The organism is Lentibacillus songyuanensis (assembly GCF_039548255.1).
Lineage (GTDB): Bacteria > Bacillota > Bacilli > Bacillales > Amphibacillaceae > Lentibacillus_C > Lentibacillus_C songyuanensis.
The window spans coordinates 57,672-115,342 of sequence record NZ_JBCLVH010000003.1 but is presented as its reverse complement, the minus strand read 5'-3'; the positions used below and the strand labels follow the sequence as shown (position 1 = coordinate 115,342).

Below are 57,671 nucleotides of genomic sequence, written 5' to 3'. Positions count from 1 at the left end.
AGCGTGATTTTCATTGGGATTGCGCTTGGGGGGATTTTTCCACTAGCACTTGCATTTTTAGGAATGCGCTCCAAGAATGCAAGACAGGCCGCGGAGCTATCGGGGATGGCTCAATCACTCGGGTATTTACTGGCAGCGATTGGACCTATTTTTATTGGGTATTTATATGATATAACCCATAATTGGACAATACCACTGATTACGCTTATCGGTGTAGCATTCGTTGTTATAGCTTTTGGCTCATTTGCTGGGCGGGATAAATATGTGCTGGATTAATGAGTGCAGCATTAACCTAAGAATGTAAACATCAACTTGGTCTCAAGAACATCAACCGATATCGAGAAAACATCGATCCAGAGGCGAGAACATCAACCGATATCGAGAAAACATCGACCCAGAGGCGAGAACATCAACTGATATCGGGAAAACATTGACTTAGAGGCGAAAACATCAACCGATATGGTGAAAACATCGACCTAGGAGTAAATGCATCAATCGATTAGGAACGGCAACCAAGCTGACTCCGGGATATAGTTAACAAAAAACTGGAGGTGGTAACATGCGACTGCTGCTCGAAGCCATTGGCTGGATTCTTACAGCCATTGGAGCCTATTACATATTTGAGGAAAATACAATGGTGATCCATTATGTGCTATTAATTATAGGCGTAATCATCTTGTTATTGACCATACCCTTCAAAAGCTATCGAAAACGGAAGCGATAACCATAGTCATGTAAATGAGATTCCTGCAAGTAATAAGAAGCAACGATTTGCGTATGCTTGCCTTTTCGACTTACGTTATAGGATCTTTTTTGGGGGGAGAAGAATGGATAAAGCGAATGTTTCCATTAAACCGATTGGTGATACTGCTGTTAAGGTACAATTTCATCAGGCAGTTTCACCATCTTTAAATAGTAAAATAAATGCCTTTTGCAGGCGGCTGCAAGAACTGGAACTTGACGGTGTGGAGGAATGGGTGCCAGCGTTTGATTCGGTGACAATCTATTATCAGCCGATACAGATGCGATATGCAGATATTCATAAAAATTTACAGTATATTGCCTGGACTGGTGGGGATGATTATGTGCTGCCATCCCGACGTATTTATGTTCCTGTTTTGTATGGTGGTGAACAGGGACCTGATTTAGGGCGCGTTGCACATCATAACGAATTATCAGAGAATGAGGTCATCACCATTCATCAACAGAACGATTATCTTGTCTATATGCTCGGTTTCTTACCCGGGTTTCCCTATCTGGGCGGGATGGATAGACAGATTGCTACCCCACGATTGAATGAACCTCGAAAGCGTATTGAGGCCGGATCGGTTGGCATTGCCCACGCGCAAACTGGCATTTATCCGCTACCTTCACCTGGAGGATGGAATATCATTGGTAAAACACCGCTTAAGTTGTTTGATCAGCAGGAAACCAAGGGTGCTTTCTTATTTCATGCAGGTGACCGGGTGCAATTTTATCACATTTCAACACAAGCGTTTGCTGAAATTGAGCGACTCATTGCAGATGGTACGTTCAATGTGGAGGAGAAATTGATGGAATAGGAAATTTCAAACCTAGGGCAGTTAGTGGAAAGGATGGGGAATGATGAACAGAAGCATTGATCTTAATTGTGATATGGGAGAAAGCTTTGGCCGGTATACGATTGGCAGGGATGAGGAAATGATGTCGTATATTACCGCAGCAAATATCGCCTGTGGCGGTCATGCAGGGGACCCTGATGTTATGGATCGAACGGTAGCATTGGCAAAAGAACATGGGGTTGCCGTCGGAGCACATCCTGGATTTCCGGACTTACACGGGTTTGGCCGGCGAATGATCAACTATTCTGTCGAGGAGGTGTACCGGTTAGTAGTTTATCAGGTTGGCGCACTGCAGGCTTTTTGCCAGGTACATCATTTGGAAATGCAGCACGTAAAAGCTCATGGCGCATTATATAATTTGGCGGGAAAAGATAGGAGGGTGGCATTAGCGATTGCCCAAGCAATTCATGATATCGACTGTTCGTTAATTTTATATGGCTTAGCTGGGAGTGAATTGCTGACAGCAGGCAGAGACTGTGGGTTACGTGTGGCTTCGGAAGTTTTTGCCGATCGAACGTATCAGGCAGATGGAAGTTTAACTCCTAGAGGAGAGAAGGGGGCAGTTATTGAGGATGCGGGTCACGCTGTCCGTCAAGTGAAACGGATGATAACGGATGGCGTTGTGGAAGCAATTGATGGAACATTGGTTAACATAGAAGCAGATACAATATGTCTGCATGGAGATGGTGCCCATACTGTCGCATTTGCCAGCCAATTACGAAAAGCACTGGAACAAATAGGTATTACGGTTCGGGCTATTGAAAAAGATAATGCTGCTTGGAAGCTGGAATAGAGGTATACGAATGACCAATCAAAATATTTTTACTGTACATAAATCAGGTGTGTTAACAACCATGCAAGATATGGGGCGCAAGGGATACCAGCGATTTGGAGTTCCGGTTGCCGGTGCAATGGATACCTATGCATTGCAAATTGCCAATATTCTGGTTGGAAATAAACGTGACGAAGTTTGCTTAGAGGTAACCCTAATTGGCCCAGAGTTAGAGGCACGCCAACCAGTTACCATGGCAATTACAGGAGCGGCGATTAATCCTGCTGTTAATGGCCAGTCTATACCCATGTGGGAATCATTTGTGATGCAAAAAGGTGATCGTCTGACGTTTGGTAGCTATCAGGCTGGTGTTCGTTGCTATATTGCTGCTGCAGGTGGATTTGTCACACCGACGATGTTTGGAAGTAAATCAACGGATATGAATAGTGGTTTCGGGCGTGTACTCATTAAAGGAGAGACGTTAGTGGGAAATCCTGCTATAACCTGTTGTGGAATTGGTCTTATGAAAACGATGGTTCCTTCCTATCAGAAGGAGATCGATGTTGCCGTGATTGAAGGTCCCCATGCCAATCTTTTTACCGAAGCGGACCGGCAGCGGTTTTATCAGACAACTTTTACAGTAGGGGCTAATTCCAATCGTATGGGCTACAGGCTGACGGCTGATGACTTCCACATGTCTGCAACTGGGGATGTCTGGTCAGATGCAACCCCGTTTGGCGGTATCCAGATACCACCAAACGGTCAACCAATCATTTTGATGGCAGACCGGCAAACGACTGGCGGCTATCCACGGATCGGTACCGTTATTTCGACGGAGTTGTCCAACATTGCACAACTTCCACCACAAGGGAAAATTCGCTTCTATCCCATTTCAGTAGAAGAAGCGCAACAACAACGCATCGATATGGAAGCATTCCTTGATCGGTTGGAATTATTTCGTGCAGGCTTGGTGGTTGGCAAATGAAACAATTAACCCAACAAGCAATTATTCGTATGATCAACGAAGATACGTGGATGATGGAAGCGTTATATGCCGCAAAAACATTACAGCTGCCAGATTGGTGGATTTGTGCTGGGTTTGTAAGGTCGAAAATTTGGGATGTGCTGCATGATTACAAACAAAGAACACCACTTCAGGATATTGATGTGATTTATTTTGATGAACAGGATATCGTGGAAGCGACAGAAAAGCGTTTTGAAGCAATTATCAGAAAAATAGCCCCAGGCTATCCATGGTCTGTGAAAAACGAAGCGCGAATGCATATTGCAAATGGTATTGCCCCGTATCGGTCTTCAGTAGATGCCATCGCTAAATTTCCGGAGACAGTAACATCACTCGGGCTGTCACTTGATAGGTACGACCGTGTCGTGCTAGCTGCTCCACATGGTATAAATGACTGTTTAAAATTAACAGTCCGCCCCACGCCATTCTTCTTAACGGATGAAAAACGAATGCAGGTATATTACGATTGTTTAGTCAAGAAGAACTGACAGGCTATTTGGCCGAAACTAGTAATGGGGGAAGGTTGAAATTTCTTTTGGATATGGTGAAAGCTATCAAACTAGTGTATCATGAGGTCAGAAAAATCCTTTGCGGAGAGGATGAGGATATTGGGGAAGCATCCAAAAATTGATCTGCCGGCCGATAAACGGGTTCATTTTTTAAATGTGCTAGCCGTTTTGATGTTGGTCGAATCGGTGGTTTATGTTGTGATTGCATATGGCAGTCTGCCGGAAACTGTTCCCACCCATTTCAATGGGAAAGGGGAGGTGGATGGCTGGGGACATAAAGCAACTGTTTTTCTACTACCGATTATTGCGGTTATTACATATGTCCCGCTTTATTTTATCAGCAAAGCACCACACACATTTAATTTTCCAGGTGAAATCACCGAGGAAAATGTCGCTCGCTTGTATCAATCCGCTCGTTTGTTTGTGACCATTATAAATGTGGAAACAGTGGCTATTTTTACAAGTTTGTCATGGGAAACCGTACGCGCAGCGCAAGGACATGATACATTTGGAGTTTGGTCGATTATAGCCATTATTGCTGTCCCATTGATCACGGTAATCATATTCATGGTTCGAATGCGGCAGTTGCGATAGGTCACTTGGCTAAATAAGGTGATTCGCCCTCATTGCTTCCACACAGCAAATCGATTAGAATAGTCTAATCGAGTACGTGAAAAAGGAGATGAGGTCGTGCCTAGATTTATTTGGGGGTTAGTGATTGCGACGACCATCAATGTTACGGGCGGTTCATTTCTGTGGCCGTTGAATACCATTTTCATGCATAATGAGCTCGGCAGAAGTTTAGCTTTTGCAGGGTTCATTTTGATGTTTAACCAAGGGGCAACAATTGCTGGTAATTTAATCGGCGGTATGCTGTTTGATAAATTCAGCGCGTATCGGACCATCCTTTATGGAACCGGACTTGCGTTAAGTGCAGCGATATTTTTGTCATTTAATCATAGTATTTTGCCATATTCCATTGGACTTGTATTGATTGGATTTGGGACTGGAATTACCTGGCCTGTCATGTTCGCAATGGCTGGATCGGTGTGGCCAGAAGGTGGACGGAGAGCATTTAATGCGATTTATGTTGCGCAAAATTTAGGGGTGGCGCTTGGAGCAACACTAGGGGGATATGTCGCAAGTTTTTCGTTTGATTATATATTTATTGCGAATGCTTCCTTATTCGCTGTGTTCTTCGAGATTGTATTCATTGCTTTTAGAGGAATTGATCAAGAACGAGATCGACAAATGAATACGACGATTATTCAACAAAGTGGCAAGATAAAAAATATGTCCGCTTTTAAAGCGTTAATTGTATTGTGTATCGGATTTTTTGTCGCATGGATAGCTTATAGCCAGTGGCAATCGACCATTGCTTCTTATACACAGGATATTGGTATTGCGTTGAATCAGTACAGTAAGCTGTGGGCAATAAATGGTTTCCTTATCGTTATTGGACAGCCTTTGGTAAAATGGGTAACAGGAAAAGTTGCCTCGCCAAAGGCACATATATATATCGGCAATGCAATATTATTTATCTCCTTTACCATTGCCATGTTTGCAGAGAAATTTACCATGTTCGCTGTAGCCATGGTTATTCTTACGGTTGGGGAAATGTTGATGTGGCCAGCGGTACCAACGATTGCGAGCAAGCTTGCTCCAAAAGGTCGGGCAGGGTTTTATCAAGGATTTGTCAATAGTGTTAGTGCAGCAGGCAGGATGGTTGGACCAGTGTTTGGCGGGTTAATTGTCGATATCTTCCATATTCAGTTACTGTTCTACATTTTATTAGGATTAATGCTGATTCCGTTTTTGACAACTTATTTATATGACAGAGGTATTCGAAAACCAACTACATGGAATAGGGAGCGTACATGATGGATAACAGGCAAGAGGTTAAATTAGTGGCATTAGATATGGATGGAACATTACTAACTAGTGAACAAAAGATAACCAAGCACACTAGGGAAGTTATTAGACAGGCACTTGCGAAGGAAGTACACGTTGTATTAAGTACCGGGCGCTGGATTAGCTCGTGTCACCCGTTTGCCGAATCATTAAGTTTATCATCTTATTTAGTGACTGTTAACGGAGGCGAAATTTGGACGGTTGCGAAAGAACTAAAGGATCGGCACTTAATTGATGCCCAGTTATTGGAGATGATGTGGGGACTTGGTGCGGAAAATGATTTGGATTGCTGGATGGTGTCCACAGACGATATTTGGTATAACAATCGCCCGGATAACTTTTACGATCATGAATGGCTGAAGATTGGTTTTTCTTCCCATAATGAAGATAAACTGAACGAACTCGTCCAAAAGCTATCCCACCATTCGGAGTTAGAACTAACGAATTCTAACCCTATTAACATTGAGGTAAATCCTGCCGGGGTCAATAAAGCAACAGCGCTTGCTAAGGTATGTGACTGGCTCGGCATTACGATGGACAATGTTTTGGCAGCAGGTGACAGTTTGAATGATATTAAAATGATCCAACAAGCTGGAACTGGTGTGGCAATGGGTAATGCCCAAGAGGCGATCAAGAAAGTAGCCGACTTCATAACCGATACAAATAATCGGGATGGTGTAGCGAAAGCAATTGAACGGTTCGTGTTAAGTGAGGAACCAAGAGTTTAAAGAGCATTAACGATAAAAACCTTTATCAAGGGAATAAAAGCCTAATTGAAGCTAAATGACGATACAAACGTCATCAAGGGAATGAAAATCAAAATTAAGCCGAAAAACTAGTCAAGCGACTCTCACCAAGGTGTGATTGGCATGCTATTTAGTGTGTGAATTCCGATATACTGCACTCTCAAAAAGGAGCCCCTTATTGTGGCATAAATGACCTGCCCTTTCTTTGTGTTCTGAAAAGGGGTATAATGGATGTAGTATCACGAAAGGGGTTGCTATCATGTCATTTTCACGCGGACCAAAAGAACCGGTTCCAGAAGTAGAAACCAATGTTTGGTCATGTACAAGCGAAGACTGCCAGGGATGGATGCGCGAGTCCTATAGCTTTGAGGAAGAACCAGAATGTCCACTTTGTCATTCATCCATGGAAAGGGAAGTTCGGGTACTTCCAGAATTGAGTTAAATTGGCAATCTTTCACATGGTAAATACTGCTGAAGGTTTTCGTATTTATCAACGAAACAAGTCTTTTTTTATGTTCATGGGTTTTGGTGAAGATGTCTGATCGGCAGCTTTTTTTAATTAAAAATAATAGAAAGCTTCAGCACTGGAAAACAGGTCCAACATCGGACTTGTTTTCTTTTTTTATCCCGCCTTAACGGGCAGTAAGCCCCCCCCCACTTCAAGATATTGAGGTGGAACTAAAAAAGATAAGTGGGGGTCAACTGCATGACAAAGGTCCGATTCCGTTCTCAGCCTGCACGATGCAGGTCACAAAGGCGTTGCAACTCAGACGCCTGAGAACTTAGCCTTTGTTCCTCTATTTAGTGGGGGAAAAAGGGAAACCCCCACTGAATGAAGTTTCACTTTATCCGTAATGTAAGATCTGTTGTTATATGCAATATCCAGTTTCCTAAATGCACAGGAAAGTACAACCTGATTATTGGCATAATTCGGAATGTAATGTTATACTTATAAGTAGACAAGTTTGCATCATGACATCTTTAAGCACGACCTTAATGAAAACGCTTGCAAAAAATGAGGAGGAATAATCTAAATGAGGTATGCGAATCCAAACACAGAAGGCGCAAAGGTATCCTTTAAGGAACGGTATGATAACTTCATTGGTGGTGAGTACAGGGCACCTGCGAGTGGCAAGTATTTTGAAAATGTGAGTCCGGTGACAGGGAAGGTATTTTGCGAGATTGCCAGGTCGAATAAAGAAGATGTGGAGGCGGCTGTGGATGCTGCTTATAAAGCGAAGGATGATTGGGGAAAAACCTCTCCAGCACAGCGAGCAAATATACTGAACAAAATTGCCGATCGGATGGAGGAAAACCTGGAAACATTAGCCATAGCGGAAACATGGGATAATGGAAAAGCTGTCAGAGAATGTCTTGTCGCCGATATACCGCTGGCAATTGATCATTTTCGCTATTTTGCAGGTGCGATCCGTGCACAGGAGGGTGGAATCAGTCAGATTGACAATGATACGGTCGCTTACCACTTCCATGAACCGCTTGGTGTGGTCGGCCAAATTATTCCATGGAATTTTCCGATTTTAATGGGAACATGGAAGCTCGCACCGGCATTAGCAGCTGGGAATTGCGTTGTATTGAAACCTGCTGAGCAAACACCAGCTTCGATTCACGTTCTACTTGACTTAATTAAAGATTTGCTTCCTGCCGGTGTCATTAATGTTGTCAATGGCTTTGGGTTAGAAGCTGGGAAACCACTTGCAACCAACAGTCGTATTTCCAAGATTGCTTTTACAGGTGAAACGACAACAGGAAGACTAATCATGCAATATGCTTCAGAAAATATTATTCCTGTTACACTGGAACTTGGTGGTAAATCCCCAAATATTTTCTTTGCCGATGTCATGGATAAAAATGATGGATTCCTCGATAAAGCTGTGGAAGGATTAGTCATGTTTGCACTAAACCAAGGGGAAGTTTGTACTTGTCCATCACGAGCGTTGGTTCATGAATCAATTTATGATGATTTTATGGAACGGGCTGTCAAACGGGTTAAAGAAATAAAAATCGGCCATCCACTTGATACGGACACGATGATGGGTGCCCAGGCCTCTGCCGAACAAATGGAAAAAATTAAGTCGTATCTGGATATTGGAAAACAAGAGGGTGCAAAAGTGCTGGTCGGTGGAGAAGTGAATCAATTAGCTGATGAAGACCTGTCTGATGGTTATTACATCAAGCCAACCATCTTCAAGGGAAGCAATGATATGCGTATTTTCCAGGAAGAAATTTTTGGACCTGTTTTGTCCGTTACGACCTTTAAGGATAACGAAGAGGCATTGAAAATTGCTAATGATACGTTGTATGGATTGGGAGCTGGTGTTTGGACCAGAGATATGAATACAGCGTATCGATTTGGTCGCGCTATTGAAGCGGGACGGGTCTGGACAAATTGCTACCATCAGTATCCAGCCCATGCAGCGTTTGGCGGCTATAAAAAATCAGGAATCGGCAGGGAAAATCATTTAATGATGCTGGACCATTACCAGCAAACGAAAAATCTGCTGATCAGTTATAGTGAAGATAAAGCGGGGCTATTTTAAATATCGTGCTTACAGGGGGAAGGAAGCACCTTATACGAAAGACGTCAATGACCTGCTTTTCTTATTTTAAAATGAAAGGGTGTGTACCATGGTTGAACGTGTAACGGTTACGGATGATGCGTTACAACTGATTAACACGCTTAAAGATATTCATGGTCCATTAATGTTTCATCAATCGGGTGGCTGCTGTGATGGCAGTTCCCCTATGTGTTATCCGAGAGATGAGTTTATTGTCGGCGATTCCGATGTGTTGCTTGGCCATATAGGTGATACTCCTTTTTATATGTCAAAGGATCAATATGAATACTGGAAACATACCCAGCTCATTATTGATGCTGTTGACGGCCGCGGGGGCATGTTTTCCTTAGAAGGCCCTGAGGGAAAACGGTTTTTGACAAGGTCACGAGTGTTTACTGACGAAGAGCGAAAAGAACGGACGTAAGCTTGGTAAAAGCGTTATGAAGTCATGTGGAGGCAGTGCCTTCGCATGGCTTTTTTCTTTCCCGTCTAGAAAAGGAAGGAGCTGAACTACGTCTTAAAGCGGAGATAGAAAACATCTTATTACCGATGTTTTATTCAGAAAAATCGATAGAATAAGAAGTGAATTAATGGAAAGGGGATTACATACATGGAAAATATCATCACCGTGAACCACATTCACAAAAAATATAAAAAGCGAAAAGTCAAAGCAGAATTTATTGCAGTTAAGGATGTCTCATTTCACGTTACAAAAGGAGAAATAGTTGGATTATTAGGGCCAAATGGGGCTGGGAAGACGACCACAATTAAGACAATTTGCGGATTACTTGTACCCGATCAAGGCACGGTCACCATCAATGGCTATGACAGTGTCAAGCAGCGCAATAAGGCATTGCGTCACATTAGTGCTGTTTTAGAAGGAAATCGTAATTTGTATTGGCGTCTGACCGTCTTAGAAAACCTGGAATACTTCGCTGGAAACCGTGGTTTTTCAAAAAGAGAAATAAAAACACGTGTAGAAGAACTGCTAACCCTGTTCCGGCTCCAAGATAAAAAGCATGAATTGGTTAATAACCTATCACGCGGGATGCAACAAAAACTTGCAATATCCGTGGCTATGTTAGCGGATACCGATGTTATTTTACTAGATGAGCCCACATTAGGGTTGGATGTGGAAACGGGTTATGAAGTCCGTGAATTATTACGAAAAATTGCCCGTGATGGTAAAACAATCATTATTAGTACACACGACATGCCGGTGATACAGGATTTATGTGAGCGTACGGTTATTATTAATGAAGGACGTGTGATTGTTAATGAACGAGTTGATCAGTTGCTGCGTTTGTTTGAGTCAACAGCCTATCGAATTCAGTTAAAAGAGGCATTCACTATAGAGCAGCAAGAGGCATGTAATCGGCAATTTCCCATACATAGTCTAGACGGATTAACATTGGACGTGAGTCTGGGACAGGGTCAGGATATATATGACTTAATGGAAATCCTTAAACAGAATCAAACCCCTATTGAAACGATTAACCAAACGCAAGTGAACTTTGAACAGGTATTTATGAAACTAGTGAAAAAGGAGGCTGCTTCATGATCGCATTTTGGCATGTTTTACGGGTGAATACGAAAAAGGAATATATAGAAATGAAGCGATATTTAGCCAATACATTGAGTCTGCTTTTTACATTTTACATTATTTTCATTGGCATGTTCTTTGGGATCCAAATTATTGGTGATCCTGCTGAAGCTGGAACAAATACCCAATTCATTATCGTTAACTATGTATTTTGGTACTTGGCCATGATGACACTGCAGTCGATTGGCTGGACAGTGATGAATGAAGCGATGCGCGGGACATTGGAACAGCTTTATATGTCCCCTGTAGCGGCTTGGAGAATATTTTTAGCGAGGTTATTCGGCATGATTTTTATCAATTTAATTCTAATGGTTTTTTTATTGTTTATTTCTATGCTGACGGCTGGCGAATGGCTGAATTTAAATCCGGGAACTATACTCCCTATTCTCGTGTTAACGCTTGGCAGTATGGTTGGAGCCAGTTATGTCATTGCCGGGATATCGATCATCTTTAAACAAATTGATGCGTTTTTGCAAATCCTGCAGTTTATCGTCGCCGGTTTGACATTTGTACCCTTGTCTGTTGCACCATATATGGTCATCGCACCGTTTGTGAAGGGTGTAGATATGACTAGGAAGGTGATGATTGACAACTATACACTAGCCGATTTTTCAACGGGCGACTATGCGTTGCTAATCGGTAATACTATTGTATACGGGATCATCGGTATTGGTGTTTATATTGCTTGTGAGCGGTATGCGATGCGAAAGGGATTGCTGGGGCATTATTAGTATATTCTATTCAGTAACAATTTGACGAATCATGTTACACGTCAATTGTTACTGAATCCTAATCCCCTAAAAGAATAAAAAGAACGCTTGTTTGTTTATTTATCACATGTTATACTTTCCTTAGATTTACTCCTCGTTCAGTCCCCACAAATCCATAAAGGAAGTGTTCTTATGACACAAATCAAGCTCCACAATAAACGCCCCGCCAGCACACCATTTTTAGTTAGAGAAAACTCGAATGATTATGCAGAGATAAACAATAGCATCCATAAAAGCAGGCGTCCCGAATTGCTCAAGCGAATATCGTTGGAACGATTGATGGATCTAAAAGTAGACTATGCCTTCAAACAGCTTTTTGGCAACGAAAAGAATAAAGCAATTACTGTCGTTTTCTTAAATGCAATTTTACAGCAAACAGGACGGAAGCCAATTAAAGATATTTCGTTTTCCAATATCGAAATTGGCGGTGAATATGAAGGGGATAAGAAGTCCAGACTGGATTTGTTAGTCACCACGGATGATGATGAGAAAATCAATGTTGAAGTTCAATTCACAAATGAACATGATATGATTAAGCGCACGTTATTTTACTGGTCAAGGGTGTATACCATTAACCAGCAAAAGAGTATGGATTATAAGGAATTGCATCCTGTTATCACGATAAATATCTTGAATTTTGATTTGTTTCCTCGAACAAAACGTTTTCATACGACGTACCATTTACTTGAAGATCAAGATGTTTTCCGATTGACAGATGTAATGGAACTTCACTTTATAGAAATGGGGAAATTGATCAAAGCTTGGAAAAACAGTGAACTTGATCCTTGGAGTGATATGCTGGCAAGGTGGCTGCTAATGCTGGGAATGGTAGACCAGCGTAACAGTAAAGTCTATGATGATATTTACCACGAATTGGAGGCGATTGCCATGAATGATGAAATGCTAAGAGACGCTTTTCATGATTGGGAAGAATTAAGTATGACACAGGAACAACGTTTAGCATATGAATCCAGGCTAAAAGTGATTTTGGATCAAGAAGATCGGGAGAATAGGAAGAGAGAATTGGAAGCGATGGAGCAAAGCGTTGCTAAGAAAGGGCAAAGCGTTGCTAAGAAAGAGCAAGACATTGCTGAGAAAGAGCGGGATGTTGCTAAGAAAGAGCAAGACATTGCTGAGAAAGAGCGGGATGTTGCTAAGAAAGAACAAGATATTGCTGAGAAAGAGCGAGATGTTGCTAAGAAAGAGCAAAAATTGATACAAAGAGAACAGAAGGTTGAACAAAAAGAGCAACTAACAGCGCTAAAACTCGAAGAAACTGCACGAAAACTTTTGGTCAAAGGAATGGATATCAGATCTATTGCCAAGGCTACAGGTGTTTCACAGAATAGGGTTGTCGATATTAATCATAATCTACAAAAATAAAGATTGTTTCGAGGAATAATGATGCGAAAAAATGTCTTATTAAGACATCAATTGAAGGAGATTCCGTATCAATGAATTTGAGGGATTATAAAAGTTGGACTGTGAACTCCAACTCCCAATTTATCCCGCCTTAACGGACAGTAAGACCCCCACTTTAAGATTTTGAGGTGAAACTAAAAAAGATAAGTGAGGGTCAACTGCATGACAAAGGCCCGATTCGGTTCGGGCCTGCACGATGCAGGTCACAAAGGCGTTGCAACATGATGTTGCGAACTTAGCCTTTGTTCCACTATTCAGTGGAGGAGAAAAGGAAAAGGAAACCCCCACTGAATGAAGTTTCACTTTATCATGTTAGGCTTCAGCACTTTCCTGTAAATTTGGAAAAAAGAATTTATAAAGGGCCTTACCAAAATCTATGGTTGATTAAAATCGTCACTTCATTCACCATAGATTTTGGTGTTGGCCCATACGAAAGAATTACTTGTTTCATGGGATCAACATGGGATATTTACACACTTTATTTGACAAACCCGTTTCAAGATGTGTTTTTAAAACACAGCAGCCTCTTCTTTCCCCTATCTTACACGTTAAACATCGTAATATTTGCACTAACCCTAGGCTGATTACATATAATTAACTAACCACATTTTAAAAAAGGGTGTGTCACATTGACAAATAGATATTATGTTTCCGGTAACACCGCAGAGGGATTTTTGAACTTTATCGATTCAAACATAAGGGGTATTAAACGTACAATTGTACTTAAACATGATTCAGATAGTGTTAAGACGAGTGTCTTGAAGCATATAATTAAAAAATATGAAGCAACGAACAATCTGGATATTTTATTAAGCCCGCTTGGCAGTGAATACTTGGATGGTGTCATCTTAAGACAGGAATCAATGGCTGTAGTAATCGATCAGATAGCACCTACAAGCGTGAATTCGGAGGTTATTGAACTAGAAGAACACTTCCCGTCAGATGTAGGTGCGCAACTCCAGGAAAAAAAACACATCCAAAGCGCAACCCAAATGTCGTACGAAAATTTTGCCACAGGACTTTCTATCCACGATAAATTAGAACAAATCTACATTGATTATATGGATTTCAAGCGGGCCGATGAACTCGCAGTCAACTTGATTCGAGATATTCTCCCGTCCCAGACGCAACATGATAAAGAGGGCGAAATATGCCAGCGGCTTTTTGGCACAAATACTCCTGAAGGTGCCGTAAATGTTGTGCCTGAAATCATTCAGAAGATATCAAATGTATGTTATATTAAAGGGCGTGCAGGTACAGGGAAATCTACTTTTATGAAAAAAGTAGTCAATGCAGCGACAACGATAGGACTTGATGTTGAACAATATCGTTGCAGTTTTGACCCGAGGGGTATAGATATGGTGATTGTTAGAGAGCTTGATTTTTGCATTTTTGACAGCACTGATCCGCACGAATTTTTTCCAAACCGTGAATCCGATAATGTCATTGACTTATATGAGAAAGCTGTTACTCCGGGTACGGATGAAAAATTTTCCAAGGAGATAACAGAATTAACTAACCGTTATAAGTCGTACATGAAAAAGGGGATAAAGGATTTGCAAAAAGCGGATTCTTATCGTGATCAAGCTGAAAAAATGTACACACTACCGAGTAAAAAGCAACTGAATACATTGGTTGAAACATGGTACCTCTAAACCCAAAAATAAGTACGCTAGCCAGGCAAAGATCAAAATTTTTGCTTGGCTAACGTATAAAAACGAAAGAAAACTAATTTGGAAAAAATTATACTTGATATTTCCATAAAAATTGTGTAAAATTAGTTAACTGAAAATTATGAGTTTAATTAAACTGAAAGGGGGATTTACGATGGTTACGGTTAAGATGTTGAAGCCTTATTATATTAAAGCAGATGAAGCGCATGTCCGAGTTATCTTAGCCTATCAATATTTCACTGTGTCAATCCAAGATCAACTGTATCATTTTGTGCCAAATGAAGCAAAAGAAATTCGTATTAACCGGAATACACAGCAGGTAGATAATATCGAAGCTAATTTCGCCTTTCAAAAGGGGAAGGATATCATCCATATTCCTATGACTAAACTTGTATCTCTTCCTGATTTTCAAACAGAATTAAAAAAGATAACAGAACCGTATATGAAATCCCATGAACCAATCAATATAAACATAAATGAAAACGCTGCCATCATTGAAGGATTAGAACAGCAAAACATTAAGCGATTAATTGATATAGCACTAGATAAAAGAGATGAAGCGCTATTTCATACATTAGTCCCATTGCTTGTTTCTAAATAACAGAACGAAATGGGCTTGTCGGAGACATTTCTCGCCTTTTAGTAATCTATTCATTTGATTAAGACGACACAAACTTCAACCAAGAAATGTCTCCCATTAAAAAGAGTTTTAAACGCTTACAAAAAGGGAATCGTCATTATAATATCTGATGTAAAGGGTGATAAAACAAATGGTTACTGTAAAAGAACTGAAACCTTATCATATTAAAGTTGATTCAGATTATGTCCATATAATATTGGCCTATCAGTATTTTACAATTAGTATTGACGAATCCGTTTACAAGTTTGTTCCTGTTGATGCGAAGGAAATTACGATAAATCGAAAGACGAAGAAGATAAAGAATATGGAGGATATGTTTGCATTTCAGAAAGGGAAGGAAATCATACATATAGCGATGGCTGACCTAACATTTATTCCCGAGTTTTTAATACAGCTTCACTCCATTGCCGGTCCTTATTATCTGGTAGATTTACAGGCCGCGGAAGATAATAAATTTAACATCAGCGCTATTATGGATGAGTTAGAGCAACAAAATATTAAGAGATTGATTGATCGTTCATTGGACGAAAGAGATGAAGAATCATTTTATAAGTTGGTTCATCGTCTTTAGCTGCAGAACATTTCAAATTAAAAAGAAAGATAGCCCCGGATGAAATTGACATCCGGGGTCGTTTGTCTTTTATTTCTTATGCAAATCCTTCAGCAGTTTTGTAACTTTTTTAACTACGATTCCACTGCCGCCTTCTTTGTCTTGCGTTTGTTCCATCATCATGGCGATCAGGATATCTTTGTCGTCGGTAGGATAACCGACAAACCAGCCATTTTCTTGACCTGATTTTTCGTCAGCTGACTTTTTAAGTTCGGCTGTTCCGGTTTTACCAGAGATGGCAAGGTCGGAAGTGTTAGCCGCTTTGGCGGTACCTCGTGGAGCAGTAACAACCTTGCGTAACGCATCACGGATAACCTTTGCCTGATCACTTGAAATAAGCTCTTTTTTCCACACTTGGCTCGTTTCTTCATCAGCCAGTAATACTGGTTTGAGCATGTTTCCATCGTTTAAAAATGTCGTATAAGCTGCTGCCAAATGTAGGGGACTGATTTGAATTTGTCCCTGTCCATAGCTGGTATTGGCTAACAGTACTTCATCATCAAATTTTCCGCTTGATGAAATTGTTGATTTTTTAATCGGGTATTCAAACGGAAAATCCTTGCCAAATCCAAATTGTTTTAAACCTTTAGCGAATGTCTCATTTCCCATGTCAACTGCCTTCATGGCAAAATAAATGTTATCGGAACGGACCAATGCATCGGTAAGGTCTACCGGTCCATTCGATTCAGATACGCGATGAACCTTGTAATCGCCCCATCCTTTACCATTACTCCACTCCAACCCATTGATTTCGACCCCTTCACCTGGAACAATACTGCCAGCCTTTAAGCCGACTGCAGCAGAGATTGGTTTCATAACCGATCCTGGTGCAAATGTGGCCGAAAAGCGATTGAGTAATGGCTGGGCTGGGTCATCTTGCATTTTTTTCAAATCACTTTCGCTTATCCCGTAAAGAAAATCGTTTGGATCAAATGCGGGACTGCTAACAAGTGCCCGTGTTTCTCCGGTTTTCGGATCAATTGCGGCCGCTGTGCCCGCAGCTCCATCATACGATTTATAAATTTTCTCCTGAATATCGATATCGATGGTAGTTTGAATATTTTCCCCATCCTTTACCGACTTTTCTGCCAAGACAACATCATCATTGGTAGCTGAGTCTTCGTCATTCTCATATGTTACGTTAATGGTGACACCCGGCTCTCCTTTTAATCGTTTTTCATAGAGCTGTTCAAGGCCGCGTTTACCAATCATGTCGTTATCCGTATATTCACCTGGATCCTGCTTTTTTAATTCCTCGGCTGTGATTTTACCGACATAGCCAACTAAATGTGCAGTTGCTTTGCCAGAAGGATAGACCCTTCCTGTCACATCACGTGTCATCACGGGTTCCAGCTGTAACAGTTGATTAAGGGTATCTTCTTTTGAATTAGGAATTTCTTTTAACGGGACATATAAATCGGGTTCAACCCAATCAGCAGTTAACTTAGCATCAAGTTTATCCACGGACATATCGAGAAGTCCAGCGATTTTCTCTTTCATTTGCTCTGGATTATCTCCCAGTTTGCCAGGAATCACACCAATTTCGTGAACGGTATCATTTAATGCTAATGGCATTTTATTTCGGTCCAGGATTTCCCCGCGTTTAGGCTGCTCGGTTTGAATGTTAAGTTTTCCACCATCCTTTATTTCCGGAAAAATATAGCCTGGGTCCCATTGTACGAACCAATTTTCCTTGTCATCATCGTCATTCTCCGCTTCCTTAATGAGGGAGGCCTTGTAATCAAATGAGATCGGTCCGGCAATTGTGTTCATTTTTACGGTTATAGGGAAGGTTGCTTTTCCATTGTCCTTTGCATCTTCCAGCTTGTCTTCATCTAACTTTTTATAGGAAACCTTTAAGTCTGATACACCAAGGTCTTGATATATTTTTTTGTAGCGGTCAACGAATTGATCTGTTGGATAGTTTTTCGTTGATTTATCCGAAAGCATATCGTACATCTTACTGAAGTTCTGATCATTCCATTGTTTTACATAGGTATCCAATCGATCCTGTGGTGATGCTCCCTTATCTGAACACGCACTCAGAAGAAAGAAAAATAAAAATATGGATACAATCATCATTATTTTTTTCATATATATCCCCCTAAGCTTCTATATCATACAATAGACTTGCTTCTATTTTAACACTTTCTTTATCTTCGCACATCGCTAAATAAGGAATTCATTCTGAAAAACATATCTTTCTATTCTTTTGTTACTCATTCACATTAATCTCGATGAAATTAAAAAAGATAAATGGGGTGTCAACTGCATGACAAAGGTTCATTTTCTGTTCTTAGCCTGCACGACACATGTCACGAATGCGCTGCAATTCAGTCCTGGGAATTTAGCCTTTGTGCTCCATTATCTGAAGGAGGAAAGACGGGCTAAGAACGCCACGTCCTGTTCTTCGGTCCCACTGAATGAAGTTTCATTATATAAAAATCACAAATAAACTAAATCAGTATGGAAACAGGATATATCAGAAGGAAATTGAAGGAAACATAGCTAATTACGCATTATTTGACCAAATTTAGTATTTTTCAATATGGGGCAAATTACTTATAATCTAATTAATTGTTCTTAATAAGATACAAAATGTAACTTTAAAAGAACGATTGCGACATGGTGTGTGCTGCTTATTGGCGTCTTACAATTTCATTTACAGGTATTTCGTCTCTTGTTTTACAAAACTAGTTTTGTTCTGACAAAACAAGACAGTCCTACGGGTGCGATTTTATAGTATATTATACATAGTGACAATCGTTATTCCTATAAAAAGGATGCAATTTACTAGGTATATAGAATCATTGATCTTAATCTATCATGGATGGAGGATGTACCGATGCAAAGATACGTCGAGAAAAAAGAAATGGATGCTGAATGGATTCAGTTAATTAAAGAAGCGAAGACGATTGGTATTACCAGAGAGGAAATCCGTGTATTCTTATTGACTAGCAAGAAGCAGAAGACGAAATAATTTTTTTGAACAAATTGTGCTTTATATAGAACCATTCATCCTTTTGTGTTATAATCTTCACAGAAAGAAGGTGTGTGGACTTGATTGGTGAAAAAATAAAACGATTACGTCAAGATAAAAAAATGTCTATTTCGGAATTAGCTGAACGAGCAGGGGTAGCAAAGTCCTATCTGAGTTCCATTGAGCGTAACCTTCAAACAAACCCATCAATTCAATTTATTGAAAAAATTGGTGCGGTATTAGATGTGTCCGTTAATGATTTAATACGCGATGACAATGTTCACACAGAAGACCAGTTGGATGATGAATGGTTAAAGATAGTTCAAGAGGCAATGGAATCAGGGATATCAAAAGAACAATTTAAAGAGTACCTCGAATTTAATAAATGGAGAAATAAACAGAGCAGGTAACAAATTGGTAAGTCTGCTGCCTTATCATTCTCCCGCTGAATTGCATATGCTACATTAGAATGTTTGTGGACATAGCTATTAGAGCCCGTTAATTTTGTCCCATTTAACGGACTGTAAGACTCCTGCTTCAAGATTTTGAGAGGGAATCAATAATAAGTGGACGTTAAATGTATAACATAGGCCCGATTCTGTTCGGGCCTGCAGAACGCGGATCACAAGGACGTTGCAACTCAGACACCTAGAGAATTTGGCACTTGTCCATTCAGTAGAAAAACCCCCCCAATAAATGAAGTTTCCCTTTATTAAAAATAACAATTTTCGACAGCGCTATGGTTCACTTTGTGGTATGATGCCATTATGGGTCGAATTTTACGAAAAGGGCGGGAATATATTGTGAAAGAGCAAGAGCAATATAAACGAATCTTAAAGAAGCTGATTGATCAAACGGAAAATCTTAAAATTGAGTCGTCAGAACAATTAATTCAAGCATTAGTGAACGAACTAAGCAGGACTTCTTTTCCCAGTAACAGCTTGGCAAATAAATAAAATGAAAAAAGTAGACTACACGTTGTCAGCTATGGCAGTGTAGTTTTTTTTACAGGTAAAAAAGAGGATCAACACCAAAATCTAAGTTTGAAATTAATAAATAAAAGCGGAGGAAAAACACTTAAGACTCCTGTTGGAATGCGCAGTGTAAAGACCCCACAGGAAAAGTGCTCTGTTATAGGGGAGGGCCGACTAAGAACGGCCTTTGCTACACAAAAAACGATCTATTATTGCTATTATGATATAATAAACTTTCAATGCTGTTGGAAAGGACACGATCAAAATGCAGGATGGACAGTCACTATACATAAAGCATGCGAATATATTTACCGATAAAAGTGTGATTGTAAATGGATCCTTAATTATAGAGAATGGTAAAATCAAGGAACTAATGATGGAAGGGCAACAACCAAAAGGCCTCTCAGATAAGATGCAAACCATCGATGCTCAGCATGCCAATGTTATTCCAGGCTTTATCGATGGACATATCCACGGTGCAAATGGAGCGGATGTGATGGATGCCACAGAAGATGCATTGGATCGAATAGCGGGTGTGCTACCGGAAGAGGGGACGACCAGCTTCTTAGCAACAACGATCACCCAGTCTCCAGCAAATATTGACCGGGCGGTGGAGAATGTAGCAAACTATACGAACAAACCTGGGCAGGCGGAGATCATTGGGATTCATTTAGAGGGCCCATTCATTGAAAAAGGTAAAAAAGGTGCCCAGCCGTCAGCTTATATTATGAATCCGAGCATTAGCCAATTTCAAAAGTGGCAGAAACTTTCTGGAAACAAAATTAAAACGATTACACTGGCTCCTGAGCATGATCCGGATGGGTCGTTTATTTCCTATTTAATGAAAACGGGGGTAAATGTCTCAGCGGGCCATACGCTTGCGAATTTTTCTGAAATGAAACTAGCTATCTCCTACGGGGTCAGACAGGTAACTCATTTATGCAATGCGATGACTGGGATTCATCATCGGGATATCGGTGTTGTAGGGGCTGCATTTCAGCTTGATGACTTACGTGCGGAGTTAATTGCTGATGGAATTCATGTCTCACTGGAAATGCTACAATTAATATATGATAATATGGGTAGTGAACGGTTGCTTCTAATTACCGATGCAATGAGAGCGAAATGTTTGCCACCCGGAAATTATGAGCTTGGCGGACAGCCGGTACTTGTTACCGAGGATCGTGCTGTGCTTGATGATGGGACGTTGGCTGGAAGTATCTTAAAAATGGCGCAAGCAGCCAGAAACATGCTGAATTTACGCGACGTAACAATCAAAGAGGTAATTGAAATGACCGCTATTAATCCAGCCAAACAGCTGCAAGTATATGATGATAAAGGTAGTATCACTGTGGGAAAAGATGCTGATATACTGCTGGTTGACGATGATTTATCCATCGAAATGACGGTTTGCCGTGGCGGAATAGCGTATAGAAGGGAGAATAAATAATGGAAGTATGGAAAGTAAAGGATTATCAGGAAATGAGCGAGAAGGCTTGTAAACTAATTATTGATAAACTGAAAGAGCTTGATCAACCGGTTTTAGGCCTGGCAACTGGGTCTACACCAGAGGGGTTGTACCAACAATTAATTGCCAAACATAAGGATGAGAAAGTTTCATTTAGACATGCAACCACGTTTAATTTGGATGAATATGTTGGGCTATCGCAACAGGATCCAAACAGCTATCATTATTATATGCAGGAAAAGTTGTTCAAGCATATTGACATTCCAGCAGACCGTGCTCATGTACCAAATGGTCGAAGCGATGATTTGACCGAATCCTGTAACGCGTATGAATCATTAATTAAATCTGCGGGAAATATTGATATACAGGTTTTGGGGATAGGGCTAAATGGACACATTGGCTTTAATGAACCGGGAACATCTTTTTCCAGCAGAACACATATTGTCACGTTGGATGATTCAACGCGTCAGGCGAATGCTCGTTTCTTTGACTCTTTAGCAGATGTTCCGACAAAAGCTATTACCATGGGGATTGGGTCCATCATGGAAAGCAAGCAAATTATTCTCCTCATCTCAGGTGAAAAGAAACGTGAGGCGGTAGCAAAGCTGATTAATGGCGAGGTTTCTGAAGACTTTCCAGCTTCCATATTACAACAGCATGAAAATGTGATTGTCATCGCTGATGAAGAAGCTTTTCAAGGTGTAGAGTGTTAGAAATAACGGGAACCGCCTAACTTTTTGTATAGTTTACAACCGTGCTATATCTATCCCTGATATAGCACTTATTTTTACAAGCCTGTTTCTAGATAACGAGAATCTGTTTCATGAATAATTGCCTGACCATTTGTTAAATTAATGATCCATTCTTGAAACTGTGTTACCTCATCTATTTTTACATAAAGAATCAGTTCTGCTTTTTCTAAATAATGAATGGTTGATAAATAGTATGGTGAATGATGTAATTCGTTCTCAACTTTGCCTAACATGGTATAATCAATGGTAACGGAATATCCTTGTGTTAATTGACGTTCTACCACGCCAACCGCTTGGATTACTTGTGAAGTTGTACTGCTGTATGCACGGATTAAGCCGCCAGCACCAAGCTTGATACCGCCAAAATAGCGGGTAATTACAACAACGGTATCTTTTAAGTGTTGTTTTTTTAATACATCAAGGATAGGAACTCCTGCTGTACCGGATGGCTCCCCATCGTCATTGGCTTTTTGAATCTGATCATGTTCCCCAATAAGATAGGCGGAACAATTGTGTGTAGCGTCTGGATGTTTTTTCTTTATATCTTGAATGAAATGCTGTGCTGCATCTTCAGTTTCGACACGCTTGATATGACCGATAAAACGTGATTTCTGAATCGTTTGCTGATCAGAACCTTCGTTTTTTACGGTACAATATGAAGATAACATATTACATTTGGCCCCCTAAGTAAATGTGATGTTTACGATTATGCGCTTGGACAAACTTTCAAAAAGGCATGTAAAAAGACCCTATAAAAATAAACGGAACTTGCGAACTATTATAGCATAGGTTGGTGGTTTTACAGAATGGTACTGAAAACTTCAGAAAAGGCGTTAGATACAGTCATTGATGAAATGATCGATGTGGTGGAAAATAGTAAAGATGAAATTTTTAACATAAGTGAAGCGGCTCGAAATGATTATGAAGAACTGCAAAAGCAATTAGAAGTAACGAAGGAAAAGGTTATTAAACATATTGATGATGGTGATAAGCTTCAACAAAAAGTTCGATTTTCCCGACAGCGTTTATCTGAAGTCAGCAAATATTTCGATCGGTATTCGGAAACGGAAATACGAGAAGTATACGAACGTACACATAAAATGCAAACCGAATTGGCGATGCTGCGTCAGGAAGAAAAGGTATTGCGTGAACGTCGTGATGATTTGCAGCGCCGGTTAATTTCCTTGGACCAGACGATTGAACGTGCAGAAGGACTAGCAGGTAAAATCTCCGTTATCCTAACCTATTTGAATGATGATTTTAAACAAGTAAACGAGATGATCGAGGAAGCAAAAGAAAAGCAAGAATTCGGATTAAAAATCATTGAGGCGCAAGAAGAAGAACGTCGTAAAATATCCCGCGAAATTCATGATGGTCCTGCACAAATGCTTGCTAACATATTACTTCGTTCTGAATTGGTCGATCGGACCTTTCGTGAGGGAAGTGTCGAGAACGCGTTGAAGGAAATAAAAAGTGTTCGCGGAATGATTCGCTCGTCCCTTTATGAAGTACGGCGGATCATTTATGACCTGCGTCCGATGGCACTGGATGATTTAGGCTTAGTCCCGACGCTAAAAAAATACTTATCAACCATCGAAGACTATCATACGGTGAAAACAGAGTTCATTTCTATTGGAAGTGAAAAACGGTTACATCAAAAATATGAAATTGCTATTTTTCGTCTGGTTCAAGAAGCGGTTCAAAACGCAATCAAGCATGCCGAGGCAACATTGATTAAGGTGAAAATGGAGATTAACAAACAGTGCCTGACAGTCGCGATTAAGGATAATGGAAAGGGATTTGATGCAACCGTTAAAAAGGATAAATCATTTGGTTTAATAGGGATGCGGGAACGACTGGAAATGTTGGAAGGAACGATGAAAATTAATTCTGTTATTGGTGATGGTACAACCATTTTAATCAACTTGCCATATAATTTAGAGTGACTATTTGACTACATATTTAATGAAATTCGTGACTATCGACATGTATATAGTTACTTGATATATACCGAAATAAAGAATAAGATTAATCTATCATAGTAACGATAAGATTATAGGGTAATAGAGTATTAGTAATGGGGTAATAGATATCGTATCAGATCTCTAGGAGGAACAAAGAGTATGAATAAAACGAAATTAACGAAGATCGTATTAATTGACGACCATAAGCTATTTCGCGAAGGGGTAAAACGCATATTGGAATTTGAACCATCGTTTGATGTTGTTGCAGAGGGGGATGATGGTCTCGTTGCCGCACAGATTGTAAAGGAACACCATCCAGATGTCGTATTAATGGATATTAATATGCCGAATATGAATGGAGTTCAGGCAACAGCAGATTTAGTGAAACGTTTTCCGAAAACCCGGGTGATCATTTTGTCGATCCATGATGATGAAAGCTATGTGACACATGCGTTAAAAACAGGGGCACAAGGATATTTATTAAAAGAGATGGATTCTGACGCCCTAATTGAAGCGATTAAGGTTGTCGGTGAGGGTGGCTCCTATTTACATCCCAAAGTCACCCACAACTTAGTGCGGGAATACCGCCGTTTAGCGCATGAAAATGTGTTGGGCATCGCGGAATATGGCATTGAATATCGAAAACCACTTCATTTATTGACCAAACGGGAATGTGAAGTATTGCAGCTGCTTGCAGAGGGAAAAAGTAATCGGGCTGTATCTGAATCGTTGTATATTAGTGAAAAAACAGTCAAAAACCATGTGAGTAATATTTTGCAAAAAATGAATGTAAATGATCGCACACAAGCTGTTGTGTCTGCTATTCGTAAAGGCTGGGTAGAAGTTTTATAAAGTGAAACTTCATTCAGTGGGGGTTTCCCTTTCTCCCCACTGAATGTTAGTTGAACAGAATCGGGCCTTTACGGGCTGTTGACCCCCACTTATCTTTTTTAGTTCCACCTCAAAATCTTGAAGTGGGGGTCTTACTGCCCGTTAAGGCGGGATAAAAATAACCAGCTATATTTTGTTCCTTTTAGTTTCAGTTAAGTCTTGCTGTCATGAACAGCAAGACATTTTTATTATCTAATACTGCAATTTTAAGGTGCATTTTGGTTCTGCTTAATGTACAATGGGAGTGAAATTGAACTTCATATATTTTTATAATGATAAAGGGGAAGGTACCATGAAGGTTGCGGTAATGACCGATAGCACAGCATATATACCTGCAAAGACCAGGGAAGAACTGGATATTCATATGATCCCGTTAAGTGTCGTGTTTGATGATACTGCTTATCAAGAGGAAATAGATATTACAACGGAAGAATTCTATCAAAAGATGCGACATGCAGAGGAATTGCCGAAGACCACACAACCATCCATTGGCTACATAACAGAAAAGTTAACAGAGCTTGCGGGCGGTTATGATGCTGTTGTTTCGATCCATCTTTCCAGCGGAATCAGCGGAACCATTCAAGCTGTTGCCAGCGCCGGTGAAATGGTAGATGGAATTGACGTGTATACGTATGACTCTGAACTGAGCTGTATGGGACAAGGCTTCTACGTATTGGAAGCGGTCAAAATGGTAAAGGCGAAAAAGACACCGGAAGAAATGCTTGCTAGGTTCGACGAAATGAAACAACAGATGCGTGCTTACTTTATGGTAGATGACTTGAAGAATCTGCAACGCGGCGGGAGACTCAATAGTGCTCAAGCTATTGTGGGCAGTCTGCTGCAAGTGAAACCACTGCTTCATTTTGTAAATAAAGTTATCGTGCCATTTGAAAAAATACGCACGCGTAAGAAAGCAATAAATCGAATTGTTGGTATGATGGAAGATGACCTTGCCAACAAAGGAGAACTCAAGGTTGTCATCATCCACGCGAATCGCCTAGATGCTGCTGAAACATTGCAAAATGAGATAACCATGAATTATCCTGAACTGGACATTTCCATCGGTTACTTTGGCCCGGTCATCGGCACCCATTTGGGAGAAGGTGCCATCGGTATGGCGTGGTATGTGAAATAACCTTTCCCCTCGTAAATTTCCCGTTTTCGATCAGTCACCCCCCGCTTCAACGGTTAAAATGGAGCGGAGGATTAGCTGCTCGTGAAAATGTTTCACTATAATTATTGAGGACCTCTTGTATTATTTTCCTACCATTTTCTTAATGCAGAGATTAAGACATCGAAAAAGCTTTTATAGTTGCCACAATTTCCATAAAATGCGACGTAACTTGAAGTTATGTTCGGTGCTCTGGCGATCGCTGCGGAAAAACTCTACGCTTTTCGCGGGTGGCTGGTGAGCCTCGGGCCAACATGATGTTGGTCATGAAGGCGTTGCGACAGGACGTCGCGCACTTAGCCTTCCATCCTTGCTTGTGACGCACTCCGGGGTCTCACATATGCCATTCCTCCCGGTATAATAAGGAAGGCCGACTAAGAACGGGCTGTCGCTCGGGCGTCGGCATACCCTTGTTGCAGGGGCAAGGAGGCTGAGGCCGTGTCCACGGAAAGCATCCGCCCGGAGCGATCCCGGACGGCATCAACACATCTTGTCGGAAATCAATTGTCACTACGTCGCATTTTCCATCAACTACGAATGATAACCACTATTACTTGAGGAAGGTAACGATCCTTTAGAAAATCTAAATTAATGAAGTATAACTTCCATAAAGCGGTTTAACTACCAATCAGAAACAGCAAATTCCTTTTGTACAATTATAAAAAACCACAGATCCGAGAGTTCCAAAACACGTGATATTATGCAATATCATATCTAACTTTACCTGATAAATTGACATGTCTAAAATCCTGTCTTATGTATTAACTATTCTCTATCAATAACTAAAAACAATATAGGAGTGTGAATATACATGTTTTCAACCGATTTATCCTATCGTTTTGCAGGTAAATTATTACTGAAAAAGGAGATCGCCTTGTCTGAAGATGTGTTCCAAAAGCATGTTTCAGCTGGGAATTTTACTTCGATTCCTTCCATTAGGCGAAACTTTTTTGGTTGTCAATGCAATCGGTGTGGGAACCGGGAAACTGCCTTGTTTGCTAAAATTCCTTGTCAGATCTGTCACAGCGAACATTTCTATTGTCGAAAATGTATTGAAATGGGACGAGTCATGGAATGTGAGCCGCTTTATTATTGGAATGGTGATCAGCCTGTTTGGCCAGCTTTATACGACCCTTGTTCGTGGCAAGAGGAACTCACCATCAGTCAACAGCATGCAGCAGACCGCATCACAGAGGCAATGAATAAAAAGGAAAAGGAGATCTTGGTTTGGGCGGTTTGTGGCGCTGGTAAAACAGAGATGCTGTTTCCGGGAATAACCAACGTGCTACAATCGGGTAAGCGTGTTTGTATCGCGACTCCAAGAGCAGATGTCGTCAGGGAATTACTGCCTCGGTTACGTGATGCCTTCGCAGGTACATCTATCCAGGGATTATATGGCGGCAGTGAAGAAAAGGATAAGCCAGCACAACTTATCATAGCTACAACCCATCAGCTGCTTCGCTTTCGCCATGCCTTTGACGTATTAATCATTGATGAAGTTGATGCCTTTCCGTATCATGCTGATCCCGCTCTTCCATTTGCTACCAACCGAGCAAGAAAGCCTTCCAGTACAACCATTTATTTGACTGCAACCCCACGAAAGAAACAACGCCTGCAAATGGCCACCCACAAGTTATCCAATGTGTTTGTCCCCGTTCGTTTTCATGGTTTTCCATTACCCGTACCAACGATGAAATTGTGTCGATCCCTGAAAAAGGAGTTGGCTGCCTCAAGACCGCCAAAAGAGCTGATGAAATGGCTCGATCATCGCTCGAACGCAAAGCGTCAATTGCTGCTGTTCGTCCCGACCATTGCTTTGGCTGAACAACTGACAGGGGAGCTGAACAAACGAATGCACGCGCTTGGATGGCCAACCGACAAACCAATTTCGTTCGTTCATGCAGTGGATCCTGATCGTGAAAAAAAGGTGGAACAGTTTAGACGTCAAGAGATTTTCATGCTGCTTACAACTACTATTCTAGAACGGGGAGTAACCTTCCCGTCCGTTGATGTTGTCATCTTGGACGCAGGGCATGTGGTGTTTGACGAAGCAGCCCTGGTGCAAATCGCTGGACGTGCAGGTCGAAGCCCCGATGATCCAACTGGAGAGGTTTTGTTCCTTCATGATGGAAAAACAAATGCGATGATTGAAGCAGTACGGTCGATTGTGGCGATGAATAAACGAGGAGGGTTTCAATAAAATGTATTGCTTATGGTGTAATCAGCCGATGAATCCCGAATTAAACTGGAGCAAGTTATTATTCTTATCAAAGCCGACCAATCTTTGCCAAACTTGTGAAAAGCAACTCCAATGGATTACTGGAAATCGTTGCAGCCAGTGTAGTCGTGTGTCTGATGCGTTGTTATGTGACGATTGTCAACGTTGGGCACAGAAATTTGACCAGGACGATGTATTAAACCGCAATTATTCTGTATTTGCATATAATGAGACGATAAAGGAGATGGTGGCTAAATGGAAATATAGAGGGGATTACATATTAGGCAACATATTTAAACATTATTTTTATCGAACCTACCGGCAGCAACTAAGTTCACTGCACAAGCAGATGATCGCCGTCCCGATCCCTTTAAGTGAACAACGGCTACAGGAGCGTGGATTTAATCAAGCGAAAATGCTGGCGGATTTTATCCCGTTACAACAGGCAGAGCTGCTCAGCCGTATGCATGGAGAGAAACAATCCAAGAAAACAAGAAAAGAACGACTATCGGCGGAAAATCCATTTAACTTGACGAAAAGGGTTAACAAACCTGTTCTGCTTGTCGATGATATATATACGACTGGAACAACATTACGCCATGCTGCCGGGCTATTAAAGCAGAACGGTTGCCCGGGTGTGTTCGCGTTAACATTGATTCGCGGGTGATAAAGGGCTTGTTCGGGTATGGTATAATAATAGAAATGAGGGACCTATGATGGCGGAATTAGCAAATTGCACGCGTTGTGATGCAGTGTTTGTGAAAACATTTCGCGATATTTGCCAAACGTGTTATCGAGAAGAGGAGCAGGCATTTACAACTGTCTATCAGTTTTTGCGGGAACAAAAAAACAGGGAAGCAACACTACCAGAAATCGTTGAAGCAACAGGGATCGATGAGAAGCTTATTATTAAATTTATCAAGGAAAAGCGACTGCGTCCCTCAGAATTTCCAAAACTTGCTTATCCATGTGAAAAATGTGGTACAAACATTATTTCCGGTACATTATGTGCGACTTGCTCGCGGGAGCTTTTGAAAGAATTGGAGACCGGAGAGGCAATAAAGCGGCGAACAAAAGAACGAAAAGAAAGATTAGAAAAACAAGCGCGTGTTTATTATACATTGGATCAGCATCAGATTAAGGATTAATACTTTAATATTATGGAGAACGTGCCGATAATAAATGATAATAGCACCAGACGGAAGGTGGGGTAATTTGAAAATCCATGGTTCCAATCAAACGAATTTTAATCCATATAAAAATCATATCCAAAAACAGTCAGAATATCAAAAAGATCCGAAACAATCCGATCGTCTGGAAATATCCAATCAGGCGAAACAGCTTCAAGAGAACAGTCAGCCAAGTGCTGAACGAGCAAAGTATGTGCAGGATCTTAAAAAAGCAGTTGATTCCGGAGAATATCGTGTCAATCCTGAAAAAACGGCACAAAAGATGATTGCTTTTTGGTCAAAGAACAAATAAGGGGGACCAAATGTTGTCCGTTCAACAAATGATTCAAGCTATTGAAAAGCTGTTAACAATCCACAAGTCATTATTACGTATATCCACTGAAAAAACAACGATTGTTAAAAATGGTGATACGGAACAATTACAACCATTGTTAATGAAGGAGCGGCGTCACATTCAGGCATTGGAACAAACGGAAGCGTTTCGGCAACAGACCGTAACTGATTGGGCAGCAAAAAGTGGATTTCAGCAACAATCTGTCACCATAACGGATATCCTGGAACAACTCCCGGATGAACAGGATAAAGAACAGTTAGCGGACGTAACGACTGAGCTGACGAACGTCGTTACTGCTTTAAAACGGCAGGAGCAACTAAATCGAGTATTAATTCAACAGTCGCTGCAATTTGTCGATATATCGTTGGATATGATAAACCCATCGTTAAAGAAATTAAATTATGGCCAAGCACAGCTGATCGATACGGACAAACAATCTGTTTTCGATTCGAAAGCTTAAGTCTGATGATTCGAAAAGGAGGGATAGAATGAGCACATTTCATGGCCTAGAAATGGCCAAGCGTGCGTTATTTGCCCAGCAATCAGCTCTGTACACTACGGGGAACAATATTTCAAATACCAATACAGAAGGGTATTCCAGACAACGGGTAAATTTTGAAACGCTCCCAGGCTTTCCAACTGCGTCAAGAAATCGGCCGCAAATGCCTGGACAAATGGGAACAGGTGTAGATACCGGCACTGTACAGCGTATTCGTGATCAATATTTGGATTATCAATATCGTACAGAAAACAGCAAAAACGGGTATTGGGAAACGAAGAGTGGAGCACTAGGCCGCATGGAGGAATTGATGAACGAACTATCTGAAAATGGTTTATCCAAAACAATGGATCAGTTTTGGCAATCATTGCAGGATCTTGCGGTGAATCCGGAGAATTCTGGTGCTCGTTCGGTTGTAGCCCAGCGGGGACTTGCAGTGGCGGAAACATTTAATTATTTATCGGATTCCCTGCATTCGATTCGCTCCGACCAGAATGACCAAATTAATGTGACAGTTAAAGACGCAAATTCGATCATTGAGCAGGTTGACTCGATAAATAAGCAAATCAAGGATCTTGAGGTGCACGGTTACTTAGCGAATGACTTGTATGATGAACGGGATCGGTTAATTGATGAGTTATCAGGAATGATCAATATCAAAGTGACGTACACCGGTAGTGGTGGCGGATCACTCGCGATTGCAGATGGTCTGGCAACAATTGAAGTCGTTGATAACGACGGGAAAACGTTGTCCCCAGCTGTGAAATTAGTGGATGGTGAACAAGGAACACACCAGACCATTGATGTGTCTTATGCCAATGAAGACCAACAGAATGCCGTTACGGATATAACTGTTGGTGATACCAAAATCGATATTACAGCTTCCAATGGTTCTTTGAAGGCTTTTGTAGAAGCATATGGATATGTGAACCCGGAAGATAGAGTGGTCGGTGAATTTCCGGATATGCTTGCGGATTTGGATCGAATGGCAGCCGAATTTGCAAAGGCATTTAACAAACAGCATAAAGCGGGAAATGATTTAAACGGGGAGGACGGAGAGGATTTCTTCGTCAATGCCGATTCAGCACGAACAATTACCGTGAATCAGCAAATTGTCGATAATCCTGATTTAATTGCTGCCGCCAGTAAAGATGAAAAATCTGGTGACGGTGAAAATGCATCAGCGTTAGGGGCTGTATTTCATGAGGAACTGCCTGGGCTTGGCAAGAAAACATCGGTAAAGAGTTTTTATGAATCATTGATCGGTGAATTGGGTGTGCAATCAGAAAAGGCCAACCGAATGACCGAAAATACGACGATCATTCGATCCCAAATTGAGCAGCAGCGGATGTCAGTAAGTGGTGTGTCACTTGATGAAGAGATGTCCAACATGATCAAATTTCAGCATGCATATAACGCAGCAGCGCGAAGCATGACCGCGATCGATGAAATGCTCGATCGTATTATCAATAATATGGGATTGGTAGGAAGGTAGGTTACGATTTATGCGGATTACCCAAAGTATGTTATCCAATAATATGCTACGCAACATATCGAGCAGCTATGATCAGTTAAATACATATATGGATCAGCTGAGCACAGGCAAGAAGATCAACCGCCCATCAGACGATCCGGTAATTGCGATGAAAGGGATGAATTACCGAAGCCAAGCCACTGCGATTGAACAATACAAGCGTAACACTGGGGAAGTTCATAATTGGATGGATAATTCTGATGCTGCGTTGGACAAAGCAACCCAGGCCATGCAAAAATTGCGGGAATTGGCAGTACAGGCCAGTAATGGGACAAACGATACGCAAGAACGGGAAAGTATTCGAAAAGAAGCGGAACAATTGAAAGAGTACTTAATTGACATTGCGAATACGAAAGTCAATGATAAGTATATTTTTAACGGAACGGATACAAATACAAAACCGGTAACAATCAATGAAGCTGGAGAATTGACTGTTCCAGGCAAAACCAAGCCAGTAATGATCGAGGTCGCAAGCGGCACAAAGTTACAAGCAAATGTAGACCCTTCATCTGTATTTAGTGAAGGTTTATTTCAGGATATTGATTCCTTACTTAGTGCCTTGGGAGATAATGATCAATCTGCCATTGAGCAACACATTGACAAACTGGACGATCATATTAACGATACGATCAACAGTCGGGCAGACCTAGGCGCAAGAATGAACCGTTTGGACTTGGTGGAAAACCGGCTTGGCGAACAAGAAGTAATTTCTAAAAAAGTAATGTCAGACAATGAAGATATCGATTATGAAAAAGTTATTACCCAGCTGATCACACAGGAAAGCATGCATCGTGCTGCTTTATCAGCTGGATCACGAATCATCCAGCCATCATTAGTCGATTTTTTACGGTAGTATATTAGCCCTGTCCACATATTGGTACAGGGTTTTTTTAACGGGAGGGAAAAATGATGCATGCACCGCAAATTCGGATGCATTCCCAAATGGCACAAATTCATATTCAGCATACTACTGGTCAACAGGAAATTCGGCAACCACAGGCAGAAGTTTCGATCCAGCAGCCACAGGCAGAAATTACGATGCGCACCACCCCATCAAAATTAACGATTGATCAGACGAAAGCATGGGAGGACATGAACCTGATGTCGGTATTCAAGTCAATTGAGAAGTTTGCGGATAAAGGGCGTCAAGTTCTTATGGACGGGATAAATCGTCGTGTACAGCAAGGGAAAGAGCTGATGCAAATTGAAAATGGTGAAAATCCGCTGGTAACCCAGGTGACAGATAATGCATTTGCTAAAGAGAAATTATTAGGTATAACATTTATACCGTCACCATTTGCTGTGAAAGTCAGGTATCAACCTTCAGATCTGCAAATCAATGTGCAAACACATAAGCCAAACATTGACATTAAGCCACAGCAGCCAATCCATCACTATCAGTCAGGTGAAGTCCATACGGAAATGAAGCAGCATCCCGATTTACAGATTGATGTTGCCTATTTGAATAAATAGGCGGTAGGTTTCGTAGAACTTAGAGACGATAACAGGGAGGGAAGAAAATGAATATACAAACAAAGTATTTTGGTGAAATAGAGGTTGAGGAATCGAAACGTATTCAGTTTCCAGCAGGCTTACCAGGATTTCTGGAAGAAACGGAATTTATGTTATTGGATCTCCCAGGTAACTCAGTCTTCCAATTATTGCAATCATTAAAGACACCAACAACTGCATTTGTTGTAACGAATCCGCACCATTTTTACAAAGAGTATACGGTTAATCTAGATGACAGTATCATAGAAGCATTGAGAATAACCAACGAACAGGATGTTGCTATACTGGTGATTGTAACACTGGCAAGCCCATTGGAACAAAGCACATTAAATTTAAAAGCACCAGTTGTTATTAATGTCACCAGTAGATATGGAAAACAATACATATTAAATACAACGGACTACTCGTCAAAAGCTGTGATCACTCCTAACGCCGCAAATGGGAAAGGAGAATAAGGAGATGCTTGTCTTAACAAGGAAAATGAACGAATCCATTCAAATTGGCGATTCAATTGAAATAAAGGTGTTAGCAATAGAAGGAGATCAAGTAAAATTAGGAGTTAATGCTCCAAAATCGATTGATATCCACCGAAAAGAAATATACATTGACATCCAGCAACAAAATAATCAAGCGGCTAATATTTCATCAGATCTGCTCCAGCTTATACATCAGCAAAATAATGAGGGCAGATAACTTTAATATTCTATGAGTCAAACCGATATAAGGGTAAATGAATTGAAAAGCTAGAGGAGTTGCATGGGCAATGAGGTTAGAAATGGTGACGCACGGATCCCACCCCTTGCAAAGTAGAGTACACAACGAAGACATAGCAACCGCAGCGGACAGGTCCATGATCAACAAGGTACAAGTACGGGAAAATCCAGATGAAATAAACCATTCAAAACAGGATGTAAAAAACGCGGTAACGAAATTAAATGATATCATGGAACCATTACGGACGAATTTGAAGTTTGTTTTCCATGAAAAATTAGAGAAATATTATGTGACTGTTGTAGATCAAGTAACAGATGAAGTGCTAAAAGAAATTCCACCAAAGAAAATGCTGGATATGTATGCTTCCATGGCAGAGTTCATGGGGATTTTAGTAGACAAAAAGATTTAAGGAGAGATACTGGATGCGAATAGGCGGATTAGCTTCAGGGATGGATATTGACGAACTCGTTGGTAAGCTGATGCATGCGGAACGGATGCCATTGGACCGGATGGAACAGGATCGAACAAACCTTACCTGGAAACGGGACGGGTTTCGTGATATGAACAAGTCGCTTTTAAAGTTGGATAACATGATTCTCAATATGAAATTAAGCAGTACATATAAGTCCAAAATGGTAAGTTCCTCACAGGAGAATGCGGTTACAGCTACTGGCTTGTCCAGTGCGCCAAATGGGACGTATAACATTGAGGTAACTAAGCTTGCTACATCAGCAGTTAATGTTAGCCAAGAAGAATTGGAGATTGACCCGGATAAAACGTTTGAGGAGCAAGAAAGGTTTAAGGATTACATTGGCAAAGAGATTTCATTCTCTACATATGATGCCGAGGGAGAAGAACTAAGTAATTCTGTAGAGATCACGAAAGACGATACCCTGACCAGTGTTCTAAAGAAAATCAATGATGCTGATGAAAATGTTCGAGCATTTTACGATCCCCAATCGGAAAAAGTGTTTATGGAAACCACACGGACTGGGAAATACAATAAAGAAAATGGTCCAGAAATTAAATTTGAGAACAATTCATTTTTTACCGAAGTTTTAAAATTGACTGGTGAAGAAACTGGTGGTGAAGATGCGGTATTTAAATATAATGGCGTCGAAATGAGCTCTAAGAACAATTCATACAAGCTAAACGACATTACCTTCCAATTCAAAGACATAACCGTTGGAAATGCGACATTATCGATTACAAATGATGTAGATGCTGCGTTCGATTCGATCATGGAATTTATTGATCAGTACAATGAGGTAGTGGAAAAATTGAATGGGTCGCAGCATGAGGAAAAATATCGTGATTTTAAGCCGCTGACCGATGAACAAAAAGAGGAAATGTCGGAAAAAGAGATTGAAAAATGGGAGGAAAAGGCCAAGAGTGGTATTCTTCGCGGTGAGTCAGCTATTACGGATGGTTTATTTGCCATGCGTCAAGGCTGGTATGGCAAAGTGGAAACCGGCGGCGACATCACTTCACTCACCCAACTGGGCATTACTACGTCAAGCGATTATTTAGATGGTGGGAAATTAATTGTCAAGGATGAGGCTAAATTGAAGGAAGCATTACAAAACGATCCTGACAATGTGTATAAATTGTTTTCTAACAGCGGCGAAGGAAACGAACGCGGGATTATTAATCGGCTTGATGATACGATTGATTCGACAATGAAAAAAATCGAACAACGAGCCGGAGCGGCAAGAGGTACCGATACATTGGAAAGTTATACACTGGGGAAACGGATGAAGGGTTTAAATAAACAAATTGACTCGTTTAAGGACAGGTTAGTTCAGATTGAAGATCGGTATTGGCGACAATTCAGTGCGATGGAAAAGGCGATTCAGCAAATGAACCAGCAATCGGACTATCTCATGCAGCAATTTGGAGGTATGGGTCAATAAAGTTCGGGAACTTCAGACACATTTTGACCAAACATAAAAAAAGAGGTGACCTTTATTATGTCAATCAACAAATACAAAGCATATCAGGATAATGCTGTCAATACAGCATCGGGCGGAGAGTTGACATTAATGCTTTACAATGGGTGTATAAAGTTTATTAAACAGGCAATAAAGGAAATGAACGAAAACAACTACGAAGCGAAGAATACAAACATCCAAAAGGCTCAAAATATAATTCAGGAATTAATGATTACGCTGGATCCTGAGGTTGAAATTTCCCAGCAAATATTACCGTTGTACGAATATATGCAATTTCAACTGCAGCAAGGAAATATCAAAAATGACGTTGCATTGTTACAGGAAGTACTGGAATTTGCAACGGACTTTCGTGATACATGGAAACAGGTTATCCTAAAAACACGAAAAAACCAGTATGTGCAGGGAGCTAGCATTTAATGAATCGGTTGCAGCCGTTATATGAACTTACCAATAAATTGGAAACCCTATTAGAACAAGAAATTCCCGCCAAACACCGGGAAAGTATAATTCAGGAGATTAATCGGTTGATTGCAGAACGGGGTGTGCTTTTACGGGAAATACATCCGCCATTTACCGTGGAAGAAAAGCAACTGGGCGAGCAAATCGTGGCAAGCAATCGAATGATTCAACAAAAAATGAGTATGCTTTTCACCGTTTTGAAACAGGAAATGAAGCAGATCCAGCAGCAGCAGAAATCAAATAATACCTATACCAATCCATATCAACATGTCCAGGCAATTGATGGAATGTTTTTAGATCGAAAAAAATAGTTGTTTTGCGAAATGAGCTTTTCGTTTTCTAAGCTAGCGCTAAACAGTGGTTCGGTGTTTTTCGACAAAAATTTGTCACACATGTTCATTTATTTATTTGTTTAAGCAGGAATTGGACAGGGTATCGTAGAATAGTAAATACATAAGGATGAAAGGAGGACACTTTTATGAAATACAGTATACGTGGTGAAAATATTGAGGTGACTGCACCAATACGTGACTATGTACAGAAGAAAATCGGCAAATTGGAGAGATATTTTGATACTACACCAACTTCTGATGTACATGTAAATCTAAGTGTCTACAATGATGAACAGCGAATTGAGGTAACAATTCCGATGACCAACCTGCTTCTTCGTGCAGAGGTCCAACATATTGACTTATACGCTGCCATCGACCTTGTGGTTGATAAGCTAGAACGACAGATACGAAAATATAAAACAAAAGTAAATCGAAAATTCCGGCAAAATAGCGCTCCAAAGCATGTGTTTGCAGAGCTGGAAAAAGAAGCGATACATGACCAATTCGATGAAGATGAAATAGATATTGTGCGAACGAAACGTTTTAATCTTAAACCGATGGATTCCGAAGAAGCTGTGTTGCAGATGGATATGCTTGGACACGCATTTTATGTCTTCACCAATGCCGTTTCTGGTGATACAAATGTCGTGTATCGACGCAAAGATGGAAAATATGGGTTGATTGAACCGCATAGCTAAATACTTGTTTGGATAACAGTTAAAAGGAAGAAGGCTGATATAATAATTGGCCTTCTTTTTTGTATGGAAAATATGTACCTCAATGAAAAAGTGACAGCATCTTTGTCGTAATTTGTCGAACGAAAAGCAGAAATTGATTTTTGGTATGATAAAATACGGGAAAAGTCGCGTTTTATCGAAACAAACGTGATAAATATTACAAAATTAGCCAAAAAATTTGTCGAATAGAATGCCAAAATTGAAAAATGGCAATTGGTCTTTTAAATAAGTTTCATGATATAAATAAAATGAAAGAAAAATACAAGGGGGAGTTACATATGAATGAACAGGATGCTTATGCATTTGACGCACTAGTGATGAAGGTACAGCAACATGAAGAAACGATCGCACAACTAATGGAAATTGTTGCAGCAACAAATCGAAAAATGGCAGAGCTGTCGCGGAAATATGAGCAAGAGCAACAATATACACTTTCATGAGTTCCCCGCAACAGTGGCTCCGTGGAGTTTTCCACAACGTTTCCTCGAAAGGTCTCTTCACATGGAAAGAACGGTTCAGCCTTGAACTGTTCTTTTATTTTATTTGAACCAACAATGCAGTGGTTACTGTTTGGATCAAATTTCACTTGGGAATACAGCACAGTTGTCACATTTATGGAGATAGTGTTAATATAGGTGTTGGACTATGACTATCGTGTTTTGTATGACGATTTTTATTTGAGGAGCGTTTTATTATGCCAGGGTTATTGAAAAAAATTTTTGGTGATGGAAGTCAGAAACAGCTTAATCGCTATCAAAAGATTGCCGATAAGATAGATGCATTAGAACCAGAAGTTGAAAAATTGACCGATGATGATTTGAAAAATAAGACCAATGAATTTAAAGAGCGCTATCAAAATGGTGAGAGCTTGGACGATATGATGGTGGAAGCATACGCTGTTGTTCGTGAAGCTTCGAAACGGGTGCTTGGAATGCGACCATTTCCGGTCCAATTGATGGGAGCAATTGCACTACATGAAGGTAATATAGCCGAAATGAAAACAGGGGAAGGGAAAACATTAGCCTCAACCTTGCCCGCTTATTTAAACGCACTTTCCGGAAATGGCGTTCATATTGTTACAGTTAACGATTATCTGGCCGAACGTGATGCTAGAGAAATGGGAGAATTATTTGGTTTTCTTGGGTTGACAGTCGGTTTGAATGGTAATGGGTTATCAAAGGAAGAAAAAAGGGATGCCTATTATTGTGATATTACGTATGGAACAAATAATGAATATGGATTTGATTATTTGCGTGATAACATGGTGCTTTACAAAGAGCAAATGGTACAAAGACCCCTTAATTTTGCCATTATTGATGAGGTAGACTCCATCTTGATTGATGAAGCAAGAACCCCACTAATTATTTCGGGATCAGCACAAAAATCGGCATCCATGTATACCCAGGCAAATTCATTTGTCAGTACGTTAAAAAATGAAACGGATTATACGTATGATGAAAAAACAAAAGGTGTACAGTTAACGGAAGAAGGAATTAACAAGGCAGAACGTTACTTTTCAATCGAAAATTTATTTGATTTGAATCATGTAACGTTAACACACCATATTAATCAAGCGTTAAAAGCTCATGTTTCCATGCATCGTGATACAGATTATGTTGTGCAAGAGGGTGAAGTGGTGATTGTCGACCAATTTACCGGTCGATTGATGAAAGGACGCCGTTACAGCGATGGACTGCATCAGGCGATTGAGGCTAAGGAAGGACTGCAAATTCAAAACGAAAGCATGACACTTGCCTCCATCACCTTTCAAAACTATTTCCGAATGTATCAAAAGCTTTCCGGAATGACAGGTACGGCTAAAACAGAGGAAGAGGAATTCCGTAATATTTATAATATGGACGTTATTGCCATTCCTACGAACAAACCAATTATCCGTGATGACAGAGCTGACTTAATTTACAAGTCAATGGACGGTAAATTCCGTGCTGTAGCGGAAAACATCAAAGAACGTCATGAAAAAGGACAACCTGTTTTGGTTGGGACAGTTGCTGTTGAAACTTCTGAGCTGATTTCCAATTTACTAAAGAAAACAGGGGTAAGACATGATGTATTAAATGCTAAAAATCATTTTAGAGAAGCCGAGATTATTGAAAATGCTGGGGAAAAGGGTTCCGTTACGATTGCAACCAATATGGCTGGTCGTGGTACAGATATCAAACTCGGTGAAGGTGTGAAAGAATTGGGCGGATTAGCGGTTATTGGTACGGAGCGACACGAGTCACGCCGAATCGATAACCAGTTGCGCGGTCGGTCTGGACGGCAAGGGGATCCCGGAATTACGCAGTTTTACCTATCTATGGAAGATGAATTAATGCGCCGATTCGGATCCGATAATCTCCGTTCAATGATGGAACGGCTTGGGATGGATGATACTCAGCCAATCGAGAGTAAGATGGTTTCCAGGGCTGTTGAATCCGCACAAAAACGTGTGGAAGGGAATAACTTTGATGCACGTAAAACAGTTTTATCGTATGATGATGTGCTTCGGGAACAGCGGGAGATCATTTATAAACAGCGATTTGATGTTATCGATTCCGATAATCTGCGGGAAATCATTGAAGGAATGATTCAATCGACAGTCGAACGTGAGGTTCAATCCCATACGACTGATGATTTGGACGAAAATTGGGAGTTAAACGCGATCGTTGAGTACCTGCATGGTAACTTGTTAGATACGCAAGATATCAGTCGAGATGATTTGTTGGGGAAAGAGCCAGAAGAAATGGTTGAACAAATCATGGAGATTATTCGTGAAAAATATGATCAAAAGGAAGAAGAACTTTCTTCTGAACAAATGCGTGAATTTGAGAAAGTCATTTTATTACGAACCGTTGATACAAAATGGATGGATCATATTGATCAGATGGATCAGTTGCGACAAGGTATTCATTTGCGGGCATATGGACAGAACGACCCATTACAGGAATATCAAGCGGAAGGCTTCCATATGTTTGAGGCAATGGTAATTTCGATTGAGGAAGAGGTCTCCAAATATATTATGAAAGCCCAAATTCGCGAAAACCTGCAGCGTCAGGAAGTTGTTAAAAATACACAAGCAGTTTCCGGTGGAGACGACAACGAAAAGAAAAAATCACGAAAACCATATGTGAAAAAAGAAAACATTGGTCGGAATGATCCATGTCCATGTGGCAGTGGCAAAAAATATAAAAACTGTCACGGACGCTAGACGCTGGTGATTGTCTTTAGCACAAGATTTTTATATGCTTTTTTGTAAGAAGAAGTTGGGACATAACGGAAACGTTGCACACTAAAGACGAATGATTATAAGATGGAAAGTTTTGAATGTTAATTTTTCAGGTGAAGTGTAACATGTAGTTGATATAGAATGCGATGTAAAATGAGATGGTGGTTGAATTGCCGCTATGGAAAAACACTACACTTTTTAGCGGGCGGTTGGTGAGCCCTGGGCCAACACGATGTTGGTCATGAAGGCGTTGCGACAGGACGTCGCGCACTTAGCCTTTCATCCTTGCTTGTGACGCACTCCGGGGTCTCACCTATGCCATTCCACCCGCTGGAGTCTCCGTGTTTTTCCTCCGCTCGTATAGTGTATGTCAACTTTTTATAAACAGCTATACCAGTCCGGGTGAGAGGAGGGCGGTGACTCCTGCTCAGAACTGCACGAGTCCGAAGACCCCGCAGCGGTTATTAAGGAAGGCCGACTAGGGACGGGCTTGTCGCTCAACGTTGGCATACCCCTGTTGCAGGGGCGAGGGAGCTAAGGGTCTGCCGCGGAAAGCATCCGCCCGGAGCGATCCCGGACGGCGGCATCCGTACATGTATTTAAAAATTCACAGCCCCTTACGTCGCATTTTACATCTAATCAGCATTAAAGTTTTTCTTATATCTATTACTTGAAAACTTTTATCTACATCGAGACACTTCCTTGCTAAAGTTTATACGTTCCCAAGCAAAAATCCGAACGAATACAAATTCTAATGGAAGAAACTTGAATTATCGTTCGGATTTCTCTATAACTGAACCATTTTTGTTCCAGCTTCTTTTCCTGAAAATTAGAAATAACTAATGAGGTGACAATATGGAATTAGTAGAAATCAATCATGAAATGGAAAAAATTAAGGCGCGTATTGCCGATTTTAGGGGGTCTCTTTGACTTAGAAACAAAAAAAGATCGGGTAAAGGAATTAGAACTGCAGATGACTGAGCCCGGTTTTTGGGATGATCAAAATGCAGCACAAAAGGTTATCAATGAAACGAATGGCTTAAAAGGATATGTCGATCGTTTTGCCGAATTGGCGGAAAAATTGGATGATCTTGAAGTTAGCTATGAACTGGTTAAGGAAGAAAACGATCCAGACCTTTTCGCCGAACTGGAAACCGGGATAAATGATTTACAAGCAGATATGAATCAATTCGAATTGCAAATGCTATTGAGTGAACCGTACGATGCCAATAATGCATTGTTGGAATTGCATCCTGGGGCTGGTGGTACGGAATCACAGGATTGGGCCAGTATGTTATTACGAATGTATCAGCGCTGGGCGGAGAGCAAAGGCTTTAGTGTAGAGACACTTGATTACTTGCCTGGTGATGAAGCGGGAGTCAAAAGTGTTACCTTGCTTATTAAAGGGCATAATGCCTATGGTTACTTAAAGGCAGAAAAAGGTGTTCACCGGCTGGTAAGGATTTCCCCATTTGATTCATCAGGAAGACGACATACCTCCTTTGTTTCCTGTGATGTGACGCCGGAATTTAATGATGAAGTTGAAATTGATGTCAAAAATGAAGATTTGAAAATTGATACCTACCGCTCAAGTGGCGCTGGTGGTCAGCATGTCAATACTACGGATTCTGCTGTCAGGATAACGCATTTGCCAACAAACATTGTGGTGACATGCCAATCGGAACGCTCCCAGATTCAAAATCGGGAACAGGCAATGAAAATGCTTAAGTCAAAATTATATCAATTGGAGATTGAACGTCAGCAGCAGCAATTAAATGATATCCGCGGTGAACAGAAAGAAATTGGCTGGGGAAGTCAAATCCGTTCCTACGTATTCCACCCTTATTCGATGGTGAAGGACCATCGAACCAATGAGGAAGCAGGAAACGCACAAGGGGTTATCGATGGTGACTTGGATCCATTCATTGATGCATTTTTACGGTCACAAATGAAGTAAATAGCGTCCATTCATCACAAATATAAAATGTTCATGAAATAGTCACAATCCGTATAACTATTGGCATTGGTACATTTTGGTTGATTTGTGCGACATAAACCGACAATTCAAGGGTTTTAAAACGCTACAAATGGGTTATAATAACATTGATATTAAAATTCTTTTTGTTAGGGGGATTTAAACCTATGAAGAAATGGTTACTAGCGGTTCTATTTGGTACCGCACTTGTACTTGGAGCTTGCGGCGGCGGTGGGGATGACAATGCAAGCGACAATAACGACAACGGCGATCAAGCCACGGAAGACAGCGGCACATCGGATAATGGCGGTGATGTAGATGCATCAGCTGCAGAAGATGCTTTCCAAAGTAATTGTGCATCATGTCACGGCTCAGACTTATCTGGTCAATCCGGTCCGGACTTAACGAAGGTAGGATCGAAATACGACAAGGATGAAATCGCTGATATTATTAAAAACGGTAAAGAAGGCGACCAAGGCACAATGCCTCCAGGAATGGCTTCTGGAGACGATGTTGACTTAATCGCTTCATGGTTAGCAGAAAAGAAATAAAAAAGTAAGCTTGGCTCAAACGATTAAGTGGGCCAAGCTTTCCTTATGTTTTTTAACCTCGCAATGGCATCTTCAATCCTCAACAGATAACTTTTCTGTATTATCATTCTCATGGATTGACGTTTAATGTATCAATCATAAGAAGCAGCTGGATAAGTGTAAGAAAATAACAGCATTTGAAATGAAAATGTAATATTTTTTTGTCTAAAAATGTTGGCGAAAGATGTTATACTAGGTAAGTATAAATGAAATGAACCTTAAATATCGTTTTGTTTGTACCATGAATCGACAACGTAGATAAAGTGAAACTTCATTTAGTGGGTGCTTTTTCCATTGAAATAGAGGAACAGAGGCTAAGTTCTCAGGCGTCTGAGTGGCAATGCCTTTGTGACCTGTATTATGCAAGTTCGAACAGAATCGGACCTTTACGAGCAGTTGACTTCCTCTTATCTTTATTGATGATTTCATCCTTAAATCTTGAAGTGGAAGTCTTACTGCTCGTTAAGGCGGGATAAAACTATTTTTAAAAGGTGATTTGTAAAATGATAACGATGAAAGATGTATATAAAACGTACGCTAATGGTGTAACGGCATTAAACGGCATTAATATATCGATTGAACAAGGTGAATTTGTTTACATAGTCGGACCAAGTGGTGCGGGAAAGTCTACCTTTGTTCGATTGATTTATCGGGAGGCAAAACCGACAGAAGGATCGATCATTATCAATAATAAAGATATTGCACATGTGAAAGAACGTCAGGTTCCCTACTTGCGTCGCAACATTGGCGTTATTTTTCAGGATTTTAAATTATTACCGAAACTAACAGTCTATGAAAATATTGCATTTGCATTGGAAGTAATTGAAGAGTCACCCCGTATTATACGTAAACGGGTCATGGAAGTGCTGGAACTGGTTGGATTGAAAAATAAAGCCAGATTTATTCCTGATGAATTATCCGGGGGGGAGCAACAGCGCGTGTCTATTGCCCGGGCAATAGTGAATCAGCCGAAGATAGTGATTGCAGATGAACCAACAGGTAATTTGGATCCTGATACTTCCTGGGGCATTATGCGGATATTCGAGGAAATTAACTCCAGAGGTACGACGATTATCATGGCCACACACAGCAAAGAAATTGTCAATACAATTAAAAAACGCGTCATTGCGGTAGAAGATGGGTTAATTGTACGGGACGAGCATCGAGGTGAGTACGGCTATGAAATTTAGAACATTAAAGCGGCATATTCGTGAAGGGATTAAAAATATTTTTCGTAATGGGTGGATGACCATAGCTTCTGTCGGTGCTGTCACCACGACTTTAATTTTAGTCGGTGCTTTTCTTGCGCTGATGCTGAACCTCAATAACATGGCAGATAACATCGAGGGCGATGTGGAAATTAATGTTTTGATTGATCTCACGGCGAGTGAAAATCAAATTAAGCAGTTAAATGAGCAAATAAATGAAATTAATCAGGTAGACAGCGTAAGGTTCTCTTCAAAAGACGAACAGTTGGAAGAACTTATTGAAAGCATGGGAAAAGAAGGGGAATCATGGCAATTATTTGAACAGGATAACCCGCTTAACCATGTGTTTGTGGTGAAAACAAAAGATCCACATGAGACCGTCCATGTTGCCGATGAAATTAACGGAATGGATGGCGTTTATGAGGTGAATTATGGTCAAGATGTGGTCAATCGCCTGTTCCAATTTAATAAATACGCACGTAGTATTGGTGTCGTATTGATTATTGGTTTGTTATTCACAGCGATCTTTCTTATTTCGAATACAATTAAACTTACCATTATGGCACGAAGCCGGGAAATTGGCATTATGAAATTGGTTGGAGCAACAAACGGATTTATTCGCTGGCCATTTTTCGTGGAAGGGATGTTGTTAGGTGTTCTCGGATCAGCAATCCCGATCGCTGTAATATTGGGTGGATACTATTATTTGGAGAATGTGCTCAGCCTGAAATTCTCATATAGTTTTGTGACATTACTTCCATATAATCCATTTGCTTGGCAACTATCACTTATTATTCTAGTAATTGGTGCATTGATAGGTATTTGGGGAAGTGTCATGAGTGTCCGCAAATTCTTGAAGGTTTAGTAGAGAAAGGACGATCAAAAAGTTGCCAAATTCTTAAAGCAAGTGGTATTGGGATTGCAGATGAGATTTGGTGACTTTTTGATTAAATTTTTAAATTGATCGCTAAAGAAGGGAAAGAGGTTAGGAAATGAAAAAAACAGCATCATACATAATTATTGGAGCGCTTTTGGTTGGGACTAGTTTTTCTACGATTAGTCATGTTGATGCAAAATCATTGGATGATTTGAATGATCAGCTTAACCAGTTAGATAAAGAAGAAAAACAGCTAAAGGAAAAACAAGGGGACGTCAGTAATAAGAAAAATGATACTGAACAAAAAATAGATGAAAATGTATCCAAACAGGACGATGTGGAAACCCAAATAAATAAGCTGGACGATCAGCTCTCGGATACGAAAACAAAAATTAATTCCAAAGAAGAGGAAATTACCAAGACGAATGAAGAGATTGCGCGGCTGAACGCTAAGATTAAAACGTTAAAGCAGGAAATTAAAAAATTGAAAAAAAGTATTAAAGAACGGGAAGCATTACTGAAAGAACGACTCCGTGCCATTCAAAAAAATGGCGGTGATATGAAGTATATGGAAGTTATTCTTGGCTCGCAAAACTTTGGAGACTTTATCAACCGATCTTCTGCAGTTAATACGATTATGGATTCTGACCGGGGCATCATGGAAGCATTGGAAGCGGATCGCAAAGAGATGGAGAAAAAGAAAACTGAAGTCCAACAAAATAAAAAAGATGTGGAAGATAAAAAAGCTGCTTTGGAAGATCAAAAGCAGGAGTTAGAATCTTTGAAATCAAAATTGGACAAGCAAGCAGCTAAAAAACAAAAGCTAATGAAAAAGTTGGAAAAGGAACATAAACATTTAGAAGATGATAAGATGAGTTTGGAAGAACAAGAACGGGTCATGGACGAGCAAGCAGCGGCCATTGAAAAAGCGAAGAAATCAGCTAACAACCAGAAAGCTGATTTGGAAAGACAGGCTGCCGAACGACGTGCTAAAGCAAAGAAAAAAGCAAATGCACAAACAAAAACGACTAATTCCGGAGGCGGGTCCCATCAAATTCAGACAGGTGGCAGCGGAAAATTAGCATGGCCGGCGGATGGACGACTGTCATCGGGATATGGTGCAAGAGGCGGTTTAGGTTTCCATTATGGTATTGACATTGCCAATTCGGCTGGCACGCCAATCCACGCATCGGAAGCTGGAACAGTAACGAGAGCGGAATACTCGGACAGTTATGGTAATGTTGTCTATGTCTATCATCCGCATTTGAACTTAACGACCGTGTACGCACACATGTCTAGTCTTTCCGTTAGCTATGGAGACCAGGTCAGCGCAGGGCAACAGGTAGGTTTAATGGGTAATACAGGTGAGTCATTTGGAAGCCATTGCCATTTTGAGGTTCATGAGGGACAATGGAGTTATCATAGTGGGGTAAATCCAATGCCATATTTGCAATAACAGCTGATTGCATGATTTGACTCTATTAAACATAAACTATATTATTAGAGGCATCGCACATTACGGTGTGATGCCTTTTCATATAAGCGTAAATGAGCGTAATCTTCGTCAGCTTTTTAGGATTCGTATGATGACGTTTATCGCTTTACATATATGAACCACCAATCAGAAAAATAATATTGGGGTGACGAAATGAATTTCAAAAAACAATATCTTATTATTTTGCTGGCAGCGCTGATTTTAGGGTTTGCGGGGGCCTATGCTGGTGTTAAATTGGCTCAGCCACATCAGGATAAGCAGGATGGCGAAATGTCTTTTGGCCTGTCTTCTAGTTCGGATGGTGAGAAAGCAGAAAAACCGGAGGACATGGATAAAGTGGTCCAGGCATTCAACTTAATAAAGAAAAATTACTTAGAGGATGTGAAGGACAAGGACTTAATTGATGGTGCAGTGAAGGGTATGCTAAATACATTGGATGACCCTTACAGTACATATATGGATGTTGAAACGATGAAGAATTTTAATGAAACAATCGAATCATCTTTTGAGGGAATTGGAGCAGAAGTAAGTATGGTGAATGGAAAGGTAACCATTATTGCTCCGATCAAAGATTCTCCAGCTGAAGATGCAGGGTTACGGCCAAATGATCAAATCGTAAAGATTGATGATGAAAGCGTCGAAGGATTGGAATTATATGAAGCGGTTGAAAAAATCCGGGGAGAAAAAGGTTCCAAGGTTACCCTGAACGTACAGCGTCCGGGTGTTTCTGATCCATTTGATGTGACCCTTAAACGAGATGAGATCCCTGTTGAAACAGTGAATTCGGAAGTGGAAAAAGTGGATGGCAAAAAGACTGGTGTATTGGAAATCACAACATTCTCTGAGCACACCGCAGAAGAGTTTACGGAGCAATTGCTGAAGCTTGAGAAACAGGGAATCGAAGGACTGGTTATTGATGTACGTGGTAATCCAGGAGGGTTGCTTGATGCTGTGGAGGATATTTTAAAGCAGTTTATTACCAAGGATATGCCATACGTACAAATAGAGGATCAAAATGGTGAAAAAACACCGTATTATTCGGACCTGAAGCAGAAAAAAGATTATCCAATTAGTGTTATTGTCGATGAAGGAAGTGCTTCCGCGTCAGAGATTCTAGCTGTGGCAATGAAAGAAGCTGGATATGACATCGTTGGCACCAAGAGCTTTGGAAAAGGTACTGTACAGCAAGCTGTCCCAATGGGAGATGGCAGTACCATTAAGCTAACTTTTTATAAATGGCTTTCTCCTAAAGGCAATTGGATCCATGAAAAAGGCATTAAACCGACGATTAAAGTGAAACAGCCTGCGTATTTCTATTCGAATCCGGTGGAAATTAAAAAGCCATTGACGTATAACCATACAGGTGACAATGTCAAAAACATTCAAATTATGTTAACTGGTTTGGATTATGACACTGGCCGTCAAGATGGGTATTTCAGCAAGCAAACCAAAGAGGCCGTAAAAGCTTTCCAACAGGATAACGATTTGAAAGCAACTGGTCAAGTGGATAAAAAAACGGGTGAAATGATCGAAACAGAAATCGTTGAACATATTCGTGATGGCAATGATGATCTGCAAATGCAAAAGGCTTTAAACGAACTATATTAAATTAGCCGATGAATCCGCGGGGAAACTCGCGGATTTTTCCTGCTTTTAACGGGCAGTAAGACTTCACTTTAAATTTTCAAGCGAAACCCAAATATAAATGGGAGTTAACTACTCGTAAAGGTCGCGTCTGTTCAACTAACATTCAGCGGAAGAAGCACCTGGCTGAATGAGGTTTCACTTTAATGTGTCTAATAGTCGATAACGTGATAAAATAGAAATGATATGCAGGGAATAGGCTGATTCATGGCGAATAAAAGTATGTAGTACGTGGTGCTATGCTGGAAGGTGATCAGATTGGTAGAAGCATGGTTTATTGAATTAGCTAAAGGAGCTGGTAAACTATTTTTGAACCCGCTCCTGTACTGGGCAATTATCTTAATATTATTTAGCGGTATCCGAAGAATCAAACGGGAACGTAATAACTTCGGGACAAAAGTTTTTGGTCTCTTTGCGGAATGGAAGCACACATGGCTGGTATCCTTATTTTCCGGACTTATTGTATCGATCGTCTGTTTAGCAGGGGGAATGGTCTTTTCCTATGAAACCATTTTTCTAGTAAGTGTTGTAAGTATTATCATCAGTATTGCCTTACGATTTACCTATCTTTCCCCAAGCTATACGATTGGATTTACTTTTTTGCTATTGTTGTTTATTCCAGCTCTGAGGGCTCAAGAATTCGATGTAAATTTGAATGCTGAATTATTCTCAACAACGAATTTTTCCGGATTGGCAGTGCTGCTTGGTGTGCTGTTAATTGTTGAATCTGTTATGGTCAAACGTGTTCAACAAAACGACTCGTTTCCGGAACTGGAGATGGGGAAACGCGGAAAATGGGTTGGGCAACATCGCTTGAAAAAAGCAAGTATTATTCCATTTTTTGTCTTAGTACCGTCAGGAGCAATTACTTCATTTGTCTCGTATTGGCCATCAATTTCACTTGGTGGAGATACATATAGTTTGTTACTGGTTCCTTTTCTGCTTGGGTTTGAACATGTTATAAAAGGAAGTACGCCAAACCAAACGAAGAAGAAACTAGCCGTTTCTATTGGTACTCTTGGTGCAGTGGTGTTGATACTGGCTTTGGTGAGTGTGTTGTTCCCATGGGTATCGCTTGCTACGGTGATTATTGCTATTTTTGGCAGCGAGTTTATTCGGTATAAACATCGGGTTCATGATAATGCGTCTATCCCTTATTTTAATAGAGAGGGAAAAGGACTGAAGGTGCTGGCCGTTATTCCAGGTACACCGGCTGCCCGTTTGGATGTTTTGGCAGGTGAAACGATTCAAAAGGTGAATGGCAAACGAGTCAATCAACTAGCCGACTTTTATCAGGCACTACAGACAAGTGGGGCATATTTTAAGATGGAAGTAATTGATGAGTCCGGAGAGATTCGCTTTGTCCAGAGTGCATTCTACCAGGGGGACCACCATGAATTGGGTATTTTGTTTACGAAGGAGAAGTACCGACAAAAAAGTAAAACACACGGACGTATGAACCAGGAAGCATAAACCATGATGTGTTCAACGTTCATTAACATAAAGATAAAGCGACACGTTACTTGTTAATGTGGTGCTTTATCTTTTTTTATTGTCAAAACGACATTGCTATGCCTTCCTAACATCTTGCTTAAACACTATATTAACAGTGGAAACAATAATAATTTGAAAATTGTATCAATATTCGCCTTTTCGTGATCTGCATCACTAGGTCATTATGTAGAATTGTGTATGATGAAGGCGGTTATCACGTTATGAATGTCAGAGTTTAACAGTCGAGAGAAATGAAAGCAAAGGGAGGTTTTATGATGAGTGTGCAAACAGTAGCATGGGTAACATCTTTGTTATTTATGCTCATTATTGTGATCGTGTTTGGTTATGTTGCGATCAAATCGCGGGAGCGGCAAGCCTACGAGCCAATTAAAAAGAAATGGTATAAAGCCCGTAAGTTCTACGGTATGACACTAGTGGTGTTCATGCTGGTTATAACCATTTATACGTTACGTGAGCTGCCATATGATATTCCGGTATATGGAGCGGAAAAAGAAGCAATCGTTGTCGACGTAGAAGCGATGCAATTTGCGTTTCAGATGAGTGAGACAGAGTTTACGGTGGGAGAGCCGGTTGAATTTCATGTGACAAGTCGCGATGTGAACCATGGATTTGGGATTTATGATGAGGATATGACGTTAATTGCACAGACACAGGCTATGCCCGACTATACTAATAACGTCTATATCACTTTTGACAAGCCGGGGACATATCAAGTTCTATGTTTGGAATACTGCGGACTTGCCCATCATGCAATGATTCAGAAATTTGAAGTTAAGTAGCTAATCATAAAGAGGTGAAGATCATGCGTTATACGGTAGATCAAACAAATACAGTAAAACCCGGAAATAACCAAGTAGTTGCTTATTTGGTGATCAGTGGAATAATCGTGATTGCCATGATGGTCTTTGGAATTTTAATGCTCTTACAGCAAGGTGGGGTTATTAATATTGATGCCGCCAATTTTTATCAATTTTTAACGATACATGGGACGGGAATGGTCGGTGCTGCGGCGTTGGCAGCCACTGCGATTATGAGCTATTTCTTAAATAAATATGCTCCCTTGTCAGAAAGGATTTTTCGGATCAACTTAGTCCTGTTTCTCATTGGCCTTGTGATGGTGGTTATTGGTGTATTTTCATTCAAATATGCAAGTGCCTGGACATTTTTATACCCATTACCAGCAATATCGGCGAATGCGTGGGGAACAGTGGGAGCGCTTCTTTATCTTGTCGGGATGCTTATTCTTGGTGTTGGTTTTCTCCTGTTTTACCTGGATGCTGCACGGGCGATTATGAAACGATATGGCAGCTTGGGAAAAGGACTTGGCTGGGATGTCATTTCCGGTAAAAAAGCAGAACAGGATGCACCACCAGCAGCCGTTGTAGCGAGTACGATGGTCATTATTGTGAATACAACGGCTATTACTGCTGGCGGAATTGTACTGATTATGAATATCATTAATGTGGTCAATCCTAGTTACACCTTTGATCCGTTGCTTGCGAAGAATTTAACCTATGCGTTTGGACATATATTTGCGAATGCGATTATTTACATGGCTGTTATTGCGGTCTATGAAATTTTGCAAAAATATACCAACCGCCCATGGAAATCAAGTAAGTCATTTTTGGTGGCCTGGACAATGTCCACGACATTTACGTTGTTTATTTATACACATCATTTATTAATGGATTCCGTTATGCCAAAATGGACACTCATTCTTGCACAAATTCTATCCTATTCGAATGGACTTCCAGTGCTGGTTGTTACCGCATATGGTGCATTGATGATTGTGTACAAATCCGGAATTAAGTGGGATATGGCATCAGGTTTAATGTATGTAGCCATGCTCGGTTGGGTGCTTGGCGTGGTACCGGCGATTACTGATGCAACAATTGTCGTTAACCATGTGATGCACAATACGAAATGGGTACCAGGTCACTTTCATATGTATATGGGACTCGGTGCGTTGGCAATGATTTTTGGGTTTATGTACTATTTAGCAAAAGAAGAACGAAATATATCAATTACGATATTGGATAAATTCGCATTCATTATCTATACATTAGGATTCATCGGAGTGAGCGGCTCATTTCTTGTATCTGGCTATTTGAGCACACCAAGGCGCTGGGCAACCCACTTTCCGGAATGGATGGGACCGGCTCAATTTGGCGCTGTTTCTGGTATGTTTCTCGTTCTTGCGGTTGTGATATTTGTCATTCATTTTATCCGGTTTTTATCACAACGGAAGATACCAAAAACCGTTCATGATTATCACGACAAACAGCTTGCATAGGGCAAAGTAATCGTTATTTGAATGTGTGGTGACAAAAATGAGCCAAATGAAAACGGGAATTGTATTATATTGTTTGTTGCTATTGCCTCCGACTGTGCAGTTTCTAGAATCGATTATGCTGTTTCACATGCTTGTCCAGCTCCCGTTATTAATTATGTCCGGGTGGCTGATCGGTAGTTATATAATGGAACGATTCCATAGCTTTTTCGATAGATTCAATAATAACGGGATTCCGGGTATACTGACTGTTATCATGATTACGATGTACTGGATGCTGCCAAGGGCATTGGATGAAGCACTTACCCTCTGGTACAATGAATTGTTTAAGTTTGTGAGTCTTCCGTTGTTAGCAGGGGTATTGTTGCGTGACAGTTGGAAAAAGCTGCAAACCGTTGGCAAGAGTTTTGTCTATTTAAATTACGTGCCAATGTTCGGGCTAATGGCATGGCTATATATTGATTCACCAATACAAATTTGCAACAACTATTTAGCTGGACAGCAAAAGATACTAGGATGGGGATTCTTATTCATCACGACCGGCATGATTCTTTATTTATTGCAGAAAGTATTTACTGATTCATCAGAACCACAATAATGAAATGACTGGCTATCTTTATTCCATGATCAATTTGGATAAAGATAGCTTTTTTATATGTTCAATTAATCACAAATAAATAAATCAAAATTCTTATCTTATCCTATTTATAAAGTGAAACTTCATTCAGTGGGGGGGTTTCGACGCACAGGCGGGTAGTTGACCCTCACTTATCTTTTTTAGTTCCACCTCAAAATCTTGAAGTGGGGGTCTTACTGTTCGTTAAAGCGGGACAAATAATTTTTTGCTGGATAAGAATACGACTAAAACCTATTATTAAAAGTCAGTATATCAGGGTATAAATAACCGTTTTTGTAACGTATGTATCATAGACAAGATGTGTATAGTGCTTTGTCACAGGCTGTTAGGATTTCTGACAAACCTCGTTCATTATTGCACATGAAAATAGTGATACGAATCACAAGGGGTACCCTTCATCAGACGTAGAATTAAGGTACAAGGGATGATAAACCTAATATTTTTGTACAACCAATCCCCTTGAAAAAATAATGGTGAGGTGTTGAGAATGTATAAGAAAAAAGTAGGTGTCTTAGCAGGTTTGTTGCTTTTATTCGGTACTTTTATGTCAGCATGCGGAACGGCTGGAACACAAGCAAACGAGCCACCGGCAAATCACGTGAACCAGGACAAACAGGATGAAGCTGTTATTGAAAATGTCGGTCCACATGAAGGGATAAATCAAGAGCCTGTACCTATTAAGACAGAACGGGTTGGCGATCATGAAGTAAATATTGAAATGACAGCTCAAGTTACTGATGTTGAAATTGACAAGGGTAAAATATATAAAGCTTGGACGTTTAACGGTACCGTTCCAGGTCCGGTCGTTCGGGTAAAAGAGGGAGACACACTGAATTTCACACTTAATAATATGGATCCGGAAGTGCCCCATTCGGTTGACTTCCATTCGGTATATGCTGCACCAAGTGAGGATTACGCGGATGTGAAACCGAATGAAAAAGGAACGTTCAGCTATGAAGTGGGTTCACCTGGTGTTTATATGTACCATTGTGGCACAGATCCAGTATTGCAGCATATTGCAAATGGCATGTATGGAACCATGATCGTTGAACCAAAAGATGGCTACCCAACCGATGATGCGATTGATAAAGAAATTACCGTTGTGCAAAGCGAGTTTTATAAGGATGGAGATCATGAGGAAATGCTTAATGGACAACCGGAATATGTCGTATTTAATGGAAGTACACCCGCAATGAAGGATGAAACAATCGAAGCAAAGGTTGGCGATACGATTCGCATTAACTTCCTTGATGTCGGACCAAATGAGGTATCAAGCTTCCATGTGATTGGTTCTCAACTGGAAACAGTTTATATTGACGGGGATCCTCGAAATGTCGTACAAGGTTTGCAGACATCGATGGTACCAGTATCCGGCTCGATTGTCGCCGAATTCACTGTCAAAAAACCTGGCACATACAAATTTGTCACACACGCATTTGACCATGTGACGAAGGGTGCAGCTGGTATTATTGAGGTAACCAAATAAAAAAAGGAGAAAATATAGCAACTTTCTCCCTGACAAATAAACGTATATAGATTATAAGATAAAAGAAATGTAAACACAAGAAAAAAGTCTGCACCAAGATGGTTGCAGGCTTTTTTCTTGCCGTGGAAACCTCACGTGTTTCACTTAATGCCAACGTGGAAATACTTATATAAAAGTCCCTGAGCAAAATAATAGAATATTTGTTCGTTCATGTGTTAAAATAATAATATATTTATTCCACTCTTAACGGGCAGTAAGACTCCCACTTCAAGATTTTGAGGTGAAACAAAAAAGGATAAATGGTATTCAACTGCCCGTAAAGGTCCAATTGTTCAACTAACATTCAGCGGGGGAAAGCACTCCGCTGAATGAAGTTTCACTTTATGTTAAACTATGGGAAGAAGATAGATCGGAGGCTTGCCGTATGGAAAATCAATTTGAACTGGTGGCGAACTATGAACCTCAAGGGGATCAACCTAAAGCGATTGAGGAGTTAGTTAATAAAATATTAGCAGGACAACGGCACCAGACATTGCTTGGGGCAACGGGGACAGGGAAAACATTTACGGCGTCAAACGTTATAAAAGAAATTAATCGCCCAACCCTCGTAATTGCTCACAATAAAACATTAGCGGGGCAGCTTTATAGTGAGTTCAAGGAATATTTTCCAAATAATGCAGTAGAGTATTTTGTAAGCTTTTATGATTATTACCAACCGGAGGCTTATGTGCCTTCGTCTGATACATTTATTGAAAAAGATGCAAGTATTAATGATGAAATAGATAAATTGCGACACTCCGCAACGTCAGCGTTATTTGAACGAAATGACGTGTTAATCGTTGCCAGTGTGTCCTGTATTTTTGGTTTAGGGTCTCCGGAGGAATACGGCAGCCAGGTATTATCATTACGCATGGGGATGGAAAAAGACCGTGATAAATTGCTGCGTGAACTGGTTGATATTCAATATGCCAGAAACGATATTGATTTTAAACGCGGTACTTTCCGGGTGCGTGGGGATTCCGTTGAAGTGATCCCCGCATCGAATGAAGAGCATTGTTTACGAATCGAATTCTTTGGTGATGAGATTGACCGGATTCGTGAGGTGGATGCTTTGACAGGTGAAATCATTGGAGATCGGGAACACGTTGCTATCTTTCCGGCTTCCCACTATGTAACCCGTGAAGAAAAACTGAAAAAAGCAATTGAAGGCATCCAAAAGGAATTGGAAGAACGTTTAAAAGAATTGCGTGACGACAATAAACTATTGGAAGCACAACGGTTGGAGCAGCGAACCAACTATGATATCGAAATGATGCAGGAGATGGGTTTTTGTTCCGGTATTGAGAACTACTCTCGTCATTTAGCTTTAAGGGAAGCGGGATCAACACCGTATACATTACTCGATTATTTTCCAAAAGATTATTTAACCATTATTGATGAGTCACATGTTACACTGCCGCAAATAAAAGGGATGTATAATGGGGACAGAGCGAGGAAACAGGTGTTAATTGATCATGGCTTCCGTCTGCCGTCAGCGCTTGATAACCGGCCATTGCGATTTGAGGAATTCGAAAAACTGTCTAATCAGCTTGTCTATGTATCTGCAACACCCGGACCATATGAAATGGAACATTCGCCGGATGTGACCGAACAAATCATTCGACCAACAGGACTTCTCGATCCTGAGATAGATGTACGTCCGATCAAAGGCCAAATTGATGATTTAATTGCCGAAATTAATAAACGGACCGAGCGAAATGAACGTGTATTGGTAACAACCTTAACGAAAAAGATGTCCGAGGATCTGACAGATTATTTAAAAGAGCTTGGCATCAAAGTTGCTTACCTGCATTCAGAGATAAAAACCCTGGAGCGGATCGAAGTTATTCGCGATTTACGTGTCGGCAAATTCGATGTCCTCGTTGGCATCAATTTATTGCGGGAAGGATTGGATATCCCTGAAGTGTCACTTGTGGCTATTCTTGATGCGGACAAGGAAGGATTTTTACGGTCTGAACGTTCCCTAATCCAAACGATGGGCAGGGCGGCAAGAAATGAACATGGCGAGGTTATCATGTATGCCGATAACCGAACAAATTCCATGCAGGTCGCGATTGAGGAAACGTATCGCCGCCGGGAAAAACAGATGGCCTATAATGAAGCACATCATATTACACCGATGACGATCCGCAAAGAGGTCCGTGATGTCATAAAAGCAACTGTGGCAGCAGAAGATCAGGAAACGTATGATGAAAAGGGAGCAAATCTGACAAAGCTGCCGAAGAAAGACAAGGAAAAAGCCGTAGCGAATATGGAGAAAGAAATGAAAGAGGCAGCCAAAGCGCTTGATTTTGAAAAAGCGGCTGAGCTGCGTGACGTTATACTCGAATTGAAAGCAGATATATCATAACTAAAATGAAAAGGATGACTGTTTCATGCCTAGTAAAACAATCCAAATTAAGGGTGCCAGAGCACATAATTTAAAAAATATCGACATTACCATTCCCAAAAATAAACTTGTCGTCCTTACCGGCTTATCCGGATCAGGAAAATCGTCACTTGCTTTTGATACGATCTATGCAGAAGGGCAACGTCGCTATGTGGAATCACTCTCGGCCTATGCCAGACAGTTTTTAGGACAAATGGATAAGCCAGATGTTGATACCATTGAAGGGTTATCCCCGGCGATTTCCATCGACCAGAAAACAACGAGCAGAAACCCGCGTTCAACCGTTGGAACGGTTACGGAAATTTATGATTATTTGCGACTGTTGTTTGCTCGCGTGGGACGGCCAACCTGTCCTCGTCATGGGATTGAAATCAGTTCGCAAACAGTACAGCAGATGGTCGATCGTATACTGGAATATCCCGAACGTACGAAAATGCAGATCTTGGCCCCGATTGTTTCCGGACGTAAAGGGGAGCATGTTAAGATATTTGAAAAGTTGAAGCAGGAGGGATACGTAAGAATTCGTGTCGATGGTGAAATGCGTGAAGTCACCGATGAAATAAAATTAGAAAAGAATAAAAAACATTCGATTGAAGTTGTCGTGGACCGGATCGTTGTCAAAGAAGGTGTGGAGGGGCGAATCAGTGATTCCATTGAAACTGCCCTGGGCCTTGGCGAAGGAAATGTTATTGTTGATGTTATTGGGGAAGAAGAACTGAAATTCAGTGAAAACCATGCCTG

The 57,671-nt window shown here is 40.6% G+C and carries 58 protein-coding genes (2 of these 58 cut by a window edge); 56 read left to right on the top strand and 2 right to left on the bottom strand.

Translation table 11 applies throughout. The annotated features are described in order from the left end of the window. The 18 genes from WMZ97_RS04645 to WMZ97_RS04560 form a co-directional block, all read left to right on the top strand. Nucleotides 1–276, top strand: partial view of a CynX/NimT family MFS transporter gene (locus WMZ97_RS04645; protein ID WP_343270908.1) — the 3' end only. 939 nt of this gene lie to the left of the window's left edge; the window shows 276 of its 1,215 coding nt (coding positions 940–1,215); its start codon lies off the left edge, out of view; the stop codon is at nt 274–276. 283 nt (nt 277–559) lie between these two features. Continuing rightward, the gene (locus WMZ97_RS04640) at nt 560–724 is read left to right on the top strand and encodes a hypothetical protein (RefSeq protein ID WP_343270907.1); all 165 of its coding nucleotides are present in this window, start codon (nt 560–562) and stop codon (nt 722–724) included. 103 nt (nt 725–827) lie between these two features. Further along, nucleotides 828–1,562 carry a 5-oxoprolinase subunit PxpB gene (pxpB, locus tag WMZ97_RS04635; RefSeq protein ID WP_343270906.1) on the top strand — a complete coding sequence of 245 codons (735 nt, stop codon included), beginning with the start codon at nt 828–830 and terminating at the stop codon, nt 1,560–1,562. Between the two features lie 43 nt (nt 1,563–1,605). Further along, a complete protein-coding gene (locus tag WMZ97_RS04630) occupies nt 1,606–2,394 on the top strand; it encodes a LamB/YcsF family protein (RefSeq protein ID WP_343271093.1) in 789 nt (262 codons plus the stop codon). 10 nt (nt 2,395–2,404) lie between these two features. Further along, nucleotides 2,405–3,358, top strand: coding sequence for a 5-oxoprolinase subunit C family protein (locus WMZ97_RS04625; RefSeq protein WP_343270905.1), 954 nt, complete (start codon nt 2,405–2,407; stop codon nt 3,356–3,358). After that, entirely contained in the window at nt 3,355–3,885 is a 531-nt protein-coding gene (locus tag WMZ97_RS04620) for a nucleotidyltransferase family protein (RefSeq protein ID WP_343270904.1), read from the top strand. The genes WMZ97_RS04625 and WMZ97_RS04620 overlap by 4 nt, the downstream gene beginning before the upstream one ends. A gap of 120 nt (nt 3,886–4,005) precedes the next feature. Further along, complete coding sequence (locus WMZ97_RS04615; protein WP_343270903.1) at nt 4,006–4,500, top strand: DUF1648 domain-containing protein; 495 nt, start codon at nt 4,006–4,008, stop codon at nt 4,498–4,500. A 96-nt stretch (nt 4,501–4,596) separates the two neighbouring features. Continuing rightward, nucleotides 4,597–5,787 (top strand): MDR family MFS transporter, encoded by a 1,191-nt coding sequence (locus WMZ97_RS04610; RefSeq protein ID WP_343270902.1) that lies wholly within the window; start codon nt 4,597–4,599, stop codon nt 5,785–5,787. Further along, nucleotides 5,787–6,545, top strand: coding sequence for a Cof-type HAD-IIB family hydrolase (locus WMZ97_RS04605; RefSeq protein ID WP_405027658.1), 759 nt, complete (start codon nt 5,787–5,789; stop codon nt 6,543–6,545). Before WMZ97_RS04610 ends, WMZ97_RS04605 begins: the two co-directional genes overlap by 1 nt. 277 nt (nt 6,546–6,822) lie before the next feature. Continuing rightward, nucleotides 6,823–7,005, top strand: coding sequence for a cold-shock protein (locus tag WMZ97_RS04600; protein WP_343270900.1), 183 nt, complete (start codon nt 6,823–6,825; stop codon nt 7,003–7,005). Between the two features lie 592 nt (nt 7,006–7,597). Continuing rightward, nucleotides 7,598–9,121 carry an aldehyde dehydrogenase gene (gene adh / locus WMZ97_RS04595; protein WP_343270899.1) on the top strand — a complete coding sequence of 508 codons (1,524 nt, stop codon included), beginning with the start codon at nt 7,598–7,600 and terminating at the stop codon, nt 9,119–9,121. An 88-nt stretch (nt 9,122–9,209) separates the two neighbouring features. Beyond that, nucleotides 9,210–9,563, top strand: a complete 354-nt coding sequence (locus WMZ97_RS04590) for a DUF779 domain-containing protein (RefSeq protein WP_343270898.1) — start codon at nt 9,210–9,212, stop codon at nt 9,561–9,563. 186 nt (nt 9,564–9,749) lie between these two features. Further along, entirely contained in the window at nt 9,750–10,700 is a 951-nt protein-coding gene (locus WMZ97_RS04585; RefSeq protein WP_343270897.1) for an ABC transporter ATP-binding protein, read from the top strand. Then, a complete protein-coding gene (locus tag WMZ97_RS04580; protein ID WP_343270896.1) occupies nt 10,697–11,473 on the top strand; it encodes an ABC transporter permease in 777 nt (258 codons plus the stop codon). The genes WMZ97_RS04585 and WMZ97_RS04580 overlap by 4 nt, the downstream gene beginning before the upstream one ends. 171 nt (nt 11,474–11,644) lie before the next feature. After that, nucleotides 11,645–12,895: an Rpn family recombination-promoting nuclease/putative transposase gene (locus WMZ97_RS04575; protein WP_343270895.1), complete on the top strand. Its 1,251-nt coding sequence runs from the start codon at nt 11,645–11,647 to the stop codon at nt 12,893–12,895. Nucleotides 12,896–13,563: 668 nt separating this feature from the next. Continuing rightward, entirely contained in the window at nt 13,564–14,589 is a 1,026-nt protein-coding gene (locus WMZ97_RS04570) for a hypothetical protein (protein WP_343270894.1), read from the top strand. Between the two features lie 172 nt (nt 14,590–14,761). Then, the gene (locus WMZ97_RS04565) at nt 14,762–15,208 is read left to right on the top strand and encodes an IDEAL domain-containing protein (RefSeq protein WP_343270893.1); all 447 of its coding nucleotides are present in this window, start codon (nt 14,762–14,764) and stop codon (nt 15,206–15,208) included. A gap of 169 nt (nt 15,209–15,377) precedes the next feature. Next, nucleotides 15,378–15,818: an IDEAL domain-containing protein gene (locus WMZ97_RS04560; protein WP_343270892.1), complete on the top strand. Its 441-nt coding sequence runs from the start codon at nt 15,378–15,380 to the stop codon at nt 15,816–15,818. Between the two features lie 69 nt (nt 15,819–15,887). Here the strand turns inward: WMZ97_RS04560 and WMZ97_RS04555 are convergent, their stop codons facing one another. After that, a complete protein-coding gene (locus WMZ97_RS04555; RefSeq protein ID WP_343270891.1) occupies nt 15,888–17,951 on the bottom strand; it encodes a penicillin-binding transpeptidase domain-containing protein in 2,064 nt (687 codons plus the stop codon). 751 nt (nt 17,952–18,702) lie between these two features. Here WMZ97_RS04555 and WMZ97_RS04550 point away from each other — a divergent pair. The 5 genes from WMZ97_RS04550 (at nt 18,703) to nagB (ending at nt 21,992) form a co-directional block, all read left to right on the top strand. Further along, entirely contained in the window at nt 18,703–18,837 is a 135-nt protein-coding gene (locus WMZ97_RS04550; RefSeq protein WP_343270890.1) for an anti-repressor SinI family protein, read from the top strand. An 80-nt stretch (nt 18,838–18,917) separates the two neighbouring features. After that, nucleotides 18,918–19,247 (top strand): helix-turn-helix domain-containing protein, encoded by a 330-nt coding sequence (locus WMZ97_RS04545; protein ID WP_343270889.1) that lies wholly within the window; start codon nt 18,918–18,920, stop codon nt 19,245–19,247. Nucleotides 19,248–19,604: 357 nt separating this feature from the next. Next, nucleotides 19,605–19,793, top strand: a complete 189-nt coding sequence (locus WMZ97_RS04540; protein WP_343270888.1) for a hypothetical protein — start codon at nt 19,605–19,607, stop codon at nt 19,791–19,793. A gap of 283 nt (nt 19,794–20,076) precedes the next feature. After that, nucleotides 20,077–21,261 (top strand): N-acetylglucosamine-6-phosphate deacetylase, encoded by a 1,185-nt coding sequence (nagA, locus tag WMZ97_RS04535; protein WP_343270887.1) that lies wholly within the window; start codon nt 20,077–20,079, stop codon nt 21,259–21,261. Next, entirely contained in the window at nt 21,261–21,992 is a 732-nt protein-coding gene (nagB, locus tag WMZ97_RS04530; protein WP_343270886.1) for a glucosamine-6-phosphate deaminase, read from the top strand. Before nagA ends, nagB begins: the two co-directional genes overlap by 1 nt. Nucleotides 21,993–22,066: 74 nt before the next feature. Here nagB and WMZ97_RS04525 read toward each other — a convergent pair whose 3' ends face one another. Next, complete coding sequence (locus tag WMZ97_RS04525; protein WP_343270885.1) at nt 22,067–22,699, bottom strand: YigZ family protein; 633 nt, start codon at nt 22,697–22,699, stop codon at nt 22,067–22,069. Between the two features lie 138 nt (nt 22,700–22,837). Between WMZ97_RS04525 and WMZ97_RS04520 the strand changes: the two genes are divergently transcribed. The 33 genes from WMZ97_RS04520 to uvrA all read left to right on the top strand — a co-directional run. Further along, on the top strand, nt 22,838–23,977 hold the full coding sequence (locus WMZ97_RS04520; protein WP_343270884.1) for a sensor histidine kinase: 1,140 nt from the start codon (nt 22,838–22,840) through the stop codon (nt 23,975–23,977). A gap of 177 nt (nt 23,978–24,154) precedes the next feature. Next, nucleotides 24,155–24,847 (top strand): response regulator transcription factor, encoded by a 693-nt coding sequence (locus tag WMZ97_RS04515; protein WP_343270883.1) that lies wholly within the window; start codon nt 24,155–24,157, stop codon nt 24,845–24,847. 331 nt (nt 24,848–25,178) lie between these two features. Next, entirely contained in the window at nt 25,179–26,021 is an 843-nt protein-coding gene (locus WMZ97_RS04510; RefSeq protein ID WP_343270882.1) for a DegV family protein, read from the top strand. A gap of 847 nt (nt 26,022–26,868) precedes the next feature. Continuing rightward, nucleotides 26,869–28,257, top strand: coding sequence for a DEAD/DEAH box helicase (locus WMZ97_RS04505; RefSeq protein WP_343270881.1), 1,389 nt, complete (start codon nt 26,869–26,871; stop codon nt 28,255–28,257). A gap of 1 nt (nt 28,258) precedes the next feature. Continuing rightward, nucleotides 28,259–28,942 carry a ComF family protein gene (locus tag WMZ97_RS04500; protein WP_343270880.1) on the top strand — a complete coding sequence of 228 codons (684 nt, stop codon included), beginning with the start codon at nt 28,259–28,261 and terminating at the stop codon, nt 28,940–28,942. 46 nt (nt 28,943–28,988) lie between these two features. Then, complete coding sequence (locus WMZ97_RS04495) at nt 28,989–29,423, top strand: TIGR03826 family flagellar region protein (RefSeq protein ID WP_343270879.1); 435 nt, start codon at nt 28,989–28,991, stop codon at nt 29,421–29,423. Nucleotides 29,424–29,490: 67 nt separating this feature from the next. Continuing rightward, the gene (gene flgM, locus WMZ97_RS04490; protein WP_343270878.1) at nt 29,491–29,757 is read left to right on the top strand and encodes a flagellar biosynthesis anti-sigma factor FlgM; all 267 of its coding nucleotides are present in this window, start codon (nt 29,491–29,493) and stop codon (nt 29,755–29,757) included. 10 nt (nt 29,758–29,767) lie between these two features. Continuing rightward, nucleotides 29,768–30,259: a flagellar protein FlgN gene (locus WMZ97_RS04485; RefSeq protein ID WP_343270877.1), complete on the top strand. Its 492-nt coding sequence runs from the start codon at nt 29,768–29,770 to the stop codon at nt 30,257–30,259. 28 nt (nt 30,260–30,287) lie between these two features. Beyond that, entirely contained in the window at nt 30,288–31,793 is a 1,506-nt protein-coding gene (gene flgK / locus WMZ97_RS04480) for a flagellar hook-associated protein FlgK (RefSeq protein WP_343270876.1), read from the top strand. A 10-nt stretch (nt 31,794–31,803) separates the two neighbouring features. Continuing rightward, a complete protein-coding gene (flgL, locus tag WMZ97_RS04475; RefSeq protein WP_343270875.1) occupies nt 31,804–32,685 on the top strand; it encodes a flagellar hook-associated protein FlgL in 882 nt (293 codons plus the stop codon). 53 nt (nt 32,686–32,738) lie between these two features. Then, a complete protein-coding gene (locus WMZ97_RS04470) occupies nt 32,739–33,305 on the top strand; it encodes a DUF6470 family protein (RefSeq protein WP_343270874.1) in 567 nt (188 codons plus the stop codon). A 47-nt stretch (nt 33,306–33,352) separates the two neighbouring features. Further along, entirely contained in the window at nt 33,353–33,799 is a 447-nt protein-coding gene (gene fliW / locus WMZ97_RS04465; protein ID WP_343270873.1) for a flagellar assembly protein FliW, read from the top strand. Nucleotides 33,800–33,803: 4 nt separating this feature from the next. Beyond that, complete coding sequence (gene csrA, locus WMZ97_RS04460) at nt 33,804–34,037, top strand: carbon storage regulator CsrA (protein ID WP_343270872.1); 234 nt, start codon at nt 33,804–33,806, stop codon at nt 34,035–34,037. Between the two features lie 70 nt (nt 34,038–34,107). Then, nucleotides 34,108–34,467 carry a flagellar protein FlaG gene (gene flaG, locus WMZ97_RS04455; protein ID WP_343270871.1) on the top strand — a complete coding sequence of 120 codons (360 nt, stop codon included), beginning with the start codon at nt 34,108–34,110 and terminating at the stop codon, nt 34,465–34,467. A 13-nt stretch (nt 34,468–34,480) separates the two neighbouring features. Continuing rightward, a complete protein-coding gene (locus tag WMZ97_RS04450) occupies nt 34,481–35,971 on the top strand; it encodes a flagellar hook-associated protein 2 (protein ID WP_343270870.1) in 1,491 nt (496 codons plus the stop codon). 57 nt (nt 35,972–36,028) lie between these two features. Further along, nucleotides 36,029–36,427, top strand: a complete 399-nt coding sequence (gene fliS / locus WMZ97_RS04445; protein ID WP_343270869.1) for a flagellar export chaperone FliS — start codon at nt 36,029–36,031, stop codon at nt 36,425–36,427. Further along, nucleotides 36,427–36,780 carry a flagellar protein FliT gene (locus WMZ97_RS04440; RefSeq protein ID WP_343270868.1) on the top strand — a complete coding sequence of 118 codons (354 nt, stop codon included), beginning with the start codon at nt 36,427–36,429 and terminating at the stop codon, nt 36,778–36,780. The genes fliS and WMZ97_RS04440 overlap by 1 nt, the downstream gene beginning before the upstream one ends. Before the next feature lie 167 nt (nt 36,781–36,947). After that, a complete protein-coding gene (gene hpf, locus WMZ97_RS04435) occupies nt 36,948–37,499 on the top strand; it encodes a ribosome hibernation-promoting factor, HPF/YfiA family (protein ID WP_343270867.1) in 552 nt (183 codons plus the stop codon). A gap of 317 nt (nt 37,500–37,816) precedes the next feature. After that, nucleotides 37,817–37,978, top strand: a complete 162-nt coding sequence (locus tag WMZ97_RS04430) for a hypothetical protein (RefSeq protein ID WP_343270866.1) — start codon at nt 37,817–37,819, stop codon at nt 37,976–37,978. Between the two features lie 254 nt (nt 37,979–38,232). After that, the gene (gene secA, locus WMZ97_RS04425; RefSeq protein WP_343270865.1) at nt 38,233–40,746 is read left to right on the top strand and encodes a preprotein translocase subunit SecA; all 2,514 of its coding nucleotides are present in this window, start codon (nt 38,233–38,235) and stop codon (nt 40,744–40,746) included. Nucleotides 40,747–41,619: 873 nt separating this feature from the next. Next, nucleotides 41,620–42,721 (top strand): peptide chain release factor 2 gene (prfB, locus tag WMZ97_RS04420; protein ID WP_343270864.1). Its coding sequence is split into 2 segments (ribosomal slippage): nt 41,620–41,691 and nt 41,693–42,721, totalling 1,101 coding nucleotides; the frame shifts between segments, so codons are not numbered across the junction. A gap of 185 nt (nt 42,722–42,906) precedes the next feature. Then, complete coding sequence (gene cccB / locus WMZ97_RS04415) at nt 42,907–43,290, top strand: cytochrome c551 (RefSeq protein WP_343270863.1); 384 nt, start codon at nt 42,907–42,909, stop codon at nt 43,288–43,290. Nucleotides 43,291–43,832: 542 nt separating this feature from the next. Further along, nucleotides 43,833–44,519: a cell division ATP-binding protein FtsE gene (gene ftsE, locus WMZ97_RS04410; RefSeq protein WP_343270862.1), complete on the top strand. Its 687-nt coding sequence runs from the start codon at nt 43,833–43,835 to the stop codon at nt 44,517–44,519. Further along, nucleotides 44,509–45,402, top strand: a complete 894-nt coding sequence (gene ftsX / locus WMZ97_RS04405; RefSeq protein WP_343270861.1) for a permease-like cell division protein FtsX — start codon at nt 44,509–44,511, stop codon at nt 45,400–45,402. Before ftsE ends, ftsX begins: the two co-directional genes overlap by 11 nt. A 127-nt stretch (nt 45,403–45,529) precedes the next feature. Then, entirely contained in the window at nt 45,530–46,870 is a 1,341-nt protein-coding gene (locus tag WMZ97_RS04400; protein WP_343270860.1) for a murein hydrolase activator EnvC family protein, read from the top strand. Between the two features lie 192 nt (nt 46,871–47,062). Continuing rightward, nucleotides 47,063–48,517, top strand: coding sequence for a S41 family peptidase (locus WMZ97_RS04395; RefSeq protein ID WP_343270859.1), 1,455 nt, complete (start codon nt 47,063–47,065; stop codon nt 48,515–48,517). A gap of 294 nt (nt 48,518–48,811) precedes the next feature. Then, nucleotides 48,812–50,026 (top strand): PDZ domain-containing protein, encoded by a 1,215-nt coding sequence (locus WMZ97_RS04390; RefSeq protein WP_343270858.1) that lies wholly within the window; start codon nt 48,812–48,814, stop codon nt 50,024–50,026. Nucleotides 50,027–50,319: 293 nt separating this feature from the next. After that, on the top strand, nt 50,320–50,847 hold the full coding sequence (locus WMZ97_RS04385; RefSeq protein ID WP_343270857.1) for a cupredoxin domain-containing protein: 528 nt from the start codon (nt 50,320–50,322) through the stop codon (nt 50,845–50,847). Nucleotides 50,848–50,870: 23 nt separating this feature from the next. Then, nucleotides 50,871–52,361 carry a cbb3-type cytochrome c oxidase subunit I gene (locus WMZ97_RS04380; protein ID WP_343270856.1) on the top strand — a complete coding sequence of 497 codons (1,491 nt, stop codon included), beginning with the start codon at nt 50,871–50,873 and terminating at the stop codon, nt 52,359–52,361. A gap of 37 nt (nt 52,362–52,398) precedes the next feature. After that, a complete protein-coding gene (locus WMZ97_RS04375) occupies nt 52,399–52,956 on the top strand; it encodes a hypothetical protein (RefSeq protein ID WP_343270855.1) in 558 nt (185 codons plus the stop codon). Nucleotides 52,957–53,482: 526 nt separating this feature from the next. Further along, a complete protein-coding gene (locus WMZ97_RS04370; RefSeq protein WP_343270854.1) occupies nt 53,483–54,481 on the top strand; it encodes a multicopper oxidase domain-containing protein in 999 nt (332 codons plus the stop codon). A 424-nt stretch (nt 54,482–54,905) separates the two neighbouring features. Further along, a complete protein-coding gene (gene uvrB / locus WMZ97_RS04365; RefSeq protein ID WP_343270853.1) occupies nt 54,906–56,891 on the top strand; it encodes an excinuclease ABC subunit UvrB in 1,986 nt (661 codons plus the stop codon). A 25-nt stretch (nt 56,892–56,916) separates the two neighbouring features. Then, on the top strand, nt 56,917–57,671 hold the 5' portion of the coding sequence (uvrA, locus tag WMZ97_RS04360; protein ID WP_343270852.1) for an excinuclease ABC subunit UvrA. It continues 2,125 nt past the right edge of the window; the window shows 755 of its 2,880 coding nt (coding positions 1–755); the start codon lies at nt 56,917–56,919; its stop codon lies beyond the right edge, outside the window.

Bases quoted from the DNA above. Each gene is read 5' to 3' on its own strand.
- flgK (WP_343270876.1), top strand. From the start codon at position 30,288: ATGAGCACATTTCATGGCCTAGAAATGGCCAAGCGTGCGTTATTTGCC.
- WMZ97_RS04450 (WP_343270870.1), top strand. From the start codon at position 34,481: ATGCGAATAGGCGGATTAGCTTCAGGGATGGATATTGACGAACTCGTT.
- flgL (WP_343270875.1), top strand. From the start codon at position 31,804: ATGCGGATTACCCAAAGTATGTTATCCAATAATATGCTACGCAACATA.
- fliW (WP_343270873.1), top strand. From the start codon at position 33,353: ATGAATATACAAACAAAGTATTTTGGTGAAATAGAGGTTGAGGAATCG.
- WMZ97_RS04540 (WP_343270888.1), top strand. From the start codon at position 19,605: ATGGGTCGAATTTTACGAAAAGGGCGGGAATATATTGTGAAAGAGCAA.
- WMZ97_RS04550 (WP_343270890.1), top strand. From the start codon at position 18,703: ATGCAAAGATACGTCGAGAAAAAAGAAATGGATGCTGAATGGATTCAG.
- WMZ97_RS04370 (WP_343270854.1), top strand. From the start codon at position 53,483: ATGTATAAGAAAAAAGTAGGTGTCTTAGCAGGTTTGTTGCTTTTATTC.
- WMZ97_RS04590 (WP_343270898.1), top strand. From the start codon at position 9,210: ATGGTTGAACGTGTAACGGTTACGGATGATGCGTTACAACTGATTAAC.
- ftsE (WP_343270862.1), top strand. From the start codon at position 43,833: ATGATAACGATGAAAGATGTATATAAAACGTACGCTAATGGTGTAACG.
- hpf (WP_343270867.1), top strand. From the start codon at position 36,948: ATGAAATACAGTATACGTGGTGAAAATATTGAGGTGACTGCACCAATA.
- WMZ97_RS04505 (WP_343270881.1), top strand. From the start codon at position 26,869: ATGTTTTCAACCGATTTATCCTATCGTTTTGCAGGTAAATTATTACTG.
- WMZ97_RS04605 (WP_405027658.1), top strand. From the start codon at position 5,787: ATGGATAACAGGCAAGAGGTTAAATTAGTGGCATTAGATATGGATGGA.
- WMZ97_RS04520 (WP_343270884.1), top strand. From the start codon at position 22,838: ATGGTACTGAAAACTTCAGAAAAGGCGTTAGATACAGTCATTGATGAA.
- uvrB (WP_343270853.1), top strand. From the start codon at position 54,906: ATGGAAAATCAATTTGAACTGGTGGCGAACTATGAACCTCAAGGGGAT.
- WMZ97_RS04395 (WP_343270859.1), top strand. From the start codon at position 47,063: ATGAATTTCAAAAAACAATATCTTATTATTTTGCTGGCAGCGCTGATT.
- WMZ97_RS04620 (WP_343270904.1), top strand. From the start codon at position 3,355: ATGAAACAATTAACCCAACAAGCAATTATTCGTATGATCAACGAAGAT.
- WMZ97_RS04470 (WP_343270874.1), top strand. From the start codon at position 32,739: ATGATGCATGCACCGCAAATTCGGATGCATTCCCAAATGGCACAAATT.
- WMZ97_RS04525 (WP_343270885.1), bottom strand. From the start codon at position 22,699: ATGTTATCTTCATATTGTACCGTAAAAAACGAAGGTTCTGATCAGCAA.
- WMZ97_RS04560 (WP_343270892.1), top strand. From the start codon at position 15,378: ATGGTTACTGTAAAAGAACTGAAACCTTATCATATTAAAGTTGATTCA.
- WMZ97_RS04510 (WP_343270882.1), top strand. From the start codon at position 25,179: ATGAAGGTTGCGGTAATGACCGATAGCACAGCATATATACCTGCAAAG.
- WMZ97_RS04380 (WP_343270856.1), top strand. From the start codon at position 50,871: ATGCGTTATACGGTAGATCAAACAAATACAGTAAAACCCGGAAATAAC.
- WMZ97_RS04500 (WP_343270880.1), top strand. From the start codon at position 28,259: ATGTATTGCTTATGGTGTAATCAGCCGATGAATCCCGAATTAAACTGG.
- secA (WP_343270865.1), top strand. From the start codon at position 38,233: ATGCCAGGGTTATTGAAAAAAATTTTTGGTGATGGAAGTCAGAAACAG.
- adh (WP_343270899.1), top strand. From the start codon at position 7,598: ATGAGGTATGCGAATCCAAACACAGAAGGCGCAAAGGTATCCTTTAAG.
- WMZ97_RS04640 (WP_343270907.1), top strand. From the start codon at position 560: ATGCGACTGCTGCTCGAAGCCATTGGCTGGATTCTTACAGCCATTGGA.
- ftsX (WP_343270861.1), top strand. From the start codon at position 44,509: ATGAAATTTAGAACATTAAAGCGGCATATTCGTGAAGGGATTAAAAAT.
- csrA (WP_343270872.1), top strand. From the start codon at position 33,804: ATGCTTGTCTTAACAAGGAAAATGAACGAATCCATTCAAATTGGCGAT.
- WMZ97_RS04515 (WP_343270883.1), top strand. From the start codon at position 24,155: ATGAATAAAACGAAATTAACGAAGATCGTATTAATTGACGACCATAAG.
- WMZ97_RS04430 (WP_343270866.1), top strand. From the start codon at position 37,817: ATGAATGAACAGGATGCTTATGCATTTGACGCACTAGTGATGAAGGTA.
- WMZ97_RS04555 (WP_343270891.1), bottom strand. From the start codon at position 17,951: ATGAAAAAAATAATGATGATTGTATCCATATTTTTATTTTTCTTTCTT.
- cccB (WP_343270863.1), top strand. From the start codon at position 42,907: ATGAAGAAATGGTTACTAGCGGTTCTATTTGGTACCGCACTTGTACTT.
- WMZ97_RS04575 (WP_343270895.1), top strand. From the start codon at position 11,645: ATGACACAAATCAAGCTCCACAATAAACGCCCCGCCAGCACACCATTT.
- WMZ97_RS04585 (WP_343270897.1), top strand. From the start codon at position 9,750: ATGGAAAATATCATCACCGTGAACCACATTCACAAAAAATATAAAAAG.
- WMZ97_RS04485 (WP_343270877.1), top strand. From the start codon at position 29,768: ATGTTGTCCGTTCAACAAATGATTCAAGCTATTGAAAAGCTGTTAACA.
- WMZ97_RS04385 (WP_343270857.1), top strand. From the start codon at position 50,320: ATGATGAGTGTGCAAACAGTAGCATGGGTAACATCTTTGTTATTTATG.
- WMZ97_RS04565 (WP_343270893.1), top strand. From the start codon at position 14,762: ATGGTTACGGTTAAGATGTTGAAGCCTTATTATATTAAAGCAGATGAA.
- WMZ97_RS04600 (WP_343270900.1), top strand. From the start codon at position 6,823: ATGTCATTTTCACGCGGACCAAAAGAACCGGTTCCAGAAGTAGAAACC.
- WMZ97_RS04375 (WP_343270855.1), top strand. From the start codon at position 52,399: ATGAGCCAAATGAAAACGGGAATTGTATTATATTGTTTGTTGCTATTG.
- WMZ97_RS04400 (WP_343270860.1), top strand. From the start codon at position 45,530: ATGAAAAAAACAGCATCATACATAATTATTGGAGCGCTTTTGGTTGGG.
- WMZ97_RS04630 (WP_343271093.1), top strand. From the start codon at position 1,606: ATGAACAGAAGCATTGATCTTAATTGTGATATGGGAGAAAGCTTTGGC.
- fliS (WP_343270869.1), top strand. From the start codon at position 36,029: ATGTCAATCAACAAATACAAAGCATATCAGGATAATGCTGTCAATACA.
- WMZ97_RS04440 (WP_343270868.1), top strand. From the start codon at position 36,427: ATGAATCGGTTGCAGCCGTTATATGAACTTACCAATAAATTGGAAACC.
- WMZ97_RS04580 (WP_343270896.1), top strand. From the start codon at position 10,697: ATGATCGCATTTTGGCATGTTTTACGGGTGAATACGAAAAAGGAATAT.
- WMZ97_RS04625 (WP_343270905.1), top strand. From the start codon at position 2,405: ATGACCAATCAAAATATTTTTACTGTACATAAATCAGGTGTGTTAACA.
- flaG (WP_343270871.1), top strand. From the start codon at position 34,108: ATGAGGTTAGAAATGGTGACGCACGGATCCCACCCCTTGCAAAGTAGA.
- nagA (WP_343270887.1), top strand. From the start codon at position 20,077: ATGCAGGATGGACAGTCACTATACATAAAGCATGCGAATATATTTACC.
- pxpB (WP_343270906.1), top strand. From the start codon at position 828: ATGGATAAAGCGAATGTTTCCATTAAACCGATTGGTGATACTGCTGTT.
- nagB (WP_343270886.1), top strand. From the start codon at position 21,261: ATGGAAGTATGGAAAGTAAAGGATTATCAGGAAATGAGCGAGAAGGCT.
- WMZ97_RS04495 (WP_343270879.1), top strand. From the start codon at position 28,989: ATGATGGCGGAATTAGCAAATTGCACGCGTTGTGATGCAGTGTTTGTG.